General features: G+C 63.3%; 57 protein-coding genes and 2 pseudogenes (2 of these 59 only partly in view). 26 read left to right on the top strand and 33 right to left on the bottom strand.

All coding sequences use genetic code 11. The annotated features are described in order from the left end of the window. Positions 1–663, bottom strand: the 5' portion of a protein-coding gene (locus tag AC0L2X_RS14370; RefSeq protein WP_473558103.1) for a 2OG-Fe(II) oxygenase. Its footprint begins 81 nt before the window's first position; the window shows 663 of its 744 coding nt (coding positions 1–663); the start codon lies at positions 661–663; its stop codon lies beyond the left edge, outside the window. A 107-nt stretch (positions 664–770) separates the two neighbouring features. Between AC0L2X_RS14370 and AC0L2X_RS14365 the strand changes: the two genes are divergently transcribed. From AC0L2X_RS14365 to AC0L2X_RS14325, 9 genes are all read left to right on the top strand, one after another. Continuing rightward, entirely contained in the window at positions 771–3,095 is a 2,325-nt protein-coding gene (locus tag AC0L2X_RS14365; RefSeq protein ID WP_473599944.1) for a tetratricopeptide repeat protein, read from the top strand. 182 nt (positions 3,096–3,277) lie between these two features. Continuing rightward, positions 3,278–4,003, top strand: a complete 726-nt coding sequence (locus AC0L2X_RS14360; RefSeq protein ID WP_473558099.1) for a 3-keto-5-aminohexanoate cleavage protein — start codon at positions 3,278–3,280, stop codon at positions 4,001–4,003. Positions 4,004–4,205: 202 nt separating this feature from the next. Further along, positions 4,206–5,249, top strand: coding sequence for an acyltransferase family protein (locus tag AC0L2X_RS14355; protein WP_473558097.1), 1,044 nt, complete (start codon positions 4,206–4,208; stop codon positions 5,247–5,249). Positions 5,250–5,566: 317 nt separating this feature from the next. Continuing rightward, entirely contained in the window at positions 5,567–6,070 is a 504-nt protein-coding gene (locus AC0L2X_RS14350) for an Lrp/AsnC family transcriptional regulator (RefSeq protein WP_023677254.1), read from the top strand. Beyond that, positions 6,067–7,230: a saccharopine dehydrogenase family protein gene (locus AC0L2X_RS14345; protein ID WP_473558094.1), complete on the top strand. Its 1,164-nt coding sequence runs from the start codon at positions 6,067–6,069 to the stop codon at positions 7,228–7,230. Before AC0L2X_RS14350 ends, AC0L2X_RS14345 begins: the two co-directional genes overlap by 4 nt. Positions 7,231–7,341: 111 nt before the next feature. Then, positions 7,342–8,130: an ABC transporter substrate-binding protein gene (locus AC0L2X_RS14340; RefSeq protein ID WP_352489924.1), complete on the top strand. Its 789-nt coding sequence runs from the start codon at positions 7,342–7,344 to the stop codon at positions 8,128–8,130. 127 nt (positions 8,131–8,257) lie between these two features. Further along, a complete protein-coding gene (locus AC0L2X_RS14335; protein WP_473558092.1) occupies positions 8,258–8,929 on the top strand; it encodes an amino acid ABC transporter permease in 672 nt (223 codons plus the stop codon). Continuing rightward, positions 8,926–9,600: an amino acid ABC transporter permease gene (locus AC0L2X_RS14330; protein WP_473558090.1), complete on the top strand. Its 675-nt coding sequence runs from the start codon at positions 8,926–8,928 to the stop codon at positions 9,598–9,600. Before AC0L2X_RS14335 ends, AC0L2X_RS14330 begins: the two co-directional genes overlap by 4 nt. Positions 9,601–9,625: 25 nt before the next feature. Continuing rightward, positions 9,626–10,369 (top strand): amino acid ABC transporter ATP-binding protein, encoded by a 744-nt coding sequence (locus AC0L2X_RS14325; RefSeq protein ID WP_473558087.1) that lies wholly within the window; start codon positions 9,626–9,628, stop codon positions 10,367–10,369. Between the two features lie 24 nt (positions 10,370–10,393). On the opposite strand, the gene AC0L2X_RS14320 is transcribed toward AC0L2X_RS14325, so the two are convergent. Next, positions 10,394–10,825, bottom strand: a complete 432-nt coding sequence (locus AC0L2X_RS14320; protein WP_473558165.1) for a nuclear transport factor 2 family protein — start codon at positions 10,823–10,825, stop codon at positions 10,394–10,396. A 409-nt stretch (positions 10,826–11,234) separates the two neighbouring features. Further along, on the bottom strand, positions 11,235–11,720 hold the full coding sequence (locus AC0L2X_RS14315) for a RidA family protein (RefSeq protein ID WP_473558162.1): 486 nt from the start codon (positions 11,718–11,720) through the stop codon (positions 11,235–11,237). 195 nt (positions 11,721–11,915) lie between these two features. Between AC0L2X_RS14315 and AC0L2X_RS14310 the strand changes: the two genes are divergently transcribed. After that, the gene (locus tag AC0L2X_RS14310) at positions 11,916–12,614 is read left to right on the top strand and encodes a TetR/AcrR family transcriptional regulator (protein WP_473599943.1); all 699 of its coding nucleotides are present in this window, start codon (positions 11,916–11,918) and stop codon (positions 12,612–12,614) included. A 68-nt stretch (positions 12,615–12,682) separates the two neighbouring features. Here AC0L2X_RS14310 and AC0L2X_RS14305 read toward each other — a convergent pair whose 3' ends face one another. The 4 genes from AC0L2X_RS14305 to AC0L2X_RS14290 form a co-directional block, all read right to left on the bottom strand. After that, on the bottom strand, positions 12,683–13,792 hold the full coding sequence (locus AC0L2X_RS14305) for a Gfo/Idh/MocA family protein (protein ID WP_473558083.1): 1,110 nt from the start codon (positions 13,790–13,792) through the stop codon (positions 12,683–12,685). A gap of 77 nt (positions 13,793–13,869) precedes the next feature. Continuing rightward, positions 13,870–14,655, bottom strand: coding sequence for a ThuA domain-containing protein (locus AC0L2X_RS14300; protein ID WP_352489914.1), 786 nt, complete (start codon positions 14,653–14,655; stop codon positions 13,870–13,872). A gap of 363 nt (positions 14,656–15,018) precedes the next feature. Further along, a complete protein-coding gene (locus AC0L2X_RS14295; protein WP_473558080.1) occupies positions 15,019–16,548 on the bottom strand; it encodes a DUF2778 domain-containing protein in 1,530 nt (509 codons plus the stop codon). A 568-nt stretch (positions 16,549–17,116) separates the two neighbouring features. Then, positions 17,117–17,929 carry a class I SAM-dependent methyltransferase gene (locus AC0L2X_RS14290; RefSeq protein ID WP_352489911.1) on the bottom strand — a complete coding sequence of 271 codons (813 nt, stop codon included), beginning with the start codon at positions 17,927–17,929 and terminating at the stop codon, positions 17,117–17,119. 187 nt (positions 17,930–18,116) lie between these two features. Between AC0L2X_RS14290 and AC0L2X_RS14285 the strand changes: the two genes are divergently transcribed. Further along, positions 18,117–18,539: a hypothetical protein gene (locus tag AC0L2X_RS14285; protein ID WP_352489910.1), complete on the top strand. Its 423-nt coding sequence runs from the start codon at positions 18,117–18,119 to the stop codon at positions 18,537–18,539. Between the two features lie 65 nt (positions 18,540–18,604). Here AC0L2X_RS14285 and AC0L2X_RS14280 read toward each other — a convergent pair whose 3' ends face one another. The 3 genes and pseudogenes from AC0L2X_RS14280 to AC0L2X_RS14270 all read right to left on the bottom strand — a co-directional run bounded on the left by AC0L2X_RS14280 (position 18,605) and on the right by AC0L2X_RS14270 (position 22,767). Next, positions 18,605–20,044: an FAD-binding oxidoreductase gene (locus AC0L2X_RS14280; protein ID WP_473558078.1), complete on the bottom strand. Its 1,440-nt coding sequence runs from the start codon at positions 20,042–20,044 to the stop codon at positions 18,605–18,607. Positions 20,045–20,218: 174 nt separating this feature from the next. Then, entirely contained in the window at positions 20,219–20,815 is a 597-nt protein-coding gene (locus AC0L2X_RS14275) for a cation efflux transmembrane domain-containing protein (protein ID WP_473558075.1), read from the bottom strand. A gap of 31 nt (positions 20,816–20,846) precedes the next feature. Then, positions 20,847–22,767, bottom strand: a pseudogene (locus tag AC0L2X_RS14270) (heavy metal translocating P-type ATPase). A 107-nt stretch (positions 22,768–22,874) separates the two neighbouring features. Here AC0L2X_RS14270 and AC0L2X_RS14265 point away from each other — a divergent pair. The 8 genes from AC0L2X_RS14265 to AC0L2X_RS14230 all read left to right on the top strand — a co-directional run bounded on the left by AC0L2X_RS14265 (position 22,875) and on the right by AC0L2X_RS14230 (position 28,509). Beyond that, positions 22,875–23,300 carry a MerR family transcriptional regulator gene (locus tag AC0L2X_RS14265; RefSeq protein ID WP_473558073.1) on the top strand — a complete coding sequence of 142 codons (426 nt, stop codon included), beginning with the start codon at positions 22,875–22,877 and terminating at the stop codon, positions 23,298–23,300. 87 nt (positions 23,301–23,387) lie between these two features. Further along, the gene (locus AC0L2X_RS14260) at positions 23,388–23,795 is read left to right on the top strand and encodes a hypothetical protein (RefSeq protein ID WP_473558070.1); all 408 of its coding nucleotides are present in this window, start codon (positions 23,388–23,390) and stop codon (positions 23,793–23,795) included. Positions 23,796–23,925: 130 nt separating this feature from the next. Continuing rightward, positions 23,926–25,356 carry a multicopper oxidase family protein gene (locus AC0L2X_RS14255; RefSeq protein WP_473558068.1) on the top strand — a complete coding sequence of 477 codons (1,431 nt, stop codon included), beginning with the start codon at positions 23,926–23,928 and terminating at the stop codon, positions 25,354–25,356. A gap of 29 nt (positions 25,357–25,385) precedes the next feature. Then, a complete protein-coding gene (locus tag AC0L2X_RS14250; protein WP_023720628.1) occupies positions 25,386–25,826 on the top strand; it encodes a DUF411 domain-containing protein in 441 nt (146 codons plus the stop codon). Between the two features lie 7 nt (positions 25,827–25,833). Beyond that, positions 25,834–26,364: a TlpA family protein disulfide reductase gene (locus AC0L2X_RS14245; RefSeq protein WP_473558065.1), complete on the top strand. Its 531-nt coding sequence runs from the start codon at positions 25,834–25,836 to the stop codon at positions 26,362–26,364. A gap of 154 nt (positions 26,365–26,518) precedes the next feature. Beyond that, positions 26,519–27,115 carry an SCO family protein gene (locus AC0L2X_RS14240; RefSeq protein ID WP_473599942.1) on the top strand — a complete coding sequence of 199 codons (597 nt, stop codon included), beginning with the start codon at positions 26,519–26,521 and terminating at the stop codon, positions 27,113–27,115. 51 nt (positions 27,116–27,166) lie between these two features. Then, positions 27,167–27,946, top strand: a complete 780-nt coding sequence (locus AC0L2X_RS14235; protein ID WP_473558060.1) for a DsbA family protein — start codon at positions 27,167–27,169, stop codon at positions 27,944–27,946. Beyond that, complete coding sequence (locus tag AC0L2X_RS14230; protein WP_352489899.1) at positions 27,943–28,509, top strand: hypothetical protein; 567 nt, start codon at positions 27,943–27,945, stop codon at positions 28,507–28,509. Before AC0L2X_RS14235 ends, AC0L2X_RS14230 begins: the two co-directional genes overlap by 4 nt. Positions 28,510–28,909: 400 nt before the next feature. On the opposite strand, the gene AC0L2X_RS14225 is transcribed toward AC0L2X_RS14230, so the two are convergent. From AC0L2X_RS14225 to AC0L2X_RS14215, 3 genes are read right to left on the bottom strand one after another with little or no spacing between them, the layout of a single operon-like run. Next, entirely contained in the window at positions 28,910–30,115 is a 1,206-nt protein-coding gene (locus AC0L2X_RS14225) for an NAD(P)/FAD-dependent oxidoreductase (protein ID WP_473558057.1), read from the bottom strand. Then, positions 30,112–30,825 carry a class I SAM-dependent methyltransferase gene (locus tag AC0L2X_RS14220; protein ID WP_473558054.1) on the bottom strand — a complete coding sequence of 238 codons (714 nt, stop codon included), beginning with the start codon at positions 30,823–30,825 and terminating at the stop codon, positions 30,112–30,114. The genes AC0L2X_RS14225 and AC0L2X_RS14220 overlap by 4 nt, the downstream gene beginning before the upstream one ends. Continuing rightward, positions 30,822–31,889 (bottom strand): type III polyketide synthase, encoded by a 1,068-nt coding sequence (locus AC0L2X_RS14215; protein ID WP_473558052.1) that lies wholly within the window; start codon positions 31,887–31,889, stop codon positions 30,822–30,824. Before AC0L2X_RS14215 ends, AC0L2X_RS14220 begins: the two co-directional genes overlap by 4 nt. A 268-nt stretch (positions 31,890–32,157) precedes the next feature. Here AC0L2X_RS14215 and cueR point away from each other — a divergent pair, with 268 nt between their 5' ends. From cueR to AC0L2X_RS14200, 3 genes and pseudogenes are all read left to right on the top strand, one after another. Then, the gene (gene cueR, locus AC0L2X_RS14210) at positions 32,158–32,556 is read left to right on the top strand and encodes a Cu(I)-responsive transcriptional regulator (protein WP_254819466.1); all 399 of its coding nucleotides are present in this window, start codon (positions 32,158–32,160) and stop codon (positions 32,554–32,556) included. Then, entirely contained in the window at positions 32,553–33,107 is a 555-nt protein-coding gene (locus AC0L2X_RS14205) for a cytochrome c (protein WP_473558049.1), read from the top strand. The genes cueR and AC0L2X_RS14205 overlap by 4 nt, the downstream gene beginning before the upstream one ends. Positions 33,108–33,173: 66 nt before the next feature. Continuing rightward, a pseudogene (locus AC0L2X_RS14200) lies at positions 33,174–33,266 on the top strand (phytochelatin synthase family protein); the annotation flags it as partial. Positions 33,267–33,398: 132 nt separating this feature from the next. Here AC0L2X_RS14200 and AC0L2X_RS14195 read toward each other — a convergent pair. The 10 genes from AC0L2X_RS14195 to AC0L2X_RS14150 all read right to left on the bottom strand — a co-directional run bounded on the left by AC0L2X_RS14195 (position 33,399) and on the right by AC0L2X_RS14150 (position 42,481). After that, positions 33,399–33,800, bottom strand: a complete 402-nt coding sequence (locus AC0L2X_RS14195; protein WP_473558166.1) for a hypothetical protein — start codon at positions 33,798–33,800, stop codon at positions 33,399–33,401. Positions 33,801–33,901: 101 nt separating this feature from the next. Then, the gene (locus AC0L2X_RS14190) at positions 33,902–34,198 is read right to left on the bottom strand and encodes a helix-turn-helix domain-containing protein (RefSeq protein ID WP_473558047.1); all 297 of its coding nucleotides are present in this window, start codon (positions 34,196–34,198) and stop codon (positions 33,902–33,904) included. Between the two features lie 9 nt (positions 34,199–34,207). Continuing rightward, entirely contained in the window at positions 34,208–36,016 is a 1,809-nt protein-coding gene (gene atzF / locus AC0L2X_RS14185; RefSeq protein WP_473599941.1) for an allophanate hydrolase, read from the bottom strand. Beyond that, a complete protein-coding gene (locus tag AC0L2X_RS14180; RefSeq protein WP_473558043.1) occupies positions 36,013–36,363 on the bottom strand; it encodes a cupin domain-containing protein in 351 nt (116 codons plus the stop codon). Before AC0L2X_RS14180 ends, atzF begins: the two co-directional genes overlap by 4 nt. Then, positions 36,356–37,024 (bottom strand): cysteine hydrolase family protein, encoded by a 669-nt coding sequence (locus tag AC0L2X_RS14175; protein WP_473558040.1) that lies wholly within the window; start codon positions 37,022–37,024, stop codon positions 36,356–36,358. The genes AC0L2X_RS14180 and AC0L2X_RS14175 overlap by 8 nt, the downstream gene beginning before the upstream one ends. Next, on the bottom strand, positions 37,024–38,556 hold the full coding sequence (locus AC0L2X_RS14170) for an ABC transporter ATP-binding protein (protein ID WP_473558038.1): 1,533 nt from the start codon (positions 38,554–38,556) through the stop codon (positions 37,024–37,026). Before AC0L2X_RS14170 ends, AC0L2X_RS14175 begins: the two co-directional genes overlap by 1 nt. Before the next feature lie 10 nt (positions 38,557–38,566). Then, the gene (gene biuH / locus AC0L2X_RS14165) at positions 38,567–39,268 is read right to left on the bottom strand and encodes a biuret amidohydrolase (RefSeq protein ID WP_292658819.1); all 702 of its coding nucleotides are present in this window, start codon (positions 39,266–39,268) and stop codon (positions 38,567–38,569) included. A gap of 14 nt (positions 39,269–39,282) precedes the next feature. Continuing rightward, on the bottom strand, positions 39,283–40,209 hold the full coding sequence (locus AC0L2X_RS14160) for an ABC transporter permease (protein WP_352489886.1): 927 nt from the start codon (positions 40,207–40,209) through the stop codon (positions 39,283–39,285). Continuing rightward, entirely contained in the window at positions 40,209–41,333 is a 1,125-nt protein-coding gene (locus AC0L2X_RS14155) for an ABC transporter permease (RefSeq protein WP_473558036.1), read from the bottom strand. The genes AC0L2X_RS14160 and AC0L2X_RS14155 overlap by 1 nt, the downstream gene beginning before the upstream one ends. Before the next feature lie 20 nt (positions 41,334–41,353). Further along, positions 41,354–42,481: a BMP family ABC transporter substrate-binding protein gene (locus tag AC0L2X_RS14150; protein WP_473558033.1), complete on the bottom strand. Its 1,128-nt coding sequence runs from the start codon at positions 42,479–42,481 to the stop codon at positions 41,354–41,356. A 322-nt stretch (positions 42,482–42,803) separates the two neighbouring features. Here AC0L2X_RS14150 and AC0L2X_RS14145 point away from each other — a divergent pair, with 322 nt between their 5' ends. Then, positions 42,804–43,463: a GntR family transcriptional regulator gene (locus AC0L2X_RS14145; RefSeq protein ID WP_352467684.1), complete on the top strand. Its 660-nt coding sequence runs from the start codon at positions 42,804–42,806 to the stop codon at positions 43,461–43,463. A 2-nt stretch (positions 43,464–43,465) separates the two neighbouring features. Here the strand turns inward: AC0L2X_RS14145 and doeB are convergent, their stop codons facing one another. The 10 genes from doeB to ehuR all read right to left on the bottom strand — a co-directional run bounded on the left by doeB (position 43,466) and on the right by ehuR (position 53,185). Beyond that, positions 43,466–44,467 (bottom strand): N(2)-acetyl-L-2,4-diaminobutanoate deacetylase DoeB, encoded by a 1,002-nt coding sequence (doeB, locus tag AC0L2X_RS14140; RefSeq protein ID WP_473558030.1) that lies wholly within the window; start codon positions 44,465–44,467, stop codon positions 43,466–43,468. Positions 44,468–44,472: 5 nt separating this feature from the next. Beyond that, complete coding sequence (gene doeA / locus AC0L2X_RS14135; protein ID WP_473558029.1) at positions 44,473–45,651, bottom strand: ectoine hydrolase DoeA; 1,179 nt, start codon at positions 45,649–45,651, stop codon at positions 44,473–44,475. 38 nt (positions 45,652–45,689) lie between these two features. Beyond that, positions 45,690–46,682 carry a cyclodeaminase gene (locus AC0L2X_RS14130; protein WP_473558027.1) on the bottom strand — a complete coding sequence of 331 codons (993 nt, stop codon included), beginning with the start codon at positions 46,680–46,682 and terminating at the stop codon, positions 45,690–45,692. Beyond that, entirely contained in the window at positions 46,679–47,671 is a 993-nt protein-coding gene (eutB, locus tag AC0L2X_RS14125) for a hydroxyectoine utilization dehydratase EutB (protein ID WP_473558024.1), read from the bottom strand. The genes AC0L2X_RS14130 and eutB overlap by 4 nt, the downstream gene beginning before the upstream one ends. Before the next feature lie 10 nt (positions 47,672–47,681). Then, on the bottom strand, positions 47,682–48,455 hold the full coding sequence (gene eutA, locus AC0L2X_RS14120) for an ectoine utilization protein EutA (RefSeq protein WP_473558022.1): 774 nt from the start codon (positions 48,453–48,455) through the stop codon (positions 47,682–47,684). Continuing rightward, entirely contained in the window at positions 48,452–49,111 is a 660-nt protein-coding gene (gene ehuD / locus AC0L2X_RS14115; protein WP_352467665.1) for an ectoine/hydroxyectoine ABC transporter permease subunit EhuD, read from the bottom strand. Before ehuD ends, eutA begins: the two co-directional genes overlap by 4 nt. Before the next feature lie 16 nt (positions 49,112–49,127). After that, a complete protein-coding gene (gene ehuC, locus AC0L2X_RS14110; RefSeq protein WP_254819481.1) occupies positions 49,128–49,787 on the bottom strand; it encodes an ectoine/hydroxyectoine ABC transporter permease subunit EhuC in 660 nt (219 codons plus the stop codon). Positions 49,788–49,974: 187 nt separating this feature from the next. Continuing rightward, positions 49,975–50,826 (bottom strand): ectoine/hydroxyectoine ABC transporter substrate-binding protein EhuB, encoded by an 852-nt coding sequence (ehuB, locus tag AC0L2X_RS14105; protein WP_352467666.1) that lies wholly within the window; start codon positions 50,824–50,826, stop codon positions 49,975–49,977. Positions 50,827–50,891: 65 nt separating this feature from the next. Continuing rightward, complete coding sequence (gene ehuA / locus AC0L2X_RS14100; RefSeq protein ID WP_352467667.1) at positions 50,892–51,677, bottom strand: ectoine/hydroxyectoine ABC transporter ATP-binding protein EhuA; 786 nt, start codon at positions 51,675–51,677, stop codon at positions 50,892–50,894. Between the two features lie 122 nt (positions 51,678–51,799). Then, entirely contained in the window at positions 51,800–53,185 is a 1,386-nt protein-coding gene (ehuR, locus tag AC0L2X_RS14095; protein ID WP_473558018.1) for a MocR-like ectoine utilization transcription factor EhuR, read from the bottom strand. 82 nt (positions 53,186–53,267) lie between these two features. On the opposite strand from ehuR, the gene AC0L2X_RS14090 reads away from it, so the two are divergent. From AC0L2X_RS14090 to AC0L2X_RS14080, 3 genes are all read left to right on the top strand, one after another. After that, a complete protein-coding gene (locus AC0L2X_RS14090) occupies positions 53,268–53,759 on the top strand; it encodes an Lrp/AsnC family transcriptional regulator (protein ID WP_473558016.1) in 492 nt (163 codons plus the stop codon). A 408-nt stretch (positions 53,760–54,167) separates the two neighbouring features. Beyond that, on the top strand, positions 54,168–55,661 hold the full coding sequence (locus AC0L2X_RS14085) for an NAD-dependent succinate-semialdehyde dehydrogenase (protein WP_473558013.1): 1,494 nt from the start codon (positions 54,168–54,170) through the stop codon (positions 55,659–55,661). 34 nt (positions 55,662–55,695) lie between these two features. Then, positions 55,696–56,148, top strand: partial view of an aminotransferase gene (locus AC0L2X_RS14080; protein WP_473558011.1) — the beginning only. The gene runs 927 nt beyond the window's last position; only the first 453 of its 1,380 coding nucleotides appear in the window; it begins with the start codon at positions 55,696–55,698; the stop codon falls past the right edge of the window.

Raw genomic sequence — 56,148 nt, 5'->3', positions numbered from 1 at the left:
GCGGTAATTGCCCTTGCTGCCCTGGACCGGACGATTGTGAACCGCGAAGGCGACCGCATCGCCCTGGCGCAGCGGCACCACCTCGACGCGGCTCTGCATGCGCGGACGCTGCTCGGTCAGCACGAACTCGCCACCCGTGAAATCCTTGCCCGGTTCGGACAACAGGATCGCCACCTGCAGCGGGAAGGCAAGATCGCCGTAGAGATCCTGGTGCAGGCAGTTGAAGTCGCCGGGGACATATTGCAGCAGGAGCGGCGTCGGCCGCGTCTGGCCCTGCTCGTGGCATTGCCTGAGGAACGCGGCGTGTTCGTCGGGATAGCGCTGCGCGATACCCATGCGCTCGTTCCAGTCGTTGGCGACCGCGGCCAGGCGCGGATAGAGCGCGGTGCGCAAGCCGCCGATCAGATCGGGCAAGGGATAGCGGAAATAGCGATACTCGCCCTTGCCGAAGCCATGCCGCGCCATCTGGACATGGCTGCGGAAATGGCTCTCGTCCGGATAAAGTCCGGCGATATGCCGGCACTCCTGCGGCGTCAGCAGCTTTTCCATCACCGCGCAACCGTAGCTGCTCAGCTCATCGGTCAGCTTCCGCCAGTCATATCCGGCAACGCGCACCTCCGCCGATTTCACCGCCGCTTTCGCGCCTATCGAATGGATGGTCATGGCTTCGCCTCCTGTGGCTTCTCTGTCATTGAGATGGGTGAAACGGCGCGCGCGGACCACCCGTTTCTTGCCGGGTGAGCTCGTTAGCGATTGTCTAGGGGATTTCGTTGAATAACAATGCAGCGCGGCTTGACGCGATGGGGGGCGAATTGACCGGATGGGTTCGACAAAGGAACGGGGCGGCCGCGCAATTCCTCGTTTGTCTCATTCTCCTGCTTGTCTCAGCGCTCCCGGCCTTGTCGGCCAGCAGCGACTGCGTCAGCGACGACGATGTCGAGGCCAGCACGCGGATCGCCGCCTGCACGCGCATGATCGACGATGCGACAGAGCCCGTTGAAAACCGTGGCATTGCCTATTTCAGGCGCGGCAATGCCCTCACGGAACGAGGCGACTACGACCGCGCCATCGCCGACTACAGCGCGTTCGTCGACATCGCCCCGACCGTCGCCAGCGGCTACTACAACCGGGGCATCAGCTGGGTCTTCAAGGAGGACTACGACAAGGGCATCGCCGATCTGGACAAGGCGATCAGCCTGGACCCGAAATATGGCGATGCCTACTACAACCGAGGCATCGCCTGGACGGCAAAGGACCAATACGACCGCGCTATCGCCGACTATGACAAGGCAATCAGCCTCGATCCCGAAGACGGCAGAAGTTATCACAATCGCGGGCTGATCTGGGCAAGCAAAGGCGACCACGACCGCGCGATAGCCGACTTCGATCAGGCCATCAGGCTCAATCCGATCGACGCCGGTTCCCTGAATGGCCGCGCCGATGCGTTGACCAGCAAGGGCGAAGAGGAGCGCGCGCTGGCCGACTATGACAAGGTGATCAGCCTCGATCCGAAAAACGCGCATGCCTACTACCGGCGCGGCAATGCCCGGCTGACGGGCGGCGATTTTGACGGCGCTATCGCCGACTACAATCAGGTCGTCGCGATCGATCCGAAGGATGCTAGCGTCTACTACAACAGAGGCCTCGCCTGGTCGAACAAGGGCGACCATCACCGGGCGCTGGCGGACTTCGACATGTCCATCAGCCTCGATCCGACATTTGCACCGGCCTATTACAGCAGAGGCGTCACTCGGGTCAACCTGAGGGATCATGACCGCGCCATCGCCGACTATGGCAAGGCGATCGGCATCGATCCAAAACTCGCCGTCGCATACTTCGCGCGAGGTGCGGCCCGATCCGACGCAGGTGACTCCGATGGCGGCATCGCTGACTATGGTCAGGCCATCGCGCTGGATCCGAAATATGTCGACGCCTACAACAACCGGGGGATAGCATGGGCGGCGAAAGGCGATTTCGACCGTGCCATCGCCGACTACGACCAAGCGATCAGCCTCGATCCGAAACACGCCATTTCTTATTCAAACCGGGGTCTGGCCCGAGCAAACAAGGGCGACATCGATCGTGCCATCGCCGATTACAGCCAGGCGATCACCTTCGACCCGAACCTTGGCAATGCCTATTTCAACAGAGGCATCGCCTCGCTTGCAAGGGGCGATGCGGACAGTGCCATTGCCGATTACACCCAGGCGATCAGGCTCGATCCGACAAATCCGAAAATCTACGTCAACCGTAGCGAGGCCTGGTACACGAAGGGGGAGGACGATCACGCCATTGAGGATTCGAGCCGAGCCATCAGCCTCGATCCGAAACTGACGAGCGCCTACTACGATCGGGGCACCGCCTGGCTTCGAAAGGGCAAGGACGATCGTGCCATCGCCGATTACAGCCAGACCATCGCTCTCGATCCGACAAAGGCGGTCGCCTACAACGACCGAGGTTTCGCCTGGAGCAGGAAAGGCGAGTACGACCTTGCCATCGCCGACTACGACCGCGCGATCAGCCTCGATCCGAGACTTGTCAAGAGCTACCAAAACCGAGGCATTGCCTGGACGGCAAAGGACCAATACGACCGCGCTATCGCCGACTATGGCAAAGCAATCAACCTCGATCCGAAAGACGCCTCTACCTATGCTGGCCGGGGCACCCTGTATCTCTATTCCGGTGCGATGGCGAACGCGCAGGCGGATTTCGAGCAGGGGGCTGCTCTCACGCCCGACAATGCCTATTTTGCCATCTGGCTTGATATTGCCGCGCGGCGCAACGGCGCGGCGAGCCATTTGAAGGAAGCGAAAGGCAAGCTCGACATGACGAAGTGGCCGGCACCGCTGGTCAGCATGCTGCTGGGTGAAAAGACGCCCGCCGAAGCGCTTTCGGATGCTGGTGCTGTGGGCCTGGCCCAGAGAACCGGACAAGTCTGCGAAACGAATTTCTACACGGCCGAGCTTAGCCGGCTCCAGGGGCATAGCGAGGAAGCCTTACGGCTTTACCGGCTCGCCGCTAGCGATTGTCCCAGGGATTTCGTCGAATACCGAGCCGCCATGAGTGCGCTGCACGATCTGGGCGTGCCGCCATAACTCTGCAAACGACCGTCCTCTTTTGCCGAGAAGATCGTTGGCGAACAAGGCGATAGAGACACACACTGCCAGACTGATTCAGGCTGTGCCACGTCCATATGTCAGGAGCCTTCGCCAGCGTGATTCCGGTTTTCACTGGCCCGCGCTAGACTGGCAGCAACCGCAACCGGACTGCCCATAGCATGATCGTCCAGACATGCATCAATGGTGCGCGCAGCGCCGACTATCATCCGCAACTGCCGCTGACGGCGGAGGTCATGGCGCGTGACGGCGCCGCCTCGGTCGCCGCCGGTGCCGCCGAGTTGCACATCCATGCGCGCGAGCTCGATGGCCGCGAAAGCATCGCGCCGGCGGCGATGGACCGGACGGTGCTGGCGCTCCGCCGCGCCTGCCCGGGGACGCTGATCGGCGTGTCGACGGGTGCCTGGATCGAGAACGACGACCAGCGGACGCTGGCCGCGATCGCCGGCTGGAGCGAGCTGCCCGACTACGCCTCGGTCAATCTCAGCGAAGACGCCGCGCCCGCCGTCATGGAGCGTCTGCGCCAGCGCGGCATTGGCATCGAGGCCGGGCTCGCCTCCGTCGCCGATGCCGAGCGGCTGGTGAGCCTCGACCATGGCAAACGCGTGCTGCGCATCCTGATCGAAATCTCCGAGCAGGAGCCGGACGCTGCGCTGGAGATCGGCGACGATATCGCCGCCGTGCTCGACGGCGCCGGAATGCGCCGGGCAATCCTGCTGCACGGCGCCGACGCCACGGTCTGGCCTTTCGTGCGTCGGGCGGCGGAACGCCGTTGGTCGACGCGCGTCGGGCTGGAAGACGGCAAGGAGCTTCCTGATGGAACGGTAGCCCCCGGTAACGCTGCGCTGACAGGGGCAGCCGTCGCTATCTTCGAGACCAGCCGTTAGCGCGGGAACGGCCAATCTCCTCTTCACTGGGGAGATGCCAAGTTTGGCAACGAGGCAGGCCAAAGTCGGCCGAGCATAAGTGTGGCGGCACGCTATATCAATAAAACTTATCTAAAACTTTACGTGTTAATTAAACCAACAATTAATCGGCACATCGACGATCGCGTGTGTTAATGCTCCCCCGCACCGGGGACCATTTTTGATGAACATCATTCCAGAGAATGGTCACGCTGCGCCGCGTCGGGTTCAACAATATACATCGATACAGGTCCTGCGCGGGCTAGCAGCCCTCATGGTTGTTATCTATCATCTTCCGGCCGCACTGGGCATGCTCGATCTGCGTATTCCCGTTCTAAACAGCGGCGTCGACCTGTTTTTCGTCATCAGTGGTTTTGTAATGGTTCTCTCGACAGAGAACAGACGCGCCGACCATCGTGCTTTTTTGATGCAGCGCTTCACGCGCGTCGTTCCGTTCTATTGGGTTATGACCTTCCTTATGGTCGCCGCACTTTGGTTGTTTGCCGGTCGTGCAGTGTTTCTTGAGCAGATCACCAATAGCCTGCTTTTCATAGCCTATCTCGATACGGTCACAGGCTATGTCCAACCGGTGCTTGGCGTGGGTTGGACGCTCAATCTGGAAATCCTGTTTTACATTCTGTTCGCGGCGACTATGCGTTTCGGCACGCTGACGCAAATGGCCATGGTCGGCGTTGTCTTTGCAATCGCCGTAGCGGCGCGCATCGTCTTCAAACCCGCCGCCGACACTGTGCTATTTTTCTATACCACGCCAATCCTGTTTGAGTTCCTTGCCGGCATGGCGCTCGGCCACCTGGTCGGCAGACTGGCGCGTTTGCCTACCGTCCTGGGTGTCTCGGCGCTCGTGTTCGCCATCGTGTCCATGCTGGTGATGGTACTTGGCTTCAACTTGCCGCGAACCCTTGCTCAGGGAATCCCGGCCTTGATCCTTGTCGCGGGTTGCATCAGCCTGGAAAGCTACTTCCGGCTTTTTGCTCCTCGCCTGCTGGCAAGATTAGGCGATGCCTCCTACTCTCTCTATCTGACCCATCCTATCGTGCTGCTTGCGACCGCTCCTGTCGTTGCAAGCGTCAGCGTATCACCATGGGTTGCTGGCATGGTTATTGTCGCAGCCTGCATTGCCGTCTCCCTGGCCAGCTACAGTTTTATTGAAAAGCCGCTTTTGGCCATTTCGCGGATGAGCCTTTCCGCCCGTCAGGTGAAGGCATGAGTTGCGGCTGCGCTCCGCGGAACCACGCTGTCCCGCCAACCTTAGACCGGCGGCGCTGAACCTTCAAAAGATCCGGAAACAAAAACCCGCCTCGGGAGGACGGGTCGTTGGAGCCAAATTGGCACGATACCCAAATTAATAGCATAGCTGCCGGCACAAAGCAAGAACAAAATGTGGCGCACTCGACGAAATTGCCAACAGGCACAGAGCCACGGCGGATGACATGGCTCTTGCCGTTGTTAAAAATATCTCATAAGGTATTTTCATATCTGAAAGAAAATCCAATCGTTTCTTTCCCTTTATGAAAGCCTGAGCGCTTGCGAGAACATCTCGATCAGACCGACCGGCGACTGGTCAAGCTGCTGTCGCAGGATGCGCAGCTTGGCGTCAACCGCCTCGCCGAGAAGATGGCGATCTCGGTGCCGACGGTGCGCATGCGGCTGCGCAACCTGCTCGACCGCAACCTGCTCAAGATCGTCGGGCTGCTCAACCTGACCGAACGCCCCGAGCTGATCTCGGCCATCGTCGGCATCAATGCACAAGGGCGCGGCCGGGCGCGGGAACTGGCGCAGCGCATCTCGGAATTGCCTTTCGTGAATTCGGCCGCCGTCGTCACCGGACGCTTCGACATTATCGTCGACGTGACCGTGGCCGGCGATGTCGCCGATCTCTACCGCGTCACCAGCGAACTGATCCCCGGCGCCGGTGAGCCGGGCGAGGTCGTGCGCAGCGAGACCTTCGTCGTCATGGCGTCCTGCAACAAATGGGTCAGCCTGCCTGAAGGCTGCTGGTCGGACGAGACGCGAAAGGAAATGGCATGAAGATCGCGGTTCTCGGCGGCCTCGGCCTGCAAGGCCGGGCGGCGATCGCCGATCTCGTTGCCAGCGACGGCGTCGAGCAAGTGGTCTGCGTCGACACCGCAACCGATGGCGCGGCGCGGCTTGGCGGCCTGACCGACCTTGCCCGGGTGCGTTTCGTCGTGCCGGAGGGCGCGATCGGCCCGGCATTGGCCGACGTGATGAAGGACGTCGACGCGGTCATCGACCTGTTGCCACAGCCGCTGATGCGCGAGGCAGTGCAGGCGGCGATCGCGACGCGCACGCCGCTGGTCACCACCAATTACGGCAAGGCCATCGCCGATCTCGCTCCCGAGGCCGAAAAGGCCGGCGTGTCGATCGTGACCGAATGCGGGCTCGACCCCGGCATCGACCTGGTGCTCTACGCACGCGCCGCAAGCCAGTTCGACACCATCACTGCGATCGATTCCTACTGCGGCGGCATTCCCGAACCGAGGGCAGTGGTTGAGCCGCTGCGCTACAAGGTGAGCTGGAATTTCGACATGGTTCTGGTCAGCCAGAACCGCGACAGCGTGCTGGTCGAGGACGGCAAACGGGTCGATGTGCCGGCCGCCCGCCAGCACGACAATCGTTTCATCCACGAAATCGAGGTGGCGGGACTGGGCAGGCTCGAAGCCTTCCCCAATGGCGACGCGCCGCATTATGCCGGCATGCTCGCCGCCGCCAAGGGGCTGCAGCGCTCCGGCCGCTATTCGCTGCGCTGGCCCGGCTGGTCGGCGTTCTGGGCGCCGCTGAAGCAGCTCGGCTTCCTCTCCGAGGACAAGGTGCCCGGCACCGGCGTCAGCCCGCGCGAATTCCTAGGCCGGCTGCTCGGTCCGCAACTGCAATATGGCGCCGACGAAAAAGACCTTTGCGTGATGCGCAACGTCTTTGTCGGCAGCGAAGGCGGCCGCCGCAAGACGGTGACCTCGGAGCTGGTCATCGAACGCGATCTCGCCTCCGGCCTGTTCGGCATGAGCCTCGGCGTCGGCTATCCCGCCAGCATCGTGGCGCAGATGCTGGCACGGCGCGAGATCGCCGCGCCCGGCCTGCTCAACCCGCTGCTGCATGTGCCCGATGGCCGCTTCCTCGATGAGCTGGCCAGGCGCGGCATCAAGGTCGCCGAAACGGTGAGCTGGGACTGAAGGATTTTCGAACGGTGGTTGCCGCCGGCAACGGCGCCGCCGCTCAAAAAGCACCTCGATGGGGTGAAACAACAAGTGGAACAACAAACGACAACAAGGAGGAATGCCCAAATGAAGATTGCCAAGCTTTTCATCGCCGGACTTGCGCTCGCCGGCCTCACCGCTGTCGCCAGTGCCGGAACGCTCGACGAGATCACCAAGCGCGGTGAATTGCGCGTTGCGGTGCAGACGCAAGGACCGCCCTTCTCGCTGGTCGGTGCTGCCGGCGAACGCACCGGCAGTTCGGTCGAACTCGCCGAACTGATGGCCAAGGAAATGGGCGTCAAGATCACCTTCCTCGACTTCGACTGGGATGGCCTGATCCCGGCGCTGCTGTCGGGCAAGGCCGACCTTCTGGTCGCCGACATGACGCCGACGCTGGCGCGTGGCATGAAGGTCGCCTTCACCAAGCCTTACATGTACACGGGCAGCACCGTCTTCACCAAGGCTGGGACCGCCTTCAAGTCCACCGAGGACTGCAAGGCCAAGGGCACCAAGATCGCGGTGCTGCTCGGCGCCACCGGAGAGAAGGAAGCCAAGGCCGCCTTCCCCGATGCCGACATCAAGAGCTACAAGGGCGGCGGTCCGCTGCTGCTCGACGCCGTCAACAACGGCCAGGCCGATTGCGGCGTCAACGACGTCTCGGCGGTCAAGGGCCAGTCGACCGCTTATCCGGCCGGCAGCTTCATCATCATGCCCGACATGCTGTCGAAGGAGCCACTGGCCTTCGCCACGCGCTATGACGAGCAGGACCTGTTGACCTGGATGAACCTGTTCCTCGACCAGGTCAGCCTCGACGGCCGCCTGCAGAAGAACCTCGACTACTGGGTCAATTCCGACGCCTGGAAGAAGGATCACTGAGTAGAGTAGAGGGAATAGAGAGTAGTGAGTAGTGAGTAGTGAGTGGTAAAGCGCTACTCGCTACTCGCTACTCGCTACTCGCTACTCGCTATTCACCAATCACCAATCACCATTCACCGCCCCACCCATGCTCGAAAATTTCAGCTTCCGCACAATCGTCGAATATCTGCCCCTGTTCGGGCAGGGCCTCGTCACGACCGTATGGCTGTCTGTCCTCTCCTTTGCCGGCGCGCTCGCCGTCGGCATCGTGCTCGCCGCTATGAACCTGCAGCACGGCCGGCTGTTCCGCGTCCCGGCCAAGGCCTATATCGACGCGGTGCGCGCCACGCCGCTGCTGGCGCAGCTTTATTTCCTCTATTTCGGCCTGCCGCGGCTCGGCTTCGTCCTGCCCGAGCTCGTCGTCGGCATCCTGGCCCTGTCGCTGAACAGTGGCGCCTATGTCGCCGAGATCATCCGCGCCGGCATCCTGTCGATCCCGCGCGGCCAGGTCGAGGCCGGCGTCGCCTCGGGCATGACCTATGTCCAGCGCATGCGCCTCGTCATCCTGCCGCAGGCGTTCAAGGTGACGATCCCGCCGCTGCTCGGCCAGGCAATCGTGCTGGTCAAGGATTCCGCCCTGCTGTCGCTGATCTCGGTCGCCGAACTGACGCGCGCCGGACAGTTGCTCGCCTCCGACCGCTTCATGCCGGCCGAAGGTTTCATCACCATCGCCGCCTTCTACCTCCTCCTCTATTACGGGCTGAAGGGGCTGGCGGCGCTCTCCGGGCGCTGGCTCGGCCTGGCGGGAGCACGGACATGATCTGGCAGCAGCTGCAAAGCATCGCGGGCAGCTATCCCCTCGCGCTGCGCGGCCTCGGCATGACCGTGGTGCTGTCGCTGATCAGCCTGGTGCTGGGCACGCTGCTCGGCTTCGGCCTCGGCATCCTGCGCACCGGCGGCAACCGGCTGCTCAGCGGTGCGATCGGCGCCTGGGTCGACATGATCCGCGGCACGCCGTTCCTGGTGCAGATCTTCCTGATCTTCTTCATCCTGCCGGAACTCGGCATCGAGCTCGACGCCTTCACCGCCGGCATCATCGCGCTGACCAATCTGGCCGCCTGCTTCATCTGCGAGATCGTCGTCGCCGGCATCCGCTCGGTGCCGACCGGCCAGGTAGAGGCGGCGTTGGCATCCGGCCTGTCGCGCTGGCAGCGCATGCGCCAGGTCGTGCTGCCGCAGGCGATGCGCATCGTGCTGCCGCCGCTGGTCGGGCAATATGTGCTGCTGATCAAGGATTCCTCGGTGGTCTCGGCCATCGGCCTCACCGACCTTACCCGCGTCGGCTGGCTGGTGGTGCAGCGTGTGCCGAACGGCCTGCTCGTCTTCTTCCTCGTCGGCCTCGGTTATTTCATCGTCTGCTATCCCCTGATCATGCTGGCCCGCCGGCTGGAACAGCGCATGGGTGCGGCCCATGGCGAGGTGCAGTTGTGACATCGAACCCCAAGGGTCCGGCAATATGACCAAAACCGGCATGATCGAATTTCGCGGCGTCAACAAATGGTTCGGCCAGCTCAATGTGCTCAGGGATATCACGCTCAGCATCGAGCCGCGCGAAGTGGTCGTCGTCTGCGGGCCGAGCGGCTCGGGCAAGAGTACCTTGATCCGCTGCATCAACGGGCTGGAGACGATCCGCGACGGCAACCTGACGGTCGACGGCCAGCGCCTCGGCGACCCCGCCACCAACATGACGCGGCTGCGCACCGAGATCGGCTTCGTCTTCCAGTCCTTCAATCTCTATCCGCACAAGACGGCGCTCGAGAACGTCACGCTGGCGCCGATCCATGTCCGCAAGATTCCGCGCACTGAGGCCGAGAAGGCCGGGCGCGAGCTGCTCGCCAAGGTCGGCCTCGCCGACAAGGTCGATGCCTATCCGGCGCAACTCTCAGGCGGCCAGCAGCAGCGCGTGGCGATCGCGCGCTGCCTCGGCATGCGCCCCAAGATCATGCTGTTCGACGAGCCGACCTCGGCGCTCGATCCCGAGATGATCTCGGAGGTGCTCGACGTCATGGTCGCCGTGGCCGAGGAAGGCATGACCATGATGGTGGTGACGCACGAGATGGGCTTTGCCCGCAAGGTCGCCCAGCGCGTCGTGTTCATGGACGCCGGCGCCATCGTCGAAAGCGGCACCCCGGACGAGTTCTTCTCCAACCCGAAGACCGACCGCAGCCGCGCCTTCCTGAGCAAGATCCTGCGGCATTAGGAGGGCATTAGGAGAAAGCGGACCTCAGACGATGCCGTGCTTTCTCAACAGCGCCTGCTCGTCGTCCGATATCCAGCCGAAAACCTTCGGCTCCCCGTCCAACTTCTGCACGAGGTAGTGGACGTCAAAATCTATCGCCACCTTCGATTGATCCTTGCGGGCATAGGTTGCCGTCCAGGCGACATGAGCCACGCAATGATGTTCGTCTATCGGCGAGAGCCGGACGTTGCGTATCCGCATTTCCTTCGTCCCTATCGCGCGATAGTGCGCATAGCCTTGCGCCATGATCTGCTTGAGTTGTTCATCGTTCTTTCCAGTCATGACCCCGGCGGGCGAAGCCGCTATGAAATCCGAAGCATACAGCGATGCGACCTCATCCATGTCCATGTCGCCGCCGAGGGATTGGTTGAAAAAGCGCTCATATCGGTCGAATAGCTTCCTTACGCTGGTCTCCATCATTTCATCTCCAGGTGCGGCTATGTTGGGTGGGCCCAGGAAACGCTCCGCCAATCTCCGACATCCGCAATTGCCCCTCAGCCATCATGACTTCGTCCCAGGGCGGAGCAAGAGCGAAGCGAGGCGGCAGGCGGCGGGAACGCTGCGTAAATCTCCGACATCCGTAATTTGCCTTCAGCCATCATGACTTCGTCATCCTAGGGTCTGCGCCGCGTCGCTCCGCTCCTTGCTCCGTCCTGGGATGACGAAGGCGTGGTGCGACCCTGATTGTGCACGACTTCGACGCCACCCTTGTCGCCGATGCAACAGGCGAAGCCCTGTTGCTCAGCCCTCGTGATGGCGAGCGCGCGGCTGTCGGCGGCGCGCTCGACCCATTTCAATTTGGGCGATCGGAGCTACAGCCGCGCACCTAGTCAAGCACGACAACGGCCTCCACCTCGAAGAGCATCGGGTCGATTGCAAGCTTGGGAACGGGAACCAGAGTCTGCGCCGGCAGTGCCTCGCCGAACATCTCCTTGACGTTCCTGGTCAACACCTCGAGCTTGGACATATTGTGATCGACCACGAAGACCGTGAGCTTGGCGACCTGATCCGGCCTCGCACCGAGCGCATCGAGGGCGGTGCGCAAATTTGCGTAGGCCTGCGCAACCTGGACAGCGAAGTCGGGCGACAAGGCTCCCGTGCTGTCCTGGCCGCCCTGTCCGGAGATGTAGGCCACCCGGGCTCCGCGGGGCGTGATCACTGCCGTGCTGTAGCCATTCGGCGACGGGTCGTAGAGGGTTTGTGGATTGACGATGGTCAGCTTGAGATCTTTCTCATTCGCTGTCGCAGCAGTGGAAACTCCCATGGTCATGACGATTAACCCTCCGATAAGCAGGCGCTTGGCGCGTGGCATGATTTTCTCTTGGCTCTGCGGACGGCGAGCAACGCAACCCTCGCGGCGGCCATTATTGAACATTAACCGGTATCGGCGATCGACTCGTACGCCGCACGAGCCAGTCGCATGGTACGCCGTACGAGTCAATCGTTCAGGATCGACATTCATCGCGTTGCCGGTCAAAATCGACGGCCTGAACAGCGGGGAAGACGGATGGCAGCCAAACGCAGCGACGCCCGGAGCACGCGGTCTCAACGGACAAGCGGGCGGCTCCAGCCCGTGAAGGAGTCGCGCAGTGAACCGCCTCTGTCGCGGGAACGTATTGTGGCGACCGCCGTAGAACTGCTGGACGCCCAAGGGGTCGACGGGTTGACGATGCGTCGGCTGGCCGATCGCCTCGGCTCGGGCGTGATGAGCCTATATTGGCATGTCGACAAGAAAGGGGATGTCTTTGATCTGGCGCTCGATTCGGTGCTCGAATATCGCGGACCGCCGCAAATGGTTGAGTCTCGAGACTGGCGCGGGCAAGTCGTCCATATGCTCGAAGACTGGCGCGCCAGCATGCTGCGCCATCCTTGGTCGGCATCGCTGTTGCCGCGCCGGGCGCTTGGCCCGAACATCCTCGGTCGCCTGGAACTGCTGATTAAGACCTTGTCCAGGGCCGGTGTGGCGGACGCAGATCTGAACGTCGCGATATGGTCGCTGTGGAACTATGTGATGGGCGCCACCATCAGCCGGGCGAACTTCGACCTCTCGGACGACGGCAGGGCCGCCACGCAGCAGCGCCATGCGCGTCTCAGCGAACGCTACCCGACAATTGAGCGCTCCCGTCTGCTGTTGGATAACGATTGGGATGGTGCTTTCCGCAAAGGCCTCGGCTTCCTGCTCGATGGCCTCTCTTCAAGAGGATGAACTCTTCCTTCACAGGCGTCGGTTCCTGCCGTGAACGGCCGAGATTCGAACTCGGTCGTTCAAAGGGATCAGTTTTGTTTCGACCCTGACCGCCCCGTCCGACGGCGAGGGAAACCAAGCCTATCGCGCATCGCGTGCGTGCTCAATTCAGCCCTCTTCCCATCCGAGACGACTGCGAGGTCGAGGACCTTCTGCAATTCGGCCGCGTGGCGAAATGACGGTTCGGCCTGGACGCCGTTGCGGACTGCATCGACGAAGCGCTGGTAGTTGGTCGCCACCGTTCCGGCGTCGAGAACCTGCCATTTGGCGTTCTCGACGTCTTCGCCGATGCAGGCTTTCAGCTGCGAGCCGGTCAGATTGTGCACGACTTCGATGCCGCCCTTGTCGCCGTAGATGCGCAGACGGAGTTCGTTCAAATGGCCGGTCGCCCAGCGGCTGGCATGGACGACGCCGAAAGCGCCGTTGCTGAAATCCAGCGCCATGGTGAAACTGTCATTGGCATCGAGTTCGTACTCGCCGATCCGGTTGCCCGGCGCCTTGTCGAAGGATCTCAGCCGGCAGAACACATGGTCGATGTCGAGCGCCGCGCCATAGCTGGCGAAATCGAGAATGTGGATGCCGACGTCGCCCAGCACGCCATTGGAGCCGTGGCCGCGCGACAGCCGCCACAGCCATTTCGGATCGGTGCGCCAGTCGCCCCAGAACTTGGACACCAGCCAGCTCTGCAGATAGGACGCCTCGACATGCCTGACCGTGCCGATCTCGCCGGCCAGCACCATAGCGCGCGCTCTCTGCAGCGGCGCGACATTGCGATAGGTCAGGTTGACCATGTTGATGATGCCGGCCCGCTCGGCGGCATCGGCCATTTCACTGGCCCTCTGGTAATTCTCGGCGAGCGGCTTTTCGCACAGCACCGGCTTGCCCGCCGCGATCAGCATCATGGTGGTCGGATGGTGGATGCGATCGGGCGTCACGTTCGCCACCGCGTCGAACTTGCCCCATGCCAGCGCCTCGTCCAGCGACGCGAACCGGTAGGGGATACCGTAGATGTCCGAAAACTTGTCGACGCGCGTACGGTCGAGATCGACGGCGCCGATCAGTTCGACGCCATCGATCTTGCCGAACTGCCTGGCGTGCTCCTCCGCCATCCAGCCGGTACCGAGTATCAACAGGCGCATGATTCTTATCCTTAGGACAGAGCTTTATCTTCTTGTTCGATCATGGATTTCCCGAACCAACGGTTCGGGATCGCAGCCTAGCGGAAGCCGGCTTCGCCGGCGGAATGAAGTTTTCCGCCGCGCTCGACGATCGGCTCGAGCGCCTTTTCCACCGGCACGTTCGGCGCATCGAGGATGGCTGGATTAGAGCCTTGCGGGTTGTGTGCCCATCTCACCGCATTGCGCAGCACCTTGTGGACGTTGGCGTCGTGATAGGTCGGATAGGTCTCGTGGCCGGGCCTGAAATAGAAGATGTTGCCGGCGCCGCGGCGATAGGTCAGCCCCGACCGGAACACTTCACCGCCCTGGAACCACGAGATGAACACGGTCTCGAGCGGCTCCGGCACGGCGAACTGCTCGCCATACATCTCCTCGTTTTCGAGCTCGAAATACTCGCCGATCCCGGCAGCGATCGGGTGGTTGGGGCTGGTCACCCAGAGCCGCTCGCGCTCGCCCGCCTCGCGCCATTTCAGCGTGCAGGGCGTGCCCATCAGCTTCTTGAATATCTTCGAGAAATGGCCGGAATGGAGAACGATCAGCCCCATGCCTTCCCAGACGCGGCGCGCCACGCGCTCGACCACTTCGTCGGCGACGGCGCCATGATCCTTGTGCCCCCACCACAGCAAGACGTCGGTCTCGGCCAGACGGTCGGCCGGCAGCCCATGCTCCTTCTGCTCCAGCGTCGCCCACGATACCGAAATCTCCGGGTCGAGCTTCAGCGCATTGGCAATCGTCGCGTGCATGCCCTCGGGATAGATGCCGGCGACCACCTCATTGGTCCGCTCGTGGATATTCTCGCCCCAGACGACAGCGCGTATTGTCATGATGTCCTCGTGATTGTTTGAAGCTGGAGCCGCCCCGGCCGGTCAGTCATAATATCCTCGGCCGGGAATGAAAACCGTTTCGCGGCCGGCTGCTGACAATCTGTTGGAAAGCGGGCGGGAACGTCCAGGCGGCAAAACCAGCAATGCCGGCGGGACAGCGCCCCCTCTGTCCTGCCGGACATCTCCCCCACTTGTGGGGAGATTGACTGTCATCCGCGATTTCGCCAATCGCCAACGTTGCAGGATGGCGACAGACAAACGCGAAGTCCGATCTCCCCCCTTGTGGGGGAGATGTCCGGCAGGACAGAGGGGGGCGCGAAGGATCGCTAAAGAACGGCTTTCGTAGTGCGTCGCCGCTACCGTCTAAGCGCCGCGGCCCTCTTGGGCGACGCGTGTCAGCGGCTTCGACAGGCGCGGCACCACGACGAGGCGCTTGATCTTGCCCTTCTTGTAGGCGGCGAGGAAGCGGGCATAGTCCTTGAAGACGACGCAACCATTGGATTCGGCGCGCCCGCCGCGCAGCATGTAGGTGTGGGCGAGCAGGCCGTCGCGGCCATATTTGTTGCTGCCGCTGGCGGGGGTGAGACGCAGGGCCTCGACGCCGTGGAAGCGTGATTCCCGCAGCGTCAGATTGTAGGTGTCGGGCGGCGTTGGACCGACATTCTTCTTGTGAACATAGCGCGGCTGGTCGACCATCGCGCCCAGTCCCGAATGCGCCTCCAGCCGCGAGCCGTCGGGCATATAGACGGTCTTAGCCGAGATGTCGTAGACGGCGACGCCGCTGCCCATGTTGGGCGTGGTGAACAGGTTCCTGAAGGCCCCGCCGAGACCGCCGGAAGGCATGTCGGGCTTGGCATAGGCGAGCATGTCGCCGCCCTGCGTCTTCGACCGTTTGCCCGGCTTGCCCGACACCGCCGGCACTGCCGCTTGTGACGAATTGCGAGGCGACAGGCTGCCGGGTTGCGTTTCGGCCGGCGGAGCGTCGGCCGTCTGGACCTTGCTCGCCCTGGATGCCTGGGTCTTGGATGCCTGGGCCTTGGATGCCTGGGGCGGCTCCGTTTTTGCTGCTTGATCCTTTGGCGCCCGGTCTTTCGGCGCCTGGTCTTTCAAGGCTTGAGCGCGAGGCGCCGGCTCATCGATGTCCGCCCGCGGACGCAGCGTCGGCAGCGGAATGCTGTCGGGCATGTCGTCCTGCGGCGGCAGCGAGGCCAGTTGGACCTCAGGTTCGTGCGGCTCTTGCGAAGACGCGGGCTCGCTTGCCGCGACGGCTGCCGGGAGCACGTCGATCATCTGCTCCGGCAATGTATTCGCCAGCGCCAGCGCCAGTCGCGACGAGCGTTCGATCTCCGCCACCTCCGGCCCGAAGCGCACCGATGCCGGGCCGTTCGGGTCGGGTATGCGTACCGGCTCGGCGAACCGGGCGTCGGCCGGCAGGCTTGCGAGCATGACGGGTGAGCCGGAGGAGGCACGGGCAAAGGCGGCGGCAAGCTTTTGCGGCGACAGCGCGGCTTTGGCCACCACGTCGTCGAAGCTTGGATGCCGCGATGCGGCGGCGACAGGCGGCACGGCATTGCGCTTGAGACGCGCCGATTTTCCCTGGTGAACGAAGTTCGACGCCGACCGCAGGCAGTTGGCATCGCATTCGTGCTGCAGCAGCCGGGCCGACAGCGCTGCGTTTGCCGCGGCCCATGTCGGGGCCTGCGCCTTTGCAAGGCTGCGGCGAGGATCGGCGAGCGCGATGGTGCGCGGCGCGAGCAGGCTTTGCGGAAGACCGTTGGAAGCGGCGGTGAGCGAGGTTGCCATCGAATTGAGGCCGGCCAAGGTCGCTACCGACCATAAAGCAATGGCTGCGCCGACGGCCGGAACCGCGACCCAGCGCAGGCCGGGCCTCATCGAAGTCAATCCAGTTGCAGGACTGTCACCCCGGGTTTTCGCACTTACAAACGCCATTCAACCACTCTCAATCGGCCGATGCCGGCTAGCGGATTTCGCAGCCGTGACATTCACAGTTCGCCTGGTGCCCCCAGCACACTTCGCGTCTGTTGCCGATTGATTCAAAAGATGGACAAAGTTGGTTAACCAATCCCTCTACCGACCGCCGATTGGGCGACGGTCACACCGAAAAACGCCCTCCAAAACCTGCATAGTTGGCAAAACTGCCCTCCAATGATGACTTTGCTGCCCGTTTTTGTCGGCCGAGTCAAGAAAGCGAAATGACTAGACCTTGCTGGGCGGAGTTGGCCATGGCTGCCAAAACGAAGTCCGGCCGACCAGAATCGCGCGGCCGGCAGCCGCCGCCATCAAGCCCCGGCTATCGGTCAACGGCCACTTGTCGAACCGCCACTTGTCGACTGCCACGCGGGCGAATGAACGGTTAACGTCTGAGAATTTGGGATAGCGGCAAGATGTTTACTGCATAGCAGCTGAATGTCGCGAAGGCTGGAACGGGATATTCAAACACCTAGGCTACAGCCATGACTATGTGAGCCTGAATTTTGGCAGCAACCTCGCCGCTGCCATGCCTGTCTGCAATTGCGGCTGCGGCATAGTCGGTTGCAGCGTCCAGCCTTCCCGCCTCCCTGGCCTCGATTTCGTTGCGAAGCAGAGTGCCCTGGCAATAAGCAACGGCCGGAAGGCGAGGAGAGGAGGCACGGCTTTGTTCGGCCCTCGTCTCGATCACCACACCGGAAAAGCCTGCATCCTCCAATTCGCTACGGATCAGTGCCGTATCGTGGTAGCCATGCGGCGTGCGTGCCAGAAAGCGCGGCGGATCGTTCGGAAAAATCCTCGCGAGAGCATTCGTCACATCGTCCGCAAATACATTCTCTTCGATGCGATCCCATACGCTGAATAGAAAATGTCCTCCGGGCTTCAGGACTCGCCGGGCCTCGCGGTAGGCAGATGAGCGGTTGGGAAAGAACATCGCACCGAACTGACAACAAACGAGATCGAAGGTCGCATTTTCAAACGGCAGCGCCAGAGCATCCGCCTGACGCCATTTGATGCGATCGTCGGGAGCTTGCTGCGAAGCGGCGTAGTCGAGCATCGGCTGGTTGAGGTCGGTTACGACATAGCTTGCACCGGGGGACAGTTTTGGCACCAATGCGCGGGTGACAACCCCGGTGCCCGCGGCGGTTTCCAGAACGGCGCTTGGCGACAAGGACGCTGCTCGTCGTGCAAGATCTGCGGCGAACGGCTCGAAAATCAACGGCACCATATAGCGGTCGTAGTTTTCCGGAATTGAGCCAGCGAACACCTTGTCCGTTTCTAACATTGCTATCCCCGTCGCCCGTTTGATGGCTCGCCAGCATAGCATGGAATTGTTTGCCATTCGGTCGTATTCGACCGGGAGGCGGTTCGCTCCCGGAAGCTCTCAAACGCCGTGCTGCAATTACCTGCATATGTGCTAATGTATTGCAGCCATGCGCATTGGTGCGTGGCCAATATAATGGGAGGATGCGATGAAAACCATAAATCGCAGGTCTGCAATTGCGCTCGGCGTGACGGCGGCCGCGGTAACGCCTTTGTTCACGCTGGCGGCAGCTGCAAAGGTCAAGAAATACGGCCCGAAGGAAGGCAAGGAAATAGCCCCCGGCGTCAGGGTGGTTGAGGTCGGCACCGGCAATTCCGATATCCCCGCCTACAAGAGCATCTCAATTGTCGATGTGGTCTTTCAGCCGGGAGCAACTGCTCCTGCAATGGTAATGGACAACGACATGGTGTGCACCATTGCCGCCGGTGAATTCACGATCAAGAAAGCCGACAAGCAATTCAAGCTCAAGGAAGGTGACGTCTATACCTGCTCCAAGGGCAAGACCGACGAGGCAGCCAACACCAGCAAGGTGGTCGGCATCCACCGCATCGCCGTCTTGATACCTGCCTAGCGCATGCCAGCGAAACCGGCCCGCGTCCTCTTCGGAGACGCGGGCCTTTTGATGAGGTGCCTGGCCTAAGCGGCGCGCAAATTTTCCACGGGACGCAAATTCTGGTTCATGCGGAACAGGTTCAGCGGATCATAGCGCTGCTTGATCTCCAGAAGCCGCTGATGGTTTCCGCCATAGGCCGCTGCGACACGGTCGACTTCGTCGTCCGGCATGAAGTTGACGTAGACCGTGCCAGCGGCGAAGGGCCTCGTGCTTTCATAGATGCCGCGCGCCCAGTCGATGCAGGCGCTGTCCATTGCCGGTTCGCGCCAGCGCGCGTGAACATTCATGACGTAGTGCGCGCTGCGTTGCGGAAACGCCGTTGCATCCGCTGTCACACGGCCCGCGGCACCGCCGAGATGGGCGAAGAATATCTCGCATTCCGGCCCCGGAAGCCCAGGTATCGCGGCCGTGACGACCTCGATCGCGCTGTCGGACAGCTCGGTGAAGTCATGGCTCTTCCAGTAGTTTCGAGCACCTGGCGCCAGCAGCGGATCGAATGCCTGCTCCCAGCCGGTGAACGGGTTAGGACCGACAACATCGGCAATCGGTGTGCCGATGGCGCGAAGCCTTTGCGTCGCCTTCTCGCCCTCCTCGAGGTCGCCGCAATAGCACATAGCCAGGACCAGCACCTCCTTGCCATGCCATCGCGCCGGCAGGAACGGCAGCGGTGGCGCCTGCCGCATGACCACCCAGCAGGTCAGCTCATTGGGCGCTGCTTCGAGAGCCGCCCGGTACTCACGCAGCACGTTTTCGGCGTCGGCAAAAGGATGAACGACAAGTCCCGACAGGACCTGTGGACCGACCTGATGGAGCTTGAACTCGAAGGCCGTGACGACGCCGAAATTGCCGCCGCCACCGCGCAGCGCCCAGAACAGGTCCGGATTTTCCGTCTGGCTGGCGCGCAAAAGCTTGCCGTCTGCGGTGACCACGTCGGCGGAGAGAAGACTGTCGATGGTCATGCCGAATTTCCGCGTGATCCAGCCGAAGCCGCCGCCCAGGGTCAGGCCTGAGATGCCGGTGGTCGAGTTGATCCCGGTCGGCACTGCCAGTTCGAAAGCCTGTGTTTCCCTGTCCACATCGGCGAGCGTCGCTCCAGGTTCCACCCATGCCCGCCGCGTCGCCGGATCGACCCGCACCGACTTCATCGGCGACAGATCGATCATCAGGCCGCCATCGCAGACGGCGCTGCCGGCGATGTTGTGGCCGCCGCCGCGAACCGCGAGCAGAAGCTTGTTTTCCCTGGCAAAATTCACGGCAGCGATAACGTCGGCAGCGCCGGCGCAGCGCACGATCAGCCCGGGCCGCCGATCGATCATGGCATTCCAGATCGTCCGCGCTTCGTCGTAGGCGGCGTCGCCTTCACTCAGGACAGTGCCGCGCAGTTGCGCCGAAAGCGCCTCTAGGGCCGCGGCGTCGACGGTCGTCGTGCCGCGCTCAAGTGTGGTGAGGCTCATGCTGTCCATGGCTTTCCTCCCGATTTTGCTTATGAGCCGTTTCTCCCTCCGCCCGCTTTGCAAGTGTGCGCTTATATTAGAAATCACGCAAGTTTATGGATGACCGCAGACCGGTCTGCGGGCCTGCATTGGCGCCCCTGCATGGGCGCATTCGCAAGCCGGCGCCACGCTGGACATTTGGCTTCACGAAACGGCTCGGTGCTCTTCCCGAGCGGCCTCCCAGACCTCGCGCGCCGCGTCCGCGTTCAGTGCCGCGATTCCCAGGCCGACGATCAGATCCGGCCATGCCGATCGCCACAGGAAGGCCGTCACCAACCCGGCCAGTATGATCGCGATGTTGGCGACGGCGTCGTTGCGGGCCGAGAGGAATGCCGCCCTGGTAAGACTGCCGCTGTGACGGCGGTAGCGCGCCAGCATGTAGGCGCATGACAGGTTGACCGCCAAGGCCCCCAACCCTGCCAGCGTCAGCGCCGTTGGCTGCGGCGGCACCGGCATGTTGAACTTTTCCCACGCGGTCCACAGCGTCGCCAGGCCCGGCACCAAAAGGATAAGCGCCAGCGCCATTCCGACCCGCGATCGGGCACGCAGCGACCATCCCATGGCGAGCAGTATCAGGAGATTGACCGAGGCATCTTCCAGGAAATCGACGCTATCGGCGAACAGCGACACCGAGCCGATCGCCAGCGCCACGGCGAATTCAATGCCGAAATAACCGAGGTTCAACAGCGCGACGACAAGCACCACCCGGCGAAGGCCGTCCGACGTAATGGCTTGTTGCATGGCCTGTCCTGACGTGATGGTGTTGGTGCTCTTACCAGTTGTTTTTCCAGCGCAACAGCCGCACGGCATTGGCTGTCACCAGCACCGTCGCCCCGGTGTCGGCGAGGATGGCGGGCCACAGGCCGGTGATGCCGGCGATCGTCGTCACCAGGAACACCGCCTTCAGCCCCAATGCCATTGTAATGTTCTGTTTGATGTTGGCCATGGTTGCTTGGGACAGCCTGATCATAGCGGCGACGTCTCCGACGCGTCCATGCAGCACCGCTGCGTCAGCCGTTTCAAGAGCGACATCGGTGCCGCCACCCATGGCGATGCCGACATCGGCCGCCGCAAGTGCCGGCGCATCGTTGATGCCATCTCCGACCTTGGCGACCCTGAGCCCCTGCCGCTTCAACTCACCGACGATGCGCTGCTTGTCCTCGGGCAGCAATCCGGCGCGCGCCTCGATGCCGAGTTGCTTGCCGATTGCAACCGCGGTGCGCTTGTTGTCACCGGTCAACATGACTGTTTTGATACCAGCGTCAGTCAGCGCCTTCAGCCCGGCGAACGCGTCCGGCCGGGGTTCATCGCGCATGGCGATGAAGCCGGCAAGAGCGTCGTCGATTAGCAGCACCGACACCGATTTTCCTTCATCGTTGAAGGCCGCGATGCGTGCAACCTGGTCGGCCGGCAGCGGGCTTATCTCGCCGGCAGCGACCGTCGAGCCCAGAAACAGGCTTTTGCCGCCAATACGACCGATTACCCCTTTGCCACCGAGCGCCTTGGCATCAGCCGCAGGCGGCACGGGAACCTTGTCGAAACCGGCCCTTTGGAGGATGGCCAAAGCGAGGGGATGGCTTGAGCCGGTCTCAAGCGCTGCCGCGAGGGAAAGGACCTGACGTTCACTGGCGCCCACTGCAACGACATCGGTGACCTGTGATCGCCACGAGCGCCGCGACGGCGACCACGCCGGGCATGTACCAGCGCGAGAAACGGTCGATGAAGCGCTCGGTGGGCGCCTTGCTTTCCTGCGCCTCCTCGACCAGCTTGACGACCCGTGCAATCGTGTTGTCGGCGGCGCCCGCCGTGACCTTGACGCGCAGCACGCCGTCGCCGTTGATAGTGCCGGCGAAAACCTTGTCGCCAGCCACTTTACGAACCGGGACGCTTTCACCCGACACAGGCGATTCATCAATGGCGCTGTCACCCTCGGTGATCTCGCCATCAGCCGGCATCCGATCACCGGGCCGCACCAGAATGATGTCCCCCACGGACAGACTTTCGGCCGGCACCTCGCGGGTCGTCCCATGCACTTCGACTAGCGCAGTCTTGGGAACCAGTGTGGTGAGCGCCTGGATGCTGGAACGCGCCTTCCCGGCGGCCACCCCTTCCAGAAGCTCGCCGATTAGAAACAGGAAGACCACCGTCGCCGCTTCCTCGCCGGCGCCGATGATGACGGCACCGGTGGCCGCCACGGTCATCAGCATTTCGATTGTGAACGGAATGCCGGCGAGTGCGGCCATGACCGCTCGGCGCGTTATCGGCACGAGTCCAATCAGCATAGCGGCGATGAAGGCCCACGGGCCGGTCGCGGGCCAGGCGTAGTGAACCGCGAAAGCCACCGCCAGGGCGACGCCGCTGGCGATGGTCAGGCCGCCCTTGGCGCTGTTCCACCATGGCCCCGACATCGGCGCATCATCGTTGCCATGCAATCCCGCTAATTTCTTGTCGTGACTGTGCGTTCTGTGGTCGTGGTCGGCCAATTGATCGGAGGCCGGCGCTCCAGACTTGGCGGTCACCGGTGCAACAGCGTAGCCGAGGCCGGTGACTTTCCTCTCGATCGCGTCAAGATTGCTTTCGGGAGTATGAATGACCGTCAGAGTCCCTGCCGAAACGGACACGTTAACATCCTGCACGCCAGGCATCCGCCGCACAGCCGTATCGACTTTGCTGGCACAGCTGGCGCAATCCATGCCTTCCACGCGGAATTTTGTCTCTTGCCCGATCTCAGCTATCTCGCACCTCTTGTAACTTTGAACGCGACGCTACATCCTCTAGTGACTAGAGGAGCAAGCGAAAAATGCCAGCAGGTGTGACCATCGGTGAAGCAGCCCGACGCAGCGGCGTGAAGGTTCCAACCATCCGCTACTATGAACAGATCGATTTGCTTCCAGCCCCCGCCCGCAGCGAAGCCAATCGCCGGCATTATGAAGCGGCCGACTTGCGCCGGCTCGCCTTCATCAGGCACGCGCGAGAGCTTGGGTTCGAGATCGAGGCCATCAGGACGCTGCTGACGTTGCAGGATAATCCCAATCAGCCCTGTGGAACCGCCGACGCCATCGCCCAAGCCCGTCTGGCCGATGTCGTCCAGCGAATACGCAGCCTTACCGCATTGAAGATCGAGCTGGAGCTGATGGTTGAGGGCTGCCGGCAGGGGAAAGTCTGCGAATGCCGTGTGATCGAGGTGCTGTCAGATCACGATCAATGTGAGCATCCTCATCATTGATTTGCCAAAGCAGAGCCCCTACCAGCGCCGATGTCGCGGCATGCGGAGCTTGCAAAAGCCGCACTTTGCAGTCAACCTGAGCGGATGATGGCACGTCTGTCACCAAAACACCTTCTGACTATGCTGCTCGCGATCCTCGTGACCGCCGGGTTCAGTCTGTCAGCCGCCCAGGCTGCCGTCATGTCGGCGAGGATGGCGATCGACAGCCGCATGATGATGGCCGCAGATGCCGGCACCACAGACGCCGACATGGCCAAGATGGCCGATGCCAAGGGCGGCGACTGCAGCGCTTGCCTCAAGAGCTCAGCCGACAACGACAAACCGATGCAATGTGCGCCGACCTGCGTCGCACCGGTTCTGGCGGTGCTGCCGCAAGCTCTCCTTGTAACGGGACTGCCGCAGGCCGAGCTGCCGCCGGCGCTTCCCGCCGCGTTCCTGCATGGGCGAAGTCTGCTGCCCGAGCCATTCCCTCCAAGACCCAGCGCTCTCGTCTGACGCCGTTCTGCCGTTTCCGCGGTTGATTGACGGCGTTTGATCGCCCGCTTGCGTGTACTGCGCAACGGGCGCGGCAGCAATTCAATCGATGTCGCGACCTTCGCCGTCGATTACCGCAGGGGTCACAAGGGTGAATTCCGTTTCAAGTCCGTTCATAACGCGCCGCAAATTCCTGTTTGCGGCAGCGAGCATTGCCGCCTCCGCAGCGATCCGCCCTGCACTGGCTACCGACGAACACCGGATCAGGGTGGCGCCGGGCCAGGCACGGCTCGTCGGCCCCGATGGCCCGCGCACTCCGGTATGGGCCTATGATGGCACGGTCCCTGGCCCGACACTGCGCTTGCGCCAGGGGCAGCCCGCTCGCATTGTCGTCGAGAACGGACTGGGCGAAAACACCACGGTTCACTGGCACGGCATCCGGCTGCCGAACGCCATGGACGGAGTACCCGGCCTGACGCAGAAGCCCATCAGGCCCGGTGAAAACTTTATTTATGAATTCACCCCGCCCGATGCCGGCACCTTCTGGTATCACCCGCACGCCAACAGCCTGGTTCAGCTCGGCCGTGGCCTTGCCGGCGCGCTGATCGTCGAGGAGGCCGAGCCGATCGCCGTCGACCGCGACATTCTGTGGCTGCTGCAAGACTGGCGGCTTGCGGCCGATGGACAGATCGCCGCCGGCTTCGGCAGCGCGATGGATGCCGCCATGTCCGGCCGCGTCGGCGGTCTCGTGACCCTCAACGGCGCGCGCCCGGCGGACCAGAAGGTGCGGACCGGCGAGCGCCTCCGGCTGCGGCTGGCCAATGCATCGCTCGCCCGCATCATGGCCCTGAGCTTCGAAGGCCACCGGCCGGTTGTCATCGCCATCGACGGCCAGCCCTGCGATCCGCACGAGCCTGAAAGCGGCCGCCTGGTGCTGGCGCCTGCGATGCGCGTCGATGTCCTGCTCGACCTGCAGGGCGACCCCGGCAGCCGGCACGCGGTGATCGACGATTACTACGATGGCCTCGCCTACACCCTGACCACGCTCGCCTACGACGCCGGAGCGCCGCTGCGCGACCATCCTCTCGATGCGCCGCTTCGCTTGCCGGCCAATCCGCTGCCGGCCCCCGACCTGGCCAGGGCCGAACGGCATGAAATCGTCCTGCAGGGCGGCATGATGGGCGGCGGTAAGCTGGCCGGCGTCGGCGGCATGATGGGCATGGGAATGCCCGGCATGAACGGTACGGCCGCCTGGGCGATCAACGGCATGTCGATGACCGGCGACGGCCACGCCGGCATGGCGCCGCAGTTCACACTGAAACGCGGTGCCACCTGTCACCTCACCATGCGCAACGAAACCGCCTGGTGGCACCCCATGCACGTCCACGGCTTCAGCCTGTCGGTGCTTTCGCGCAATGGTTCGCCGGTGCCGCACCGGCAATGGCAGGACACGGTGCTGCTCGCCCCCAAGGATACGATCGAATGCGCCTTCGTTGCGGATAATCCGGGTGACTGGATGCTGCACTGCCATGTCGCCGATCACCAGATGGCCGGCCTGATGACCGCGTTCCGCGTGACCTGAAACTTTTTATCCAACCAAGGAGAACTGCAATGAAACTGACCTACCGCCTAGCCGCACTGTCGCTGCTGATCGCAACGCCCCTGCCCGCCTTCGCCGCAACGATCAACGCCGTCATGTACAAGAACCCGCAATGCAGCTGCTGCGAATCCTACGCCAACTATCTCGAGCACAACGGCTTCAAGGTCGACATCAAGCCGGTCAACAATCTCTCTCAGATCAGTAGCGATGCCGGCGTACCTGCCGACCTCGAAGGCTGCCACACGCTGATGGTCGACGGCTATGTCGTCGATGGCCTGGTGCCGGTCGAGATCGTCAAGAAGCTTTTGACCGAACGCCCGGCGATCACCGGCATAACGCTGGCCGGCATGCCGACAGGCGCTCCAGGCATGGGTGGTGAGAAGCAAGGCCCCTTCGTCGTCTACGCCTTCACCAAGGACGGCAAGGCGCCCACCGTCTACGCGACCGAGTGAGGCTGTTGTGAGCAAACTCGCCATGGTCCTGGTTGGCATGCTGCTGGTGGCATTTTCGCTGCCGGCATCAGCCGCCGAGCCACCGCAGAACTTCGTCGTTAACGAGGCGCCCGTCCCCGTACCGGAAATCAGCTTCGAGGACGGCAATGGCAAGCCGAAAACGCTTGCGGATTTCCACGGCAAGGTCGTGCTGCTCAACATCTGGGCGACGTGGTGCGCGCCCTGCCGCAAGGAGATGCCGACGCTCGATCGTCTGGAGGCCAAACTCGGCGGTCCGGATTTCGAGGTCGTCGCGCTGTCCATGGACCGTGCCGGTCCTGACGCCGTCAAAAAGTTCTATGGCGAGATCGGCGTCACACACCTCGCCCTCAACATCGATGTCTCGGGCAAGGCAATGTTTGCCATCGGCACCGTCGGCCTTCCGGCAACCCTGCTGATCAATCGCGATGGCAAGGAGATCGGCCGGCTGATTGGGCCGGCCGAATGGGACGCGCCCGACATGGTCGACTTCATCCGCAGCCGCATCGCCGCCGAGTGAGAAAGGAACAGATATGTCCGGGTTGAAGGCTCGCTGCGTCGCATCGGCTTTGAACGAATGGAGGTGTTTGCGGCTAGGCGTAATTGCCATTGCGGCGCTGACCGCGGGCTTTTCGTATCAGGCCCAAGCCCACTCACTCGACGAAATCGACGCCATGCTTGAGGGCGACGAGAAATATTTCCAGACGATCGACAAGCCGGCGCCTGAATTCACGCTGCGCACCGCCGAAGGGCGTGCCGTGCGAACGGCAGATCTGCGCGGCAAGGTGGTCGTCCTCCACTTCATCTACACATCGTGCCCGGATGTGTGCCCCCTGCATGCCGAGAAGATCGCCGAAGTCCAGAAAATGGTGAACGGTACGCAGATGAAAGGCCAGGTCAGCTTTGTGACCATCACCACCGACCCGACCAGGGACACGCCAGACGTGCTCGGCAAATACGGGCCGGCGCACGGGCTCGATCCCGTCAATTGGCTGTTCCTGACCACGACCCCGGATCAGCCGGAGGATGCGACCCGGAAGCTGGCGGAAGCCTTCGGCCACAAGTTCACGCTTACGGATGATGGTTATCAGATGCACGGCACCGTCACCCATGTGATCGACAAGGAGGGCCGCTGGCGGGCGAATTTCCATGGCCTGAATTTCGCCGCGGTCAATCTCGTCACCTTCGTCAATGCGCTCACCAATAATGTCGAGCGCCCGCACCATGAGCCGGAAACGGGATGGTGGGCGAAGATCAAGGGCTTGTTCTGAGGCACCATTCACACGCCGGCGGTCCGGCGAAAAAGAGGGAAGGAGAACCCTGTGATCCACAAGTCCAATCCATTGCGCGCAGCCGTCGGCAAAATGGCCCGTGCATTCGTCCTGGCCGGTGCGACGGTCTGGCTGGCGCTCGGTCTTCACGGTCAGGCGATCGCCGCGGGCGAGATGTCCCAGGACCAGTTCGACCAGCGCGTCCACGATTACATCCTGGCGCATCCCGAGGTCGTCATGGAGGCGCTGCAGAGCCTCGATGCCCGCCAGCGCGAGGCCGCGGCAAAAGAGGCGAAAGCCGCCCTGGCGGCCAGGGCCGACGAGATTTTCCGGGACCCGGCGAGCCCGGTCGGCGGCAACGCCGAAGGCGACGTCACCGTGGTCGAGTTCTTTGACTATAACTGCCCCTATTGCCGGCAAGTTGCGCCGATCATGGCGCAAGCCATGGCCGACGATCCGCAGCTCAAGATCGTCTACAAGGAATTCCCGATCCTCAGCACGGATTCCGTATTTGCTTCCAAGGCGGCTCTCGCCGCAGTGCGCCAGGGCAAGTACATGGCATTCCACAAGGCCTTGTATGCGGTGAAGACGCGGGTGACCGAAGCGGTCGTGCTGAAGGTCGCTGCCGACGTCGGGCTCGACGTGGCTAAAATGAAGACCGACATGCAGCGGCCCGATATCCAGGCGTCGATCGACCGGAATACGCAACTGGCCCAGGCGCTGAAGATCAGCGGAACGCCAAGCTTCGTCGTTGGCGAGCAGATTTTCCCCGGCGCGACCGACCTGGCAACGATGAAGAAACTGATCGAGCAGGCGAGGAACAGCAAATGAGCCGGATATGCTACCCAACCCGGCGGACGGTTGTTCTGGGCAGCGCCTTTGGCGTCGCTGCGGTCGTCGGCTTGCTCAAGAGGCCGGATTTGGCGATCGCCGCGGAGGATTCCGATCTGGTGCGCCGTTTCAAATATCTCAGCCAGAACGGCAACAGCACGTGTTCGGCCAAGTTCACGGAGTCCATCGCCACCATGCCGGCGATGTCGCGGATCACGGGCTCGTGCTGCAGCCCTATGGAGACGAAGCGCTATGCCGAGCAAGTGAGCGGCCTGGCCAAGTACCGGGAGATCGCGATGATCCCCAGCGATCCGTACGACATTCCGGCCGGCATCGCACAGAAGATGCTGCCCTACTACGATGTGAAACTCTCCGGCGACGAGCAGCAGGCCTATGACTATGCGATGGCCAATTCCAACGAGAAAGGCCCATGCTGCTGCCCATGCTGGCGCTGGAAAGTGTATGGCGGATTGGCGAAGTTCCTGATCCGCGAGCACGGTTTCACCGGCAAGCAGGTCGTCGACGTCTGGGATCTCTCGGACGGCTGCGGCGGGGGTTTGTAAGACGACCAGGACGTGGTGGACACTCCGGTTGGCAGGACACGGCGGCAGGGCGGCCGATCGGGTTTCCTCGTCGTCTTGACCGAATTCCCCGGCGAGCTAATTGCCTTCGCAGTCGCCGATGCTTACCGACGAAGGCGGGCCTTCACTGACCGTAAAGGTGATTGCAATGATGAATGGTCCAATGGGTACATGGATGATGGGCGGCATGGCGCTCGTCTGGGTCCTGGTGTTCGTCGCGCTCTTGCTCGCGATTGCAGCGCTGGTCAAATACCTGCGAACCTGAAGCCGTAGGGCGCCTACGACCATACGATAGCAAATTCCCAGCAGAAAGGGCCCATGTTGCCGCCGATTGCCGCCGTGGCATGTAAGGCGACAGGGCAGCACGAGGCCGCGTCACTCGTCAGGCAAAGCCTGGAACCGGCTTGGTCTTGCCGCTCAGTTGCGCGCCCAACGTCAGGGTCTGCGGAAAATTCCGGACGATCGCCGCCATCAAGGTGGCGCTGCCGGGACGAAGGGCAACTCCGGCAAGGGCCGCGGCGGCATAGACCCGCGTCGAAAACAGTCTTTTCCAGGCCGCCTCATAGCGTCTGGCGGCAGCCTCGCGCCCTGCCCGGCCACTTGGCGCGGATGCGAGTTCGCAAGCCAGCAGCCAGCCGGACTGAAGCGCCATCGAGATACCCTCGGCGATGACTGGGTGAGACTCTCCGGCTGCGTTGCCGACGCGGAAGATGTCCCCTTCGTAGCACGAGCGAATTCCCGGCCGGATCGGACCCGCGGCAAGCCACGGACCGTCGAGGCGCGCCGGTTCCAGGGCGTCTCTCACGCCCCGGCATGAGTCCACGACATGGCGGGAGACCGCATCGGCGGCCGACACATGTCCACGTTGTTTGCGTAACCGCGCGAGCATATCGCGGCGAATGCAGCACGAGACCGACAACTGGCCGTGATCCGCCGAGACCATGCCACCATAGCCGCCGGGAAAAGCCAGCAGAGGCATCAAATCCGGTGCGAGCGACGACCCGGTGAAATGCGCCTTGAAGCCGAGCAGGTCCGACGGGCGATTGGCCTTTGCGAGCTGGCTGGGCAACGGTCCCGGTTCCCAGGAGCCGTGTGCGGCGACAATCACCGGTGCACGCAACATGGTCGTTTCCTCCCCGGCTTGAATTCGCACCCGTTGCATCTGACCATCCCGGTGGATGGCGACGGCGCGGCAGGGCTGGAAGATTTCGACACCCGCCGAGCGTGCCGCCTGCAAAAGCAGGGAATCGAGAATGTCGCGGCCGAGCGCCCGGCCGAAGCCGTCTTTTGCACGCGGCTCGCTTCCTGCAAAAGGCATTGCCGCCTCGACGCAGGTCTCGCCGGAAAACAGGCCGACGCGGCGGATTTCGGGGCCGGCATTGGCGTACCAGGCATCGCCGATCTCCAGCCGGTCCAGCAGCGCAAGATTGCTTGCCGAGATATATTCGCCGCAGACCTTGCGGCGCGGAAATGCGGTCTTTTCCACAATGGCCACGACCCATCCGTGCCGGGCCAGCGTGAGCGCGGCGGATGTGCCCGCCGGGCCGGCGCCGATGACGATGGCGTCATGGGTCGACAATCGCGTCATGGCTCGTCACTGGCGCTGGCGCCGACGAAGATGTGGGAAAACAGGCCGGCGCGCCGTTCCTCGACCGGTTTGCCGTTGGCCGCAAGCCAGAGGCCGGAAAGCTCGCTGCCGCGAAAGCCGGCACGCACGCTTTGCGCCGCGTCGTTTCGTGTGACGTCATTGGCGCCGATTGCCGGCAGAAGACGGGTCGTGGCCAGCGGCAGTTTCGCCCGCAACGGCTCTGTCGCCAGCAGCAACGGGGCTTTCGGCCTGATAAGCGAAAACAGGCGCACGAGCTGCGCATCGTTGAGATGATGCAGGAACAGATTGACGGTGACGGCGTCGAACCGTGCGCCCTCGAACTTTCCTGTCCAGTCGAAGACATCGGCGGTGATCCCTTCAGCCTTCCATCCCAGCCTGTCAAAATCATCGCGCAATTGCGCGGTGACGAGGTCGACGCGGTCGAGCATTGCCAGTTCGACCCCAGGCCAATGCCTGGCCATGTGCCGCGCCACTGCCAGCATGAAGGAGCCATCGCCGGCGCCGATCTCCAGGATGCGGCGTGGCGGATTTGGCACAAACCTCTTGAGCAACGACGTCATGATCGGCACCTGAAACATCAGCATGTTGATGCGACGAAGGTCGCGGCGCGCGGTCAGCGCTCGCGGATCGTCGGCCGCAAGTCCGTCGAGGATTTCCGGCGCAAGCTGCCGATGCTCCAGGCTGCTCATGACACGGTTCGAAAGAGCATGGTTTCGGCCGTCAGCCCGGGCCCGAACGACATGCCGCAGCCGAGCAGGCCGGGTGGCGCCTTCAACATCTCTTTCATCACGAACATGACTGTCGCAGACGACATGTTCCCATACCGGCGCAAGACCTCACGCGATGGTTCCAGCGCGGTGGGTTCGAGTTTCAGGGCCCTTTCGACGGCGTCGAGCACCGAACGTCCCCCCGGGTGCACGGCCCAAAGGTCGATGTCTTCCGCCGATCGACCGCCGAGGATGGCGGCCTGGTTGCTCCGCAACGCTTCATGAATCGCTGCCGGCACCTGGCCGGAAAGAACCATTTCGAAGCCGTGGTCGCGAATGTTCCAACGCATCAGGTCCCGCCGTTCCCTCGCCACCAAGCAGTAAAAGCTATCGAGCTCGATGCCGGCCGGCTCGGCAGTGATGAGCGCAGCCGCGCAGCCATCGCCCCAGAGGCAGAACGACAGCAGTTTTTCCAGCTCGGTGGTTTCGCGCAGATGCATCGTGCAGAGCTCGATATTGACCAGCAGGACCTTGTCCTGCGGCTCGGAGCGGACGATGTGGCGGGCCAGCTTGAGGCCGTTGATCGCCGCATAACAACCCATGAAGCCGATCATCGTGCGTTCGACCCCGTCCGGCAGCCCGCAACGCGCAACCAGCTCGAGATCGATGCCCGGCGCCGAAAAACCGGTGCAGGTGGTGACGATGAGATGGGTGATGCGGGAAGCGTCGTCGCCAAGCTGCAATCCGTCGATGCCCTTTTGCGCCAGGACGGGTGCGGCATCGTCGAACATCGCCATTCTCATCGCCGTTCCGGGAAACGCGCCGCGGATAAAGGTCCCGGCCAGGTCGGCGGATGGTCCTTCGGGATCGGACGCCGGCGCAAAGCAGGAATAGCGGTGCTCGATGCCGGCAAGATCGGCCATGCGTTCGAATATCCTCCGGCGATCGGCCGCGAGCATGGAGGCCGCGAAACGCAGGTAGAATTGATGAACCTCGTGCTCCGGCACCGCTGTCGCGATCCGGTTGATATAGGCCTTGACGGGCATATTCTGTCTCCTCGGCGTCTGCACGGTGTAGCGTCGGGCCACCGCCGGAGGGGTTGCTCATCGGTACCCGGTGTCGAACGCCGGGTTTTGAGCACTGTTCGGTAAACGTTTCCGAGAACTGATTTCTTCCCGAAGGTTCAGTGTGCGCTGTTGGCAGGCAAACGGTTGGAGCGGGCGGGCGGTTGCGTCGGGCATCCAAAATCGCCACATCATGTTGACCTTCCATCCACTGGAAGGCCTATTTCCTCCGACAAAGGAGATTTCCGTCATGAACATCGGCGTCGCATCCGAAAAATCCGGCTTGCCGGCCAAGACGATCCGTTACTACGAGGATATCGGGCTCTTGCACCCGGCCCGAACCGACAACGGCTATCGCGATTACTCGACCGCCGATATTCACCGGCTGCGCTTCCTGCAGCGCTCGCGAAGCCTGGGGTTTTCGGTCGACGAATGCCGCCAGCTGCTGTCGCTGTACCAGGACAGGGAACGTGACAGCGCCGACGTGAAGGCGATCGCGAAAGCCAAGCTGGTGGAGATCGACAGGAAGATCGCAGAACTGGTCGGATTGCGCGGCTTGCTCCACCATCTGGTCAGTCACTGCCACGGCGACGAGCGGCCGGATTGCCCGATCATTGACGAGCTGGCAGGACAAGGCGTGGCCCAGTGAGGCTCGCAGCCGCTGTAACGGTGCTGTCGCTTGCCTGCGTCTCAGTCGTGCTCGCTGCCGCCCATTCGGGCCGTGATGGGGTCATCGAGGCTCGCCAGGCCTCGATGAAGGAAATGGCCGCGGCGGCAAAGGCGATCGCCGGGATGTTCGACGGCAAGCAGGCCTATGACGCCGTGGCTTTCAAGGCGGCGGCCGAGACCATCCGCGCCCGCACCGGCCCTGCCTTGATTGCCGAATTCCCCAGCGCGACGTTGGGTGCGCCTTCAGGCGCCAAGCCGGATATCGACTCCGCCCGCGCGGAGTTCGAAGCACTGGCTCGTCATATCGGGACGCTGGCCAGCGCCCTGGCCTCCGACGCCGAGCGGGCGCCGCCTCGCATCACCGACGATATGAGAATGGGTTCCGGCCTGGCAATGGGCGGTGGCAGCCTGCTTGGCAAGCGGCCGGCGGCGGAAGCCGATCCCGCTAAATTGCCGGCAGAGCACCTCCTGCATCTTATCTTGCAGGATTGCTCGAGCTGCCATTCCAAGTTCCGGCAAAGGACCATGTGAAAGCCCACCGATCCGCGAGATATATTGCTGCAGGACCGGATGGCTGCTTGGTCGGGTGCGGCGCTGGACTACAAGCCTTGGCTGATCGAGCGTGACCGCCTGTTCTCAGCCGTTGACACGATCGATGGCGATGGCGGCACAACGCGCGGCTTGCTGCTTTTCGTAACACTGTTCGGGACAGCGACAGGACGCGCATCGTTCCAGAGCGTGACAATAAAAGTCCAATGTCGGCAAAGTGGTGGGACCGGACGTTCTCAATGCGGCTTTAAGAGCGAAGCTGAACGGACGCGATCAGTTCGCGCTGTCACGCGAGACCAACATCACAGTCGGCGGGTCATCTGCGACGACGTCCAGACAGGTCGATCCAGTCACGCAGCGAAAGTGTTTCGCTCCCCGATAGCTGTCTTTAATCGCGGGTTGATGGAGTAGAAAGTCAGCACCTTCGACCTGATAGAGAAAATGCTCCCCAATCAGCCCTTGTCGGGTTATTGGCAGATCCTCGAGGTTCAAGACGTGCTCGTCGCACATTCTCATAACATAGCTGGCATGAAAGTGGACACGAAGCGCCTTGGTTTTATCGTGTGGCACGATGAACGTCGCCAAAATCGCGTCGCCGTCAGAGCGAAGGCTGATGAGGTCGCTGACGCTGCTTCTGATCGGCGTGTCTAAGGACAACGGTATATACAGAACCAAAGGGGGCCTCCGGCGGATGACGGTCGACGAGTGGTCGCAAGCAGTCAGTCCAGCTATCATCATACGACCTAGGCCGTCGACCTAATGTCCCGGCCCGGCGCTTAACTCGATGCGGCGCCATGCGGCCGGCGATATCCCACTGAGCGCTTGAACTCGCGCCCGAAATGACAGACGTCGCAGAAACCGCAGGCCTCGGCGACCTCGGCCAGCTTACGGTTGCTCCGCACCAGCAGCGATTGCATCTGCATCAGCCTCTCACGCATCAGCCACTGGTGCGGGCTTGTCCGCAGATTCTTTTGGAATAACCGCCGGATCTGCGAGGGGCCGAGGCCGGCAAACACGAAGCTGGTCCGCCGCCGTCCGAGCGCTTCCGGGTTCGCCGCGCATGCGACGGGCATTCTTTGTCGTCAGCTCCGCTGCAGCTGACCCGCCATGAAATTGCGCCAGCCGCCGAAATGCGAAATCTCCTCTGCATCGGTGAGGCCGGCACTTTCGACGAGGAAGCCTTTCGGCGAAGTTCCGTCATCGAGCAGAAGCGTGCCGATGCCGAGCGGCGGCGGGATCGCGGCGACGAAACGGCCGAAGGCTTGCGGCGACAGCCGCCAGACTTCGACCTCGATCGCTGTCCCCTTGCCGTTGCAGCTGCGCTCGAGCCCCGGTCGCGGCACCGACTGGCCGGCGAGCGCGTAAAGCCGGTAGAGCGGCGCCGTACTGGCAGCCCGGGCGAAAATCGCGCCGAGTTGCTGCAGCTGGCCGTTCAGCGCCATGCCCGACAGATGCGCGCCGACGACGGCCAGTTCGATCGTGCCTTCGTCCACGTCTACGCAAGGGTCGCCACGCTGCGGCAGCGGCCAGCCTGTAGCGCCCAGCGCAAGGCCGCTTGCCGCATGGACATCGCGCGCAAGCGACGCCGTCAAATGGTCCTTGCCCGCCGCGGCAAGCAAGGTGACGCTCGTCGGCAAACCGTCGCTACGAATTCCGGCCGGCACGGCTATGCCGCACATGTCGAGCAGGTTGACGAAGTTGGTGTAGGTGCCGAGCCGGCTGTTCGTGACGATCGGATCGGCGAGAACCGCCTCGACCGTGTAGTGGGTCGGCGCGGTCGGCACACAGAAGAGATCGACCGAGGTGATGACCGGCGCAAGCCTGGCCTTGTAGGCCTGCAAGGCATAGAGCCCGTTGAAGGCGTCCGCTGCGGAAAGCTTTCGCGCGCCGCCGATGATCTGCCGCGTCACCGGATGCATGGCGGCCTCGTTGGCGTCCATGAAGTCCTTGATCGCGGCATAACGCTCGGCCACCCAGGCGCCTTCGTAGAGCAGGTTGGCGGTGGCGTAGAAATCACCGAACGGGATTTCGACCAGCCTGCAGCCCAGCGTCTCCATCGAGGCAAGGGCGGCCTCGAAGCCCGCCTGCATCGCCTCGTCGCCGAAGAAGGTCCAGTCGGCCCTGGCCGGCACGCCAACCGTCAGCACCGGCGGGCACGCGGTAAGCGGTTGGACGCCGAGGTCACGCGAATAGGGATCGGCGTCGTCCTTTGCCGCCGCCGCCTCGAACACGTGGTAGGCGTCGTCGACGGTGAGCGCGAAGACCGAGACGCAGTCGAGCGTGCGGCAGGCCGGCACGACGCCGGTGGCCGACAGCGCGCCGACGCTCGGCTTCAGCCCGACGATGTTGTTGAGGCCTGCAGGTATGCGGCCCGAACCGGCCGTGTCGGTGCCGAGCGCGAACGAGACGATGCCACGCGCCGTCGCCACGGCCGAGCCGCATGAGGAGCCGCCCGGCACCAGCTTCGGGTCGATCGCATTCCTCGGGATTGGATAGGGCGTGCGCACGCCGACCAGGCCGGTGGCGAACTGGTCGAGATTGGTCTTGCCGACGACCAGCGCGCCGGCGGCCTTGAGCCGCGCGACGACTGTGGCATCTTTCGCCGGCAGATAAGCAAATTCGGCGCAGCCGGCCGTCGTCGGCATGCCCGCAACATCGATGTTGTCCTTGACCGCGAACGGTACGCCCCACAGCGGCTTTGCCACGGGATCGAAGAGGCCGAGCTTTTCCGCCTCGGCCAGCATCTCCGCCCTGCTCGCCAGATGGATGAAGATGCCGGGGTCATCGGCCGCTGCGAGCCGCGCATGGACCGTATCGATTATCTCGCCGATGCTGACGCCGGCCCGATAGGCAGCGTGCAGGCTCGCAATATCGAAATGGATCTCGCTCATTCGGCCTCGCCCAGAATGACTACCGGCAGGTTCCACTGAATGAGCACCACGCAGCCGTCTTTTGTCCATACCGAATGCTCGGTTCCGACCGGGTTCAGGATCACGCTGCCCGCGGCATGATCGCCATTCTCGTCGCTCTGTGTGCCTTCCAGCACGATGATCGTTTCCAGCCCCGCATGGCGATGGCGCGGCACGCTGGCGCCGGGCCGGTAGTTCAGGATCGCGACCGACGGTTCCGTCGGTCCGCCCTTGAGCAGCCAGTGCGCCGTAATGCCATCGCGGAAATGCCCGAACGCCAGATCGCGCCAGCCACCATTGAGGAGGCCGGCAAAGGCAAGGTTAGGCATTGGCAATCCCCTCGAGCACTTGGTCGGTTGTCGCCGTCCAGCCGACGATGGCGCCCTGCGCCCTGATCATGGCCAGGGCGGCCGCCTTGAACTCGGCAAAATAACTCTCGGTGGCATCCTCCGCCAGCAGGCATTCATAGCCGCGGTCGTTGGCCTCGCGCATCGTCGTCTGCACGCAGACCTCCGTCGTCACCCCGGCAAAGACGAGTTGCTGTGCGCCGAGCCGCTTCAGCTCGTCGCCGAAGCTGGTGGCATAGAACGCGCCCTTGCCCGGCTTTTCGATGACGATCTCGCCAGGCAGTGGGGCAAGTTCATCGAGGATCGCCGTTCCCGGCTCACCGACGATCAGCACGCGACCCATCGGCCCGACATCGCCGATCCGGATCGACGGGTTGCCGCGATTGCGCTTGGCTGGCGGCAGATCCGAAAGATCTGCCTTGTGGCACTCCATCGTATGGATGACCGGCAGCCCGGCCGCGCGAAAGCCCTCGATCAGCCTCTTCACCGTCGGCACGATCGCCGTGATGCGGCTGACGTCGTTGCCGAGGCTGGCGCCGAAGCCGCCGGGTTCGGCAAAGTCGCGTTGCATGTCGATGACGATCAGCGCCACCGCCTCAGGCCTGAAGGCAAGCGGAAACGGCAGCGCCTCGATCTCCGCCATCAGTGATGTCCCGCCATGTGCTCGCCGATCGTCTGCACGCTCGCCTGCGCGATCGGCGTCTCGTAGACCAGCGCGCCGTCCGACATGACGAAGATGCGGTCCGAGAGCTCGAGCAGCTCATCAAGGTCCTCCGACATTAGGAGCACTGCGGCGCCGGCATTGCGCGCCTTCATGATGCGGGCGCGGATTTCGGCGACGGCGGAGAAGTCGAGTCCGAAGCAGGGGTTCGACACGATGAGCAAATCGACCTCGCCGGTCAGTTCCCGCGCCAGCACCGCGCGCTGCACATTGCCGCCCGAGAGCGACGAAATCGGCGAAGCGAGGGATGCCGTCTTGACCTTGAACTGTTCGACTAGGCGGGCCGCGTAGTCCCTGATCGCACTCATCCTGATCCAGTTGACCGGCTTGCCGGCCTCGTTGAGGTCGAAGGTGCGGAAGGCCATGTTTTCCGCCACCGTCATCTTCGGCGCGCAGGCATTGCGCAACGGCTCCTCCGGAATGAAGCGGACATTGAGCGTGCGCGCCTCGCTGCGGCTGGCGCCATAGGGCGAGCCTTTCACCAGAACGTCGCCGCCATTGCGCGCCCGCTGTCCGGCTAGCACTTCGAGAAACTCCTTCTGGCCGTTGCCGGAGATGCCGGCAATGCCGACGATCTCGCCGGACTTTACATCGAGCTCGCCGATGTCGATGGTTTTCAAGCCGGTGCGGTCGGGCGCCTTCAGCGACTTTACCGTCAGCACCTGCCTGGCGCCGGCCGGCACCGGAGCGCGGCTGTCGAGCGCGGCGATCGGCTGGTCACCGATCATCATCGCCGCCATCTGCTTGTGCGAAAGCTCCGAGACTTTGCCGGTTCCGGTCAGCCTGCCCTTCCGCAGCACAGTGATGTCGTCAGCAAAGGCCGTCACCTCGTGGAATTTATGCGAGATCATCAGCACGGTAAGGTCGCCGGTCCTGGTCATGTCGCGCACCAGGCCAAGCACTTCCTGCGCCTCGCCGGGAGTGAGCACCGAAGTCGGCTCGTCGAGCACCAGGAAACTGCGGCCGAGATAGAGCTGCTTGATGATTTCGAGCTTCTGCTTCTCACCCGCGGCAAGCTCGGCAACCTTGACGTCGAGCGGCAGCTTGAACGGCATGCGCTGCATGAATTGCGCAAGCGCGGCGCGCTCCTTGCGCCAGTCGATGATGCCGGGCACCTTCTCGCGCGAAATGACCAGGTTCTCCGCACCGGTCAGCGACGGGACGAGCGTGAAATGCTGGTAGACCATGCCGAGCCCTAATGCCGAGGCGTCCTTGGGACTGGCGATTGCGACCTCGCGGCCTTCGACCAGCATGTCGCCGGCGGTCGGGTGGTAAAAACCCATCATGCATTTGACAAGCGTCGATTTGCCGGCGCCGTTTTCGCCGAGCAGCGCATGAAACGATCCCGCCGGCACCCTGATCGAGACGTCGTCCAGCGCGGTGAAGGCGCCGAAGCGCATGGTCATGCCGATGGTCTCGACGCCGACGGCTTTCTTGCCGATGCTTCCACTCAAGATCGTGTCCTCACGGCAGCTGCGCTACGAAGGATGCCGAATTCGACACCGCGCCGAACACGCCGCCCTGCATCTTGATCATCTTGATCGCAGCGAGATGGTTGCCGTAGTCGGTCGCGCCGCAGCAATCCTCCAGCATCACGCATTCGAAGCCGCGATCGTTGGCCTCGCGCATCGTCGTGTGGACACAGACATCGGTGGTGATACCGGTCAGCACGATGTTTTCGATGCCGCGCTGATGCAGGATCAGCTCCAGGTCGGTGGCGCAGAACGAGCCCTTGCCCGGCTTGTCGATGATCGGTTCGCCCGCCGCCGGATAGAGGTCGGGGATGATGTCCCAGCCGGCTTCGCCGCGCACCAGGATGCGACCGCAAGGTCCGGGGTCGCCGATGCCGGCATTGATGCGGCGCGAGCGCCAGCGCTTGTTGGCCGGCAGGTCGGCGAGATCGGGCCGGTGGCCCTCGCGCGTGTGGATGATGGTGTAGCCCTTGGCCCGCATGGCTGCGAGCACCGACTTGATCGGCTCGATCGGCGCCCGCACCAGCGAAAGATCGTAGCCCATATGATCGACATAGCCGCCCGGCCCGCAGAAATCGGTCTGCATGTCGATGATGATCAGCGCCGTATTGTCCGGCCGAAGCTCGCCATTATAGGGCCATGGATAAGGGTCGGCGTCGATGTAGCGCTGGGTGATCTCGGCTCTGGCGTTCATCGGAAAAACTCCAGTCATTTGGTGATCGACAATTCGCCCGGCGCGCCGGCAAGCGAGCGGCTCGGCGACGAGGTGGCGATCATGATGATGAGCGTGAGGATGTAAGGCGCGGCGTAAAAGAGATAGTAGCCCTGCGTCACCCCGACCGATTGCAGTGCCGGGCCTAACGCGCCGGCGCCGCCGAACAACAGTGCCGCCGCAAAGCAGCCAAGCGGATTCCAGCGCGCGAAGATGACCAGCGCCACCGCCATCAGCCCCTGTCCCGACGAAATGCGTTCGGTCCAGCTGCCGGGGTAGTAGAGCGACAGATAGGCGCCGCCGATGCCGGCGAGCGCGCCGCCCACGCCTGTCGCAAGCAGGCGCACGGTGTTGGGATTGAGGCCCATGGCGCGCGCCGCATCGGAGCTGTCGCCGACCACCCGCACGATCAGGCCGGCGCGCGTGTTGCGGAAGGCCCACCATAGAAACACGGCAAGTGCCGCACCAATCAGGAACAGCACGTTGACGTTGAGCGCCGCCTGCACCTGCGGGATATCCGACCAGCCACCGAAGGCGATAGCCGGCAGGTCTGGCGCCGAGGGCTGGATGAACGGCTTGCCGAAGAAGAAGGCGAGACCCGAGCCGAACAGCATCAGTGCGATACCGATGGCGATGTCGTTCACCCCGCGGAATTTGCAGATCCAGCCGTGGAACAGGCCGAAGCAAAGACCGGCACCTGCGGCGGCCAGCAGGCCGAGCCATGGCGAGCCGGTCATCACTGCGACGGCGTAGGCGGTCATGGCACCGAAGACCAGTGTGCCTTCGAGGCCGAGATTGATGCGGCCGGAGCGCTCGGTGATGGCTTCGCCGAGCGAGACGAAGATGAAGGGCGTCGAGACGCGGATGGCGCCGCCGAGAATGGCGAGCGGCACGCCCCACAGGCCGATCTCGGTCGCGTCCATCAGGAACCCCTCTTCCACAGATCGGGATTGAAGACCTTGAAGCGGCCGTAAAAGGTTTCGCTGAACAGGATGACCACGAACAGCATGCCTTGCAGCACCAGCACGGTGGCGTCGGGTAGGTCCATGCGGCGTTGGATCAGCCCGCCGGAAGCGCCGATGCCGCCGAGCAGGAAAGCGACCGGAATGATGGCGAGCGGATTGTGGCGGGCGAGGAAGGCGACGAGGATGCCGGTATAGCCATAGCCGGCGGCGAGCGAGGCGTTGGCGCTGCCTTGTACGGCGCCGACCTCCAGCATGCCGGCCAGCCCGGCGAAGCCGCCGGCCAACCCGGTGAAGCCGACGATCAGCGGCCCGACGGCAAGCCCTTGCACCTGGGCCGCCCTGACATTGCCGCCGGCGATGCGGGCGGCAAAGCCCCAGCGCGTCTTTTCGATCAGCAGCCAGGACAGGACGCAGGCGAGAATGCCGACGACCAGGCCCCAGTGCACGTCCATGCCTGGAATGTTGCCGATGCGGTAGGCGTCCACCAGCGGCTCGGTCGAGGGTTTGTTGAGCGAGGCCGGATCGCGCAGCGGCCCTTCGACCAGATGGTTCATCAGCGCGATGGCGATATAGGCCATCAGCAGGCTGGAGATGGTTTCGTTGACGGCGCGGTAGTGGCGGAGTGCGCCGACGGCACCGATCCAGATGCCGCCGGCGACCACGCCCGCCGCGCCCATCAGCAGGATGACCACAAAAGCCGGCGCGCCATTCGCCGCGACGCCGATGGCGGCGGCGGCAACGCCGCCCAGCACGATCGCGCCCTCGCCGCCAATGACGACGAGTCCGAGCCGTGCCGGCAGCGCCACGCAGAGCGCTGCCAGTAAAAGCGGTGCTGCCCGCGACAGCGAGTTCTGGATCGAGAACCACGAGCCGAAGCCGCCGCGCCACATCGTCTCGTAGAGTTGCAACGGCGATTTGCCGACCAGCGCGATGAACACGCTGAACAGCGCCATGCCGACGATCAGCGCCGCGAGCGGTATGACGAAGGCTTCCGCGCGCCGCGCCGCCCATTCGAGCGCCGCCGGATAATTCCTGGCGCCAAACAGCGCCGGTGCGCCCGCAGTGCTGACCGTGTCTGCCATGGCCCCGTCTCCGATCCGGTTCAGGCGGTCGAACCGACGACGCCCTCGACGAGGTAGTCCATGCTTTCGAGTTCGAGCGCGGTCTCGACGAAGGCCTGGCCCTCGGTCGCGACGACGACGCCCTTGTTGCTCTTCAGCGGACCCTTGATGACGGAAAAGCCGCCTTTCATCATTTCGGCCAGCGTGCCGTCGAACTGCTTGCGGGCGGCGGCGCCAACAGCGGGGCCGAGCGGGCTCATCTTGACGAAGCCGTCGGCCAGGCCGCCGCGCGTGAAATTGGGCAGCGGTGTGCCGGCCACCAGATCGTCGACGAACATCTTGTAGACCTTGGCCCAGTTCCATTCCGCGCCGGTCAGGTATTTTTCCGGCGCCAGCGGGCTCTGGTTGGCATGATAGCCGCAGACGAAGGCGCCACGTCCGGCCGCCGTCTCGACCACCACCTTGGGGCTGTCGACATGGCAAGTGATGACGTCGGCACCCTGGTCGACCAGCGCATTGGTGGCCTCCGCCTCCTTGACCGCCAGCGACCACTCGCCGGTGAAGATCACCTGGCAGGTGATGGTCGGGTCGACCGAGCGTGCGCCGAGCAGGAAGGAATTGATGTTGAGCAACACCTGCGGGATCGGCTTTGCCGCGACGAAGCCGAGCTTCTTGGTCTTGCTGGCGTGGCCGGCGACGACGCCGTTCAGATACTGGCCCATGCCGATATAGCCGAAATAGGAACCGGCATTCATCGGATGCTTGTCCTTGTTCCACATGCCGCCGCAATGGCGGAACTGCACGTCGGGAAATTTCGCGCACATGGCCAGCATGTGCGGATCGAAATAGCCGAACGAGGTCGGGAAGATCAGCGACGCACCGTCGAGATTGATCATCGATTCCATCGTCTTTTGGACGTCGACCGTCTCCGGCACGTTCTCCTCTTCGACGACGGAAATGCCTTCGATCGCCTTCAGCGTGGCGGCGCCTTCGGCGTGCGCCTGGTTGTAGCCGTAATCGTCCTTTGGCCCGACATAGATGAAGCCGACGGTGGCCGTCGCGGCGAAGGCCCTGCTGATCGGAAACGATGCCGACGCAAGGCCGAGCGCAGCTCCGGCGGCGGAAGTCTTGAGCAGGTCGCGGCGGCTAAGCATGAATTTCTCGGACATTGAATGCTCCCTCTGTGGGGCCTTTGGGGCCGGTTAACACCTCAATGAAAGAAGTGTATGCAATCAGCATGCCAGTTTCAGAAATTGGATTTATTCAGCAATATCAATGAGCATGCCGATGTGGACTGCACAAAGCCGGAGCAATTGCATACACTTTTTGCCTTCAAAATCGCCAATTTGACATGAAGGCTAAAACATAGGCATACAGAGCTGCGGAGGAATCGAAGCCGGTGAGTGGCTTACGGCTCTCGCGAAAAGACTGGACGGAGGAGACGTGTCGGGAAAGCGCAATTTGATCAGGTCGGGCACGACCGTCGATCAGATGGTGAGGGCGATCAGCGACCGGATCGTCACCGGCTTCCTGCGTCCCGGCGAAAAGCTCGACGAGGCCTCGCTCGCCGCCCGCTTCGACGTCTCACGCACGCCGATCAGGGAAGCGCTCAGCCGGCTCAGCGCCATGGGGCTGGTCGAAAGGCGACCGAACCGTGGCGCCACCGTCGCCGTGGTGACGCAGGAGCACCTCGCCTCGATGTTCGAAAGCATGGCCGAGCTTGAAGCGATCTGCGCGCGCTTCTCGGCCGAGCGCATGACGGCCGGCGAGCGCCGCACGCTGGAGGCCGAGCATCAGGCATCGGCGCGCTTGGTGCAGCTCGGGGCCGAAGAAGAGTATGAGCTTTTCAACACCGAGTTCCACACCCGGCTCTATCGCGGCGCCCACAGCAAGCACATTTATGAGTTGACCGTCATGACCCGCGGCCGCCTGGCGCCGTTCCGGCGCGCGCAATTCATGCTGCCCGGGCGGCTGGCCCAGTCCTGGCAGGAGCATGACGCCATCGTCACCGCAATCATGCGCGGCGACAGTGCGGCGGCCGGAACAGCCGCCAAGGATCATGTCTCGATCGTCAGCGAGGCGAGCGCCGTCTTTGCCATCGGCGATCGCCCCAAAGGCAAGGCCGAGCCGTTCCCGACATCGGCTTCCTGACGTCAATCGACCAACACGGCGACCACGGCGGCGCAGTCGCCGGCCTTGACCAGCCCCGGAAAATGCCGCGCCGCCAACAGACCGGACATTTTGGCCCGTATCTCCTGCGGAGCGCCGCCGGTGCGGCCGACGGAATGGATGCGTGCCAGTACCTGGTTTTCTGCCACCGGCTCGCCGAGATCGATCATGGTTTCGATCATCCCGTCGTCCTCGGCGAACGAGAAGCAATCGCCCGACGGCATATCGAGCCAGCGGGTCGGCTGCATCTCGACCGCGCCGGCGACGATGCCGGCATGGCGCAGCACGTTGAGCACGCCGCGACGCGCGATCCGCACCGTTTCCGCGCGCGAAGTCCCGCCGCCGCCGAGCTCGGTGGTGATGAACAGCTTGCCCATCTCTTCGGCGGCGGTGTCGAACATGCCGACCGCGTCGATCTCCAGCATCTTCATCGACCATGGTGCGGAGAACGCTTCGACCGCAGCGAATCCTTTCTCCTCCAACACCTTGTCGGGCCGGATGTGGGCGGCGCAGAACGGCACGAAGTCGAGCGTCTTGCCGCCGGAGTGGAAATCGAGCGCGATGTCTGTACGGGGCAGAAGTTCGCGCTGGAAATAGTCGGCGATCTTCTCGGTCACCGTGCCGTCGGGCCGGCCGGGAAAGCTGCGGTTGAGATTGCCCCTATCGATCGGCGAGGTGCGCGTGCCGGCGCGGAACGCCGGATAGTTCATCGCCGGCACGATGATGATCGTGCCGCTTACTTGCTTCGGGTCGAGCGTTCGGGCGAGATCGTAGAGCGCCAGCGGCCCCTCATACTCGTCGCCATGATTGCCGCCGGTCAGCAACGCGCTCGGCCCGTTGCCGTTGCGGATGACGCAGATCGGGATCATCACCGATCCCCAGGCAGAATCGTCGCGGCTGTAAGGCAGCCGCAGGAAACCGTGCTGCACGCCGTCGCGCTCGAAATCGACGGTCGGCGTGATCGGTGATGGACGAAGGCTGGACATCGGGCTCAACTCTTCACCACCAGCTTGCGCGGCACATTGGCCAGGCACTCGACGCCAGTCTCGGTGATCAGGATGGATTCGGTGATTTCCAGCCCCATCGTCTCCAGCCACAGGCCGGTCATGAAATGGAAGGTCATGCCGGGCTTCAGCTCGGTGCGGTCGCCGGGACGCAGGCTCATGGTGCGTTCGCCCCAATCCGGCGGATAGCTAAGCCCGATCGGATAGCCGGTGCGGTTGTCCTTGACGATGCCGTACCTCTTCAGCACCGCGAAGAAGGCATTGGCGATGTCCTCGCACGTGTTGCCGGGCTTGGCCGCGACAAGTCCCGCCTCCATGCCTTCCAGCGTCGCCTTTTCGGCGTCGAGGAACTCCTGCGTCGGTCTGCCGAGGAACACGGTCCGGGAAAGCGGGCAGTGATAGCGGTTGTAGCAGCCGGCAATCTCGAAGAAGGTGCCCTCGCCCGATTTCATCGGCCGGTCGTCCCAGGTCAGATGCGGCGCCGATGCGTCGGCGCCCGACGGCAGCAGCGGCACGATCGCCGGATAGTCGCCGCCGATTCCGTCGACGCCGCGCGTGCCGGCATCGTAGATCTCGGCGACCAGGTCGCATTTGCGCATGCCGACCTCGATCTTGTCGACGATGCGCTGGTGCATCGCTTCGACGATGCGGGCGGCTTTGCGCATGTAATCGATTTCGGTCGGGCTCTTCACCGCGCGCTGCCAGTTGACCAGTGCAGTGGCATCGACGAAGCGGGCATTGGGCAAATGCTTCTGCAGCGATGCGAACGCAGCGGCCGAGAACCAGTAATTGTCCATCTCGACACCGATGCTGAGCTTCCCCCAGCCGCGATCGGAGAGCACGCTGGACAGAAAATCCATCGGATGGCGCTCGGTCGACTGCACGTAGTTGTCGGCATAGCCGACGATGTTGTCGTGCGCGAGATAGGCGGTGCGCTTTGCGCCGTTGGCGTCCTGGCCGCGGCCGTACCACACCGGCTCGCCCGACGGCGGCACGATGACGGCCTGGTGCACATAGAACGACCAGCCGTCATAGCCGGTCAGCCAGGCCATGTTGGACGGATCGCTGACGATCAACAGATCGACGCCCTTGGCCTCCATCGACTTCCGCGTCTTGGCGAGGCGCTCCGCATATTCGCCGCGCGAGAATTTCAAACTGGGCTGCATTGTTCTTGGTCCTCGTTTGTTGGGCCTTGCGGCCAGCATCAGCTTTCGAAAATCGTACCGGTCTTGGCCGCACGCGCACGGTCGCGGGCGAGCGTGGCGATTGCCGTGTCCTGCACACCGGTGCCGGTCAGATCGGTGACGGTGATGTCGCTGTCCGAACGCCGGCCATGCCTTTCGCCGGCGATGATGTGGCCAAGCTCGGTGATCTCGGCATCGGCCGCCATCACGCCCGCCGCGATAGCATGGTGCAGTTCGCCCAGCCGCCGCGTCTGCTTGGCGCTATCGGCGACGTAGAGATCGGCCATGCGCAGGATCGCCGGCGCGATCTCGTTCTTGTGCTCGGCATCCGAGCCCATCGCGGTGATGTGCTGGCCGGCGGAGACGAAGCCGGCCTTGATCAGTGGCTCGGTCGACGGCGTCGTGGTGACGATGATGTCGGCATCGGCCGCAGCCTTTGCCGCGTCCGGTTCGGCGTGAACGGCGATGCCCAGTCTTTCGGACAATGCGTCCGCCGCGGCTTCGGCCTTGGCGGCATCCCTTGCCCAGATGCGAGCCTCGGTGATCGGCCGCACCAGCATCAGCGCCTCGAGCTGCAGTCCGGCCTGAACACCGGCGCCGAAGATCGCGGCAATGGAAGAGTCCGCCCGCGACAGATGTTTGGCGGCGACCGCGCCGGCGGCGGCCGTGCGGATGTCGGTGAGATAGCCATTGTCGAGCAGCAGCGCCTCGACCAGCCCGGTTTTCGCCGACAGCAACACCATCATGCCATTGACGCTGGGCAGGCCGAGCTTGGGATTATCGAAAAAGCCGGGGCTGATCTTGATCGCAAAACCATCGATGCCCGGCACATAGGCGGTCTTGACGTCGACCTCGCCGCGATGCTCTGGAATGTCCAGCCGCAGGATCGGCGGCATCGCCACCGGCAAGGTAGCGAGCGCCCGGAACGCGTTCTCGACGCAGGCGACGGCATCAAGATCGAGCTTCACGATGTTGCGCAATTCGGCTTCGGTGAGGATCGTCATACGGCTCATGCTGCGCTCTCCGCAATTGCTTCGCCGCAGATGATCTTGCGGTGCAGTGTCATATCGATGTTGCGGCCGGACAGAACGAGCACCGTCGGGCCATTCGCCTTGACCTTGCCGGCAAGCACGGCCGCGATGCCAACCGCGCCGGCGCCTTCGACGATCTCGCGCTCCTGCTCATAGGCAAGGCGGATGCCGGTGGCGATCTCGTCCTCGCCGAGCAGGATCACATCGTCGAGCAGGTCGCGGCACATGGAAAAGGTCAGCCGGTTGTCGAGGCCGATGCCGCCGCCAAGCGAGTCGGCCAGCGTCGGCAGTTCCTCGACCAGCACCGGGTGCCCGGCATCGAGGCTTGCCTTCATCGCCGCACCACGCGCCATCGAAACACCCACCACCTTCGTCGCCGGGCTGACGCCCTTGACGGCAGCGGCAACGCCAGCCGCCAGCCCGCCGCCGGAAAGCGGCACCAGCACAAGGGCGGCATCAGGAACCTGTTCGATAATCTCCAGCCCGAGCGTGCCTTGCCCGGCGACAATGGCGGGATGGTCGAAAGGCGGCAGCATGATCAGCCCGTCTTCGGCGACCAGCCGCTCGACCTCCTGCTGCGCATCGTCCTGGCTATTGCCGACGATGCGGATCTCGGCGCCGAGCCGGCGGATTTCGTCGAGCTTGTTCTGCGGCACCAGCCGCGACATGCAGATCGTCGCGTGGATACCTTGCAGTTGAGCGGCATAGGCCAGCGCCCGGCCGTGATTGCCTGTCGAGGCAGCGACGACGCCACGCGTCCTCTCCTCTTCTGTCAGCGAGGCGATAGCGTTCGAGGCACCACGCAGCTTGAAGGCGCCGGTGGTCTGCCGATGTTCGAGCTTGAGATAAACAGGCTCGCCCAAGTGCTGGGAAAGACTCCGGGAAGTGACGGTCGGCGTACGCTCGACCTTGCCCGCGATGCGCTCGCGCGCGGCGCAGATATCGGAGAGGCCTATCCTGGACGTGGTCATGGCTCTGCAATCAGTTCAACGGCAGCGTCATCAGACGGCCGAATTCAGGGCGCGACATCTCATCTCCGCAGAGCCGCAGGCAATTCCAGGCCGTCGCCTGGTTGCTGGTGACGACGGGGCGGCCGATAGCCTCTTCCGTACCGACAACTGCCGCCGCCGACCGCAGCGCCGTGCAGGACACGAACAGCGCGTCGGCCTGCGGGGCCGTCATCTCGCGGGCCAGATCGACCAAGGATTTCGGTGCAATCCGCGCCATCTCGCGGTCGTCCTTGAAGCCGAGGCAAGTGAAGCTGACGATTTCGAATCCATGCTCGGTGAAATAGGCCGCCATCGGCCGGCTGGTCTCGACCGTATAGGGAGTGAGGATGCTGATCGTCCTGGCGCCCAGCGCCTTCAGGCCGCGCACCGCGGCCATCGGCGGCGTGACCACCGGCACGCCGGGCTTGGCGGCCTGCACCGCCGCCTCGATTTCGGCATCGCCGATCACGACAGAAGCCGAGGTGCAGGAATAGCAGATCGCATCGAGCGGCTCGTCGGGCAGGATCAGGGCCGCAGCCGCCGTCAGTGACGGCTGCATCTTGCGCAAATTGTCCGGCGTCGTCGGGTTAGCGTAGGGAATACGCGCGACATAGACGCCGATATGATCGCTTGCCACCATGCGGTGAAAATCCGGTTCGCTCGTATGGTCGGTTGCGAGGACGATCAGGCCGACCCGCTTTTCCAGCGGACGCGCATCGAGCGCCGGCCGGGCCGAGTGGAGGCGAATATCGAGTGCAGCGCTCATCGTTCGATCCGCCCATAACGGTGTTCCAGCCAGCGCAGCAGCACCACCGAGAACAGGCTGATGGCGAGGAAGAAGGCGCCGACCAAGGTGATCGGTTCGATATACCGATAATAGGTATTGGCGACGCTCTTGGCCTGGTTCATCAGTTCCAGCACGGTGATCGCCGACAGCAGCGGCGTCTCTTTGAACATGGCGATGAAATAATTGGCAAGCGCCGGGATCATCGGCGGAATTGCCTGCGGAATGATGATGTGCGTCCAGGTCTGGGTGGCGTTCAGGTTGCAGGCCTTGGCCGCTTCCCACTGACCGCGCGGAACATTATCGATGCCGGCGCGGTAGACCTCGGCCGTGTAAGTGCCGTAATGCAGCCCGAGACCGATGACGCCCGCCACCAGCGGCGGCAACAGGACGCCGAAATCCGGCAGCACGTAGAAGATGAAATAGAGCTGCACCAACAGCGGCGTGCCACGGATGAACTCGGCAAGGAACCCGACAGTGCGTGACAGAGCCCTGTTCGGTGACCGGCGCGCCAACGCGATGCCCAGCCCAACGATGGCCGCCAGCACCGAGCCGAGCAGCGTCGCCAGGATGGTGATCTTCACCCCCTCGATCAGCGTCGGCAGGATCTGCCGGACAAAATCCCAATCCCATTCCATTATCAGGCCCGCTCCATCAGACGCGCACCCCGTCGAGGCCGCGCGCCATCCGGCGTTCCAGCGACCGCACGCCCCATGAGATGAGCAGCGCCAGCACGAAATAGATGACGAGGATGGTGCTGAACGGCACCAGTGTATTGCCGGTCTGCGAGCGCACCACCTGCGCCTGGAAGGTCAGGTCGGCGAGCGAGATCAGCGAAACGACGGCGGTGGCCTTGAGCAGCTCGATGGCGTTGTTGCCGAAGGTAGGCAGCATCACCAGAAGCGCCTGCGGCAGGATGATATGGCGCATGGCTTGCCAGCGGCCGAGATTGAGCGCGGTGCAGGCCTCATATTGTTCGCGGCCGATCGACTTGATGGCGCCGCGCACCACTTCCGCCGCATAGGCCCCGACATTCAGGCCCAGCGCCAGCACGCCGGCCTGCAGCGGCGTCAGCGAAATGCCGGCAAAAGGCAGCACGAAATAGGCCCAGAACAGCTGCACGAAGATCGAGGTGCCGCGGAAGAACTCGATATAGGCGGTGGCCAGCGCGCGTAGCACGAAAAACCGCGACAGCCGCCCCAGTCCGGCAAGAAAGGCCATGACCAAGGCAAGCACCGACCCCATCAACGTCAATTCGATGGTGACAAGCGCTCCTTGCAATATCAGGCCGAAATAGCCGGACCATTGGGTCATTGGTCGAAAGGGCTCCGCATTGAATATTTGGCGAGGCGATCACTTCAGGTTCCTTCTCCCCGTTCGCGGGGAGAAGATGCCGGCAGGCAGATGAGGGGCAGCGCGAACCAACCAGAGTGTGGCGACGCCCCTCATCCAGCCCTTCTGGCCACCTTCTCCCGTCAACGGAGAGAAGGAAAGAACGCGCCTACTTCGCCGAGCAGAGCTTGTCGCGGCTCGTCGACATCGCCGCCGCCGCCGAGAAGCCGTAGGGTTCGATGATCTTGGCGAACTCGCCGGACTTCTTCAGCTTCGCCAGCTCGACATCATAGGCGTCGCGCAGCGCTTCGTCGCCCTTCTTGAAGGCCGCGCCGTCGCAATAGACCGGCGCACCGACCACCGGCGCGATGACTTCGAGGTTCGGATCATTGGCTTTCTTGACCAGGTCGTTGATCGACAGCACGGGCAGCGAATAGGCATCGATGCGGCCGTCCTGCAGCATCTTCAGGCCGCTCTGGCCGTCCGGCACGACAATGACGCGCTCGCGCGGCACACCTGCGGTAAGCGCCAGCTTTTCCTCGGTGCCGCCACCCGGTGCGCCGATCGTCGCGCTGGTGTCCTTGGCGACGTCCTCGTAGCTCTTGAAGCCCTTCGGGTTGCCCTTCTTCACCAGCATCGCCTCGGCGTCGCACAGCACCGGTTCCGAATAGGCGACCGCAGCACAACGTTCCGGCTTCATGAACAGGCCAGCGGTGACGACGTCGAAACGGCCGGCCTGCAAGCCGGGGATCATGGCGCCATATTCCGAAATCGAGGCGACGATATCGTTGACGCCAAGGCGTTTGAAGATTTCACGGGCAACGTCAGGCGCCGCACCCGAAACCTTGCCGTCGGCAGCGACCGCCGTATAGGGCGGCTCGTTGGCGATGGCGACGCGGGCAAAGCCTTGCGCCTTGAGCTCTTCGAGCTTGCTGTCATCGGCAGAGCCGGGCGTCGAGGCGGCCAGCACCGCCGTCAGGGCGACACCGGCGACGCCGGCCAAAATGGCAAATTTCTTCATTGTTCCCAACTCCTTGTTTGTCTGTCTTCTTGGCTTGCTTGAGGCGTCGCCGCCTCGCATGGCAGTCAGACCCGATGTCCGGCCGCAATGATCTTCTTCAGGAAACCTTGCGTGCGCTCCTGTTTGGGATGGCGGAAAATCTCGTCGGGCTTGCCCTCCTCGACTATTCTGCCACGGTCGAAGAACAGCACCCGGTCGGCGAAGTCATGGGCGAAACCCATCTCGTGGGTGACCAGCAGCATGGTCATGTCGGTCTCGGCGGCGAGCTTGCGCATGACGTTGAGCACCTCGTCGACGAGTTCCGGGTCGAGCGCCGAGGTGACCTCGTCGAACAGCATGATCTTCGGCGACAGCGCCAGCGCGCGGGCAATCGCGACGCGCTGCTTCTGGCCGCCGGAAAGCTGCGCCGGCATCGCTTTGGCCTTGTCGACCATTCCCACCATGTCGAGCAGCTCCATCGCCCGCTTCTCGGCAGCGGCCCGCGGCACGCCTTTGGTCAGCATCGGTGCCAGCGTCACATTGTCGATGACGCATTTGTGCGGAAACAGATTGAACAGTTGGAAGACCATGCCGATCTTCTGGCGCATCTTTGCCAAATGCCGTTCATCGGCCGCCAGCAGCCGGCCGTTACGCTCCATGTGATACAGCTGCTCGCCGTCGACCTGGATGTGGCCGCTGTCGATACGCTCTAGCGTCATCAGGATGCGCAGGATCGTCGTCTTGCCCGAACCCGATGGGCCGATCAGCGCCAGCTTCTCGCCGGGCATGACTTGCATGGAGAGGCCGTCCAGCACCTTGAAGGTGCCGAAGCTTTTCGAAATGCCGTCGATCTTGATAATGGGCGCCGACAATGAATTTCCCGTGCTGGAGAAGCGATGCCTTTAACGATGCGGACCGCGGCAAATCATGTCAATCAAGAAAATAATATCATGACAATATTTCGGATTCCGCACAATTTCCCACCATTTGTCGCCTAGATCGCAAGCAGGAGATGCTCGGGATCGCCGAGCAGCAGCTTGGTGACAACGCCGAGACCGGCACGCAGTTCCCCCTCCGTGGTCGAGCCAAGCGAAATCCGCACAGCTGGATGCCAAGGCGTCTGCGAAATGCGAAACGACGTGCCGGGCGCAATCGCCACCCCCTGCAGGCGGGCCTGGGAAACAAAGCTTTCCTCGCCGCGATCATCCGGCAGTTGCAGCCAGACATGCAGCCCGTCGCGGTGAGCGCGATAGTCCACTCCGGCAAGCACCTCGGCGGCGATGTCCAGACGCCGCCGCAAAGCCAGGCGCTGCCATCGCACGAGTTCCATCGCGGTGCCGTCGGTCACCCATTTGGTGGCGATCTCGGCCACCAGCGGCGTCGCCATCCAGTTCGAGACGAGGTGGCGATTGGCGACCGCGGCGACATAACGATCGGGCGCCGCGAGATAGCCGATGCGCAGGCCCGGCACCACGATCTTGGTGAAGGAGGTGACGTAGAGCGTGCGCTCGGGCGCGAAGGCGGCGACCGGCGGCGGCCGGTCCTCGACCAGCGGGCCGAGGACGTCGTTTTCGATGATGGCGATGTCATGCCTGCGCGCAACGGCGGCAATCTGTTCGCGCCGGCCGGCATCCATCAGCGTGGCCGTCGGGTTGATCACCGACGGCTGGACAAACACGGCGCGGATGTCGGACAGCCGGCAGGCCTCGTCCAGCGCTTCCGGGATCAGCCCATTATCGTCGATCGGCAAACCCTCGAGGTTGAAGCCGAGATAACGCGCCAGCGGGATCAGCGTGTGGTGGCCGATCGCCTCGGTGGCGACGGTCGAGCCGGGCGGCGCCACGCTCATCAGCGCCACTGTCATCCCTGCGGTGGCGCCGTTGGTCAGGCTGATGTTCTGCGGCGACACGTCGAGGCCGCAGAGGCGTAGCCACTCGACACCCACCGCGCGGTGGCGCGGGAACACCATGTTCGGCCTGAACGACAGCGCCGAGCTCGACGGCAGGTTTTCGGCGAGCCAGCCCAGCGCCTGCCTCAGCCGTTCCAGATGCATCGGTTCGCAGACCGGCTTCAGGATGGAGAGGTCGATGACCTCGCCCAGCCGCTCCGGCAGATAGGGCGGCTCCGGTTCGCGGCGCTGTGTCTGCACGAAGCTGCCGCGGCCGACCTCGCCGGACACCAGCCCGCGGCGGATCAGCTCCTCATAGGCGCGGCTGACCGTCTGCACGGAAAGTTTGAGATCGTCGGCCAGCTGCCGATGCGTCGGCAAGCGAGCGCCATTGGCCAGGCGCCCGTCATGGATGGCGCGCGCGAACTGGTCGGCGAGCGATTGATAGGCCGGCCGCCGGATAAGAGCGGGATCTGGTCGCCAAAATGTCATGACTTATTAGAGATCGAAATCAGTGCAATTGACAATCGAAATAATGCGCCGTCATGGTGTCGGGCAGTGGAAGTGGACGATCATGGCTGCAGCGAAACTCGATCCGATCGATCTGAAAATCCTCGACGCCATCCAGCGCGACGGGCGCATCACCAAGCTGGCGCTGGCCGAGAAGGTCGGCCTGTCGCCGACGCCTTGCTGGATGCGGCTGCGTAAGCTGGAAAAGGCCGGCATCGTCTCGGGCTATCACGCCAGGATCGCCATGCGCTCCATCGCGCCGGTCGCCACCGTGCTGATGGAGGTGACGCTTGCCAGCCACCGCCAGGCCGATTTCGACCGTTTCGAGCGCGTCATCCGCGACATCCGCGAGATCGTCGCCTGCTGGTCTGTCGGTGGCGGCGTCGATTACCTGCTGAAAGTCATGGCGCGTGACATCGACGCCTATCAGCGGCTGGTCGACACCCTGCTCGAACACGAGATCGGCATAGACCGCTATTTCACCTACATCGTCACCAAGACGGTGAAGGAGGAGAGTGTGCTGCCAGTGGCGGATCTGTTGCCGGCGTCTTCGTGAGGCTGATCTCTCGGACCACAGGTCTAGGAGGTTGGCCGCTGACCCACGCGGCTTCGTCATCCTGGGGCGGAGCAAGGAGCGAAGCGACGCGGCGCAGACCCCAGGATCCATTGCGTGACATCAGGGCGCCGCGACGGTGCAGAATTCTGCTCCGCTGCATCCTTAGCAGAGGTTACGGCATGGGTCCTTGGGTCTGCGCTCGGCTTCGCCTCGCTCCGCCCAAGGATGACGAGGCTGAGGAGGTTCAGTCAATCTCGAAGGTTTGTGTTCTGCCGCACGACCAGAGAGATCGTCCGTTCCGGTAGACCTAAAGAGACAATCTCTCTACACGCAAGCGCCCAAACAGCCTCTCTGTCCGCCGCAGACGAATAATATTCCCGTATCACTCCGAACCGGGAGACCTTGAACATGTCCGCACATTTTGCCCGCTCGCACCGCCATGAGGCGCTTGATCGCCTCGCCGACCGACGGCTGCTGCGCGAACTCGCCTATGTCGATGGCCACTGGACGGCGAGCGAGACCGCGGAGAGTTTCGAGGTGACCGATCCGGCCACCGGATCCACCGTCGCTTTCGTTGCGGCGCTCGATGCACGGCAGACGACATTGGCGATCGATGCGGCATCGCGCGCCTTTCCTGCCTGGCGCGCATTGCTGCCGCAGGAACGGTCGAAAATCTTGCGAAAATGGTTCGATCTGATCGTCGCCGCCAAAAATGACCTGGCCCTGCTGATGACGCTCGAACAGGGCAAGCCGCTGAAGGAATCGCTCGGCGAGATCGACTACGCCGCCTCTTTTGTCGAGTGGTATGCCGAGGAAGCCAAACGCCTCAACGCCGAAAGCGTCACCAGTCATCTGCCTGATACCGAGATGATGGTGCGGCGCGAGCCGCTCGGCGTCGTCGGCGTCGTCACGCCGTGGAATTTTCCCGCGGCCATGCTGACCCGCAAGGCGGCGGCCGCCCTCGCCGCCGGCTGCACCATCGTCGCGCACCCCTCGTCGGAAACGCCGCTGTCGGCACTGGCGCTAGCCGAACTTGGCGAGCGCGCTGGCGTGCCGGCTGGCGTGTTCAACGTTCTCACCGGCAAGGCTTCGACCATCGTTGGGCGGATGTGCGAAGACCCGCGCGTTCGCGCCATGAGCTTCACCGGCTCGACCGAGATCGGCAAATTGATCGCCGCGCAAAGTGCGCCGACGATGAAGCGTCTGGTGATGGAGCTTGGCGGTCATGCGCCGCTGATCGTCTTCGCCGACGCGGATCTCGACAAGGCTGTGACCATCGCCGTCGACGCCAAATTCGCCACCTCCGGCCAGGACTGCCTCGCCGCCAACCGCATCTATGTCCAGCGTCCGATATACGATCGGTTCTGCGCTGCTTTCGCTAAACGCGTCGAGGCATTGCGGGCCGGCAATGGCCTCGCTGACGACACTGAAATCGGGCCGCTGATGCACGAGCGCGCCGTCAAGAAGGTCGAGGAGCAGGTGGCCGATGCGCTCGCCAAAGGCGCGCGTTGCCTGACTGGCGGCAAGCGCCATGCGGCCGGGCCGCTGTTCTATCAGCCGACCCTGCTGGCCGATGTTGACGACGATGCCCTGATCATGCGCGATGAGACCTTCGGTCCGGTCGCAGCGGTGACGCCCTTCGACGGCGAAGACGAAGTGATCGCCCGCGCCAACGCCACGGAATACGGCCTCGTCGCCTATGTCGTCACTGAAAACGGCGGCCGCCAATTGCGCATGGGCCGCGCGCTCGATTATGGCATGGTCGCCATCAACCGGGTCAAGATCACCGGCGCGCCGGTCCCGTTCGGCGGCGTCAAGCAGTCCGGCATCGGCCGGGAGGGCTCGCGTCACGGGCTCGAAGCCTTTACCGATCTCAAATATCTCTGCCTCGACGTGGCGTGAGCCGCGCCCGACACATTTTCCTCAGGAGTAAAAAATGCTCGACCAGTCAAACGAACTCGCCGCCTGGGATCGCGATCACTTCTTCCATCCCTCGACCCATATGGGAACGCACGCGCGTGGCGAGAGCCCGACGCGTGTGATTGCCGGTGGTGAAGGCGTTACCATCTGGGACAATAACGGCAGGAAGAGCATCGATGCCTTCGCCGGGCTCTATTGCGTCAATGTCGGTTATGGCCGCCAGAAGATCGCCGACGCCATCGCCGCACAGGCCAAGAATCTCGCCTATTACCACGCCTATGTCGGGCACGGCACCGAGGCGTCGATCACGCTCTCCAAGATGATCATCGACCGCGCGCCGCAAGGCATGTCGAGGGTCTATTTCGGGCTCTCCGGTTCCGACGCTAACGAAACCAACATCAAGCTGATCTGGTACTACAACAACGTGCTCGGCCGGCCCGAGAAGAAGAAGATCATCTCGCGCTGGCGC

Source organism: Mesorhizobium sp. WSM4828, from assembly GCF_055811175.1.
Note: the sequence above shows the minus strand (reverse complement) of the source record. Positions and strands in the feature narration are given on the sequence as shown.

Bases quoted from the DNA above. Each gene is read 5' to 3' on its own strand.
- AC0L2X_RS14315 (WP_473558162.1), bottom strand. From the start codon at position 11,720: ATGCCACGCGCCAAGCGCCTGCTTATCGGAGGGTTAATCGTCATGACC.
- AC0L2X_RS14260 (WP_473558070.1), top strand. From the start codon at position 23,388: ATGGCACGTCTGTCACCAAAACACCTTCTGACTATGCTGCTCGCGATC.
- eutA (WP_473558022.1), bottom strand. From the start codon at position 48,455: ATGAGCGCTGCACTCGATATTCGCCTCCACTCGGCCCGGCCGGCGCTC.
- AC0L2X_RS14305 (WP_473558083.1), bottom strand. From the start codon at position 13,792: ATGCGCCTGTTGATACTCGGTACCGGCTGGATGGCGGAGGAGCACGCC.
- atzF (WP_473599941.1), bottom strand. From the start codon at position 36,016: ATGAGCGAGATCCATTTCGATATTGCGAGCCTGCACGCTGCCTATCGG.
- AC0L2X_RS14150 (WP_473558033.1), bottom strand. From the start codon at position 42,481: ATGTCCGAGAAATTCATGCTTAGCCGCCGCGACCTGCTCAAGACTTCC.
- ehuR (WP_473558018.1), bottom strand. From the start codon at position 53,185: ATGACATTTTGGCGACCAGATCCCGCTCTTATCCGGCGGCCGGCCTAT.
- AC0L2X_RS14345 (WP_473558094.1), top strand. From the start codon at position 6,067: ATGAAGATCGCGGTTCTCGGCGGCCTCGGCCTGCAAGGCCGGGCGGCG.
- AC0L2X_RS14275 (WP_473558075.1), bottom strand. From the start codon at position 20,815: ATGCAACAAGCCATTACGTCGGACGGCCTTCGCCGGGTGGTGCTTGTC.
- ehuB (WP_352467666.1), bottom strand. From the start codon at position 50,826: ATGAAGAAATTTGCCATTTTGGCCGGCGTCGCCGGTGTCGCCCTGACG.
- AC0L2X_RS14240 (WP_473599942.1), top strand. From the start codon at position 26,519: ATGCTTGAGGGCGACGAGAAATATTTCCAGACGATCGACAAGCCGGCG.
- ehuC (WP_254819481.1), bottom strand. From the start codon at position 49,787: ATGACCCAATGGTCCGGCTATTTCGGCCTGATATTGCAAGGAGCGCTT.
- AC0L2X_RS14180 (WP_473558043.1), bottom strand. From the start codon at position 36,363: ATGCCTAACCTTGCCTTTGCCGGCCTCCTCAATGGTGGCTGGCGCGAT.
- biuH (WP_292658819.1), bottom strand. From the start codon at position 39,268: ATGAACGCCAGAGCCGAGATCACCCAGCGCTACATCGACGCCGACCCT.
- AC0L2X_RS14325 (WP_473558087.1), top strand. From the start codon at position 9,626: ATGACCAAAACCGGCATGATCGAATTTCGCGGCGTCAACAAATGGTTC.
- ehuD (WP_352467665.1), bottom strand. From the start codon at position 49,111: ATGGAATGGGATTGGGATTTTGTCCGGCAGATCCTGCCGACGCTGATC.
- AC0L2X_RS14250 (WP_023720628.1), top strand. From the start codon at position 25,386: ATGAAACTGACCTACCGCCTAGCCGCACTGTCGCTGCTGATCGCAACG.
- AC0L2X_RS14215 (WP_473558052.1), bottom strand. From the start codon at position 31,889: ATGCCCGTCAAGGCCTATATCAACCGGATCGCGACAGCGGTGCCGGAG.
- AC0L2X_RS14190 (WP_473558047.1), bottom strand. From the start codon at position 34,198: ATGCCCGTCGCATGCGCGGCGAACCCGGAAGCGCTCGGACGGCGGCGG.
- AC0L2X_RS14160 (WP_352489886.1), bottom strand. From the start codon at position 40,209: ATGGACGCGACCGAGATCGGCCTGTGGGGCGTGCCGCTCGCCATTCTC.
- AC0L2X_RS14280 (WP_473558078.1), bottom strand. From the start codon at position 20,044: ATGGACAGCATGAGCCTCACCACACTTGAGCGCGGCACGACGACCGTC.
- AC0L2X_RS14220 (WP_473558054.1), bottom strand. From the start codon at position 30,825: ATGAGCAGCCTGGAGCATCGGCAGCTTGCGCCGGAAATCCTCGACGGA.
- AC0L2X_RS14085 (WP_473558013.1), top strand. From the start codon at position 54,168: ATGTCCGCACATTTTGCCCGCTCGCACCGCCATGAGGCGCTTGATCGC.
- AC0L2X_RS14155 (WP_473558036.1), bottom strand. From the start codon at position 41,333: ATGGCAGACACGGTCAGCACTGCGGGCGCACCGGCGCTGTTTGGCGCC.
- AC0L2X_RS14090 (WP_473558016.1), top strand. From the start codon at position 53,268: ATGGCTGCAGCGAAACTCGATCCGATCGATCTGAAAATCCTCGACGCC.
- doeA (WP_473558029.1), bottom strand. From the start codon at position 45,651: ATGCAGCCCAGTTTGAAATTCTCGCGCGGCGAATATGCGGAGCGCCTC.
- AC0L2X_RS14230 (WP_352489899.1), top strand. From the start codon at position 27,943: ATGAGCCGGATATGCTACCCAACCCGGCGGACGGTTGTTCTGGGCAGC.
- cueR (WP_254819466.1), top strand. From the start codon at position 32,158: ATGAACATCGGCGTCGCATCCGAAAAATCCGGCTTGCCGGCCAAGACG.
- AC0L2X_RS14355 (WP_473558097.1), top strand. From the start codon at position 4,206: ATGAACATCATTCCAGAGAATGGTCACGCTGCGCCGCGTCGGGTTCAA.
- AC0L2X_RS14330 (WP_473558090.1), top strand. From the start codon at position 8,926: ATGATCTGGCAGCAGCTGCAAAGCATCGCGGGCAGCTATCCCCTCGCG.
- AC0L2X_RS14265 (WP_473558073.1), top strand. From the start codon at position 22,875: ATGCCAGCAGGTGTGACCATCGGTGAAGCAGCCCGACGCAGCGGCGTG.
- AC0L2X_RS14225 (WP_473558057.1), bottom strand. From the start codon at position 30,115: ATGACGCGATTGTCGACCCATGACGCCATCGTCATCGGCGCCGGCCCG.
- AC0L2X_RS14175 (WP_473558040.1), bottom strand. From the start codon at position 37,024: ATGGCGGAGATCGAGGCGCTGCCGTTTCCGCTTGCCTTCAGGCCTGAG.
- AC0L2X_RS14290 (WP_352489911.1), bottom strand. From the start codon at position 17,929: ATGTTAGAAACGGACAAGGTGTTCGCTGGCTCAATTCCGGAAAACTAC.
- eutB (WP_473558024.1), bottom strand. From the start codon at position 47,671: ATGACCACGTCCAGGATAGGCCTCTCCGATATCTGCGCCGCGCGCGAG.
- AC0L2X_RS14300 (WP_352489914.1), bottom strand. From the start codon at position 14,655: ATGACAATACGCGCTGTCGTCTGGGGCGAGAATATCCACGAGCGGACC.
- AC0L2X_RS14340 (WP_352489924.1), top strand. From the start codon at position 7,342: ATGAAGATTGCCAAGCTTTTCATCGCCGGACTTGCGCTCGCCGGCCTC.
- AC0L2X_RS14285 (WP_352489910.1), top strand. From the start codon at position 18,117: ATGAAAACCATAAATCGCAGGTCTGCAATTGCGCTCGGCGTGACGGCG.
- AC0L2X_RS14295 (WP_473558080.1), bottom strand. From the start codon at position 16,548: ATGAGGCCCGGCCTGCGCTGGGTCGCGGTTCCGGCCGTCGGCGCAGCC.
- doeB (WP_473558030.1), bottom strand. From the start codon at position 44,467: ATGTCCAGCCTTCGTCCATCACCGATCACGCCGACCGTCGATTTCGAG.
- AC0L2X_RS14145 (WP_352467684.1), top strand. From the start codon at position 42,804: ATGGTGAGGGCGATCAGCGACCGGATCGTCACCGGCTTCCTGCGTCCC.
- AC0L2X_RS14335 (WP_473558092.1), top strand. From the start codon at position 8,258: ATGCTCGAAAATTTCAGCTTCCGCACAATCGTCGAATATCTGCCCCTG.
- AC0L2X_RS14130 (WP_473558027.1), bottom strand. From the start codon at position 46,682: ATGAGCCGTATGACGATCCTCACCGAAGCCGAATTGCGCAACATCGTG.
- AC0L2X_RS14310 (WP_473599943.1), top strand. From the start codon at position 11,916: ATGGCAGCCAAACGCAGCGACGCCCGGAGCACGCGGTCTCAACGGACA.
- AC0L2X_RS14320 (WP_473558165.1), bottom strand. From the start codon at position 10,825: ATGGAGACCAGCGTAAGGAAGCTATTCGACCGATATGAGCGCTTTTTC.
- AC0L2X_RS14360 (WP_473558099.1), top strand. From the start codon at position 3,278: ATGATCGTCCAGACATGCATCAATGGTGCGCGCAGCGCCGACTATCAT.